Source organism: Actinomadura rupiterrae (genome assembly GCF_024172125.1).
In the GTDB taxonomy this organism is placed as follows: domain Bacteria; phylum Actinomycetota; class Actinomycetes; order Streptosporangiales; family Streptosporangiaceae; genus Spirillospora; species Spirillospora rupiterrae.
Map to the genome: position 1 here is coordinate 1 of NZ_JAMZEA010000019.1, position 55,554 is coordinate 55,554.

At 72.5% G+C, this 55,554-nt stretch carries 57 protein-coding genes (1 of these 57 only partly in view); 17 read left to right on the forward strand and 40 right to left on the reverse strand.

Annotated elements, in window-relative coordinates; all coding sequences use genetic code 11:
- The 3 genes from FHU30_RS43840 to FHU30_RS43850 form a co-directional block, all read left to right on the forward strand.
- On the forward strand, positions 1–869 hold an 869-nt coding region (locus FHU30_RS43840; RefSeq protein ID WP_253883652.1), incomplete at its 5' end, for an AAA family ATPase.
- Complete coding sequence (locus tag FHU30_RS43845) at positions 869–2,113, forward strand: DUF58 domain-containing protein (RefSeq protein ID WP_253883653.1); 1,245 nt, start codon at positions 869–871, stop codon at positions 2,111–2,113. The genes FHU30_RS43840 and FHU30_RS43845, both read left to right, overlap by 1 nt.
- On the forward strand, positions 2,110–3,057 hold the full coding sequence (locus tag FHU30_RS43850; protein ID WP_253883654.1) for a VWA domain-containing protein: 948 nt from the start codon (positions 2,110–2,112) through the stop codon (positions 3,055–3,057). Before FHU30_RS43845 ends, FHU30_RS43850 begins: the two co-directional genes overlap by 4 nt.
- Before the next feature lie 107 nt (positions 3,058–3,164).
- Here the strand turns inward: FHU30_RS43850 and FHU30_RS43855 are convergent, their stop codons facing one another.
- The 3 genes from FHU30_RS43855 to FHU30_RS43865 form a co-directional block, all read right to left on the reverse strand.
- Entirely contained in the window at positions 3,165–3,458 is a 294-nt protein-coding gene (locus tag FHU30_RS43855) for a YciI family protein (RefSeq protein ID WP_253883655.1), read from the reverse strand.
- A 68-nt stretch (positions 3,459–3,526) separates the two neighbouring features.
- On the reverse strand, positions 3,527–4,483 hold the full coding sequence (locus FHU30_RS43860) for a LysR family transcriptional regulator (protein ID WP_253883656.1): 957 nt from the start codon (positions 4,481–4,483) through the stop codon (positions 3,527–3,529).
- Between the two features lie 9 nt (positions 4,484–4,492).
- Entirely contained in the window at positions 4,493–5,305 is an 813-nt protein-coding gene (locus FHU30_RS43865) for a rhomboid-like protein (RefSeq protein ID WP_253883657.1), read from the reverse strand.
- 229 nt (positions 5,306–5,534) lie between these two features.
- Between FHU30_RS43865 and FHU30_RS43870 the strand changes: the two genes are divergently transcribed.
- Positions 5,535–6,152: a class I SAM-dependent methyltransferase gene (locus FHU30_RS43870; protein ID WP_253883658.1), complete on the forward strand. Its 618-nt coding sequence runs from the start codon at positions 5,535–5,537 to the stop codon at positions 6,150–6,152.
- Positions 6,149–6,739 carry a TrmH family RNA methyltransferase gene (locus FHU30_RS43875; RefSeq protein ID WP_253883659.1) on the forward strand — a complete coding sequence of 197 codons (591 nt, stop codon included), beginning with the start codon at positions 6,149–6,151 and terminating at the stop codon, positions 6,737–6,739. Before FHU30_RS43870 ends, FHU30_RS43875 begins: the two co-directional genes overlap by 4 nt.
- 62 nt (positions 6,740–6,801) lie before the next feature.
- Here the strand turns inward: FHU30_RS43875 and FHU30_RS43880 are convergent, their stop codons facing one another.
- The 4 genes from FHU30_RS43880 to FHU30_RS43895 form a co-directional block, all read right to left on the reverse strand.
- Positions 6,802–7,020 (reverse strand): EF-hand domain-containing protein, encoded by a 219-nt coding sequence (locus FHU30_RS43880; protein WP_253883660.1) that lies wholly within the window; start codon positions 7,018–7,020, stop codon positions 6,802–6,804.
- Between the two features lie 231 nt (positions 7,021–7,251).
- Entirely contained in the window at positions 7,252–7,851 is a 600-nt protein-coding gene (locus tag FHU30_RS43885) for a dihydrofolate reductase family protein (RefSeq protein WP_253883661.1), read from the reverse strand.
- The gene (locus FHU30_RS43890) at positions 7,848–8,900 is read right to left on the reverse strand and encodes a metalloregulator ArsR/SmtB family transcription factor (RefSeq protein WP_253883662.1); all 1,053 of its coding nucleotides are present in this window, start codon (positions 8,898–8,900) and stop codon (positions 7,848–7,850) included. The genes FHU30_RS43885 and FHU30_RS43890 overlap by 4 nt, the downstream gene beginning before the upstream one ends.
- 46 nt (positions 8,901–8,946) lie before the next feature.
- On the reverse strand, positions 8,947–9,858 hold the full coding sequence (locus FHU30_RS43895; RefSeq protein WP_253883663.1) for an RNA polymerase sigma-70 factor: 912 nt from the start codon (positions 9,856–9,858) through the stop codon (positions 8,947–8,949).
- Positions 9,859–10,056: 198 nt separating this feature from the next.
- Here FHU30_RS43895 and FHU30_RS43900 point away from each other — a divergent pair, with 198 nt between their 5' ends.
- Positions 10,057–10,881 carry a TrmH family RNA methyltransferase gene (locus FHU30_RS43900; protein ID WP_253883664.1) on the forward strand — a complete coding sequence of 275 codons (825 nt, stop codon included), beginning with the start codon at positions 10,057–10,059 and terminating at the stop codon, positions 10,879–10,881.
- A gap of 1 nt (position 10,882) precedes the next feature.
- On the opposite strand, the gene FHU30_RS43905 is transcribed toward FHU30_RS43900, so the two are convergent.
- Positions 10,883–11,290, reverse strand: coding sequence for a hypothetical protein (locus FHU30_RS43905; RefSeq protein ID WP_253883665.1), 408 nt, complete (start codon positions 11,288–11,290; stop codon positions 10,883–10,885).
- Positions 11,283–11,462 carry a hypothetical protein gene (locus FHU30_RS43910; RefSeq protein ID WP_253883666.1) on the reverse strand — a complete coding sequence of 60 codons (180 nt, stop codon included), beginning with the start codon at positions 11,460–11,462 and terminating at the stop codon, positions 11,283–11,285. Before FHU30_RS43910 ends, FHU30_RS43905 begins: the two co-directional genes overlap by 8 nt.
- 128 nt (positions 11,463–11,590) lie before the next feature.
- Here FHU30_RS43910 and FHU30_RS43915 point away from each other — a divergent pair, with 128 nt between their 5' ends.
- A complete protein-coding gene (locus FHU30_RS43915; RefSeq protein WP_253883667.1) occupies positions 11,591–12,388 on the forward strand; it encodes a glycerophosphodiester phosphodiesterase family protein in 798 nt (265 codons plus the stop codon).
- Here FHU30_RS43915 and FHU30_RS43920 read toward each other — a convergent pair.
- The 6 genes from FHU30_RS43920 to FHU30_RS43945 all read right to left on the reverse strand — a co-directional run bounded on the left by FHU30_RS43920 (position 12,385) and on the right by FHU30_RS43945 (position 21,415).
- Positions 12,385–13,320 carry a hypothetical protein gene (locus FHU30_RS43920; protein ID WP_253883668.1) on the reverse strand — a complete coding sequence of 312 codons (936 nt, stop codon included), beginning with the start codon at positions 13,318–13,320 and terminating at the stop codon, positions 12,385–12,387. The genes FHU30_RS43915 and FHU30_RS43920 overlap by 4 nt on opposite strands.
- A gap of 56 nt (positions 13,321–13,376) precedes the next feature.
- Complete coding sequence (locus tag FHU30_RS43925; protein WP_253883669.1) at positions 13,377–14,555, reverse strand: uroporphyrinogen-III synthase; 1,179 nt, start codon at positions 14,553–14,555, stop codon at positions 13,377–13,379.
- Entirely contained in the window at positions 14,545–14,979 is a 435-nt protein-coding gene (nirD, locus tag FHU30_RS43930) for a nitrite reductase small subunit NirD (RefSeq protein ID WP_253883670.1), read from the reverse strand. Before nirD ends, FHU30_RS43925 begins: the two co-directional genes overlap by 11 nt.
- Positions 14,976–17,519, reverse strand: a complete 2,544-nt coding sequence (gene nirB, locus FHU30_RS43935; RefSeq protein ID WP_253883671.1) for a nitrite reductase large subunit NirB — start codon at positions 17,517–17,519, stop codon at positions 14,976–14,978. The genes nirD and nirB overlap by 4 nt, the downstream gene beginning before the upstream one ends.
- 306 nt (positions 17,520–17,825) lie before the next feature.
- Complete coding sequence (locus FHU30_RS43940; protein WP_253883672.1) at positions 17,826–19,325, reverse strand: FAD-dependent oxidoreductase; 1,500 nt, start codon at positions 19,323–19,325, stop codon at positions 17,826–17,828.
- Positions 19,322–21,415, reverse strand: a complete 2,094-nt coding sequence (locus FHU30_RS43945; protein WP_253883673.1) for a molybdopterin oxidoreductase family protein — start codon at positions 21,413–21,415, stop codon at positions 19,322–19,324. Before FHU30_RS43945 ends, FHU30_RS43940 begins: the two co-directional genes overlap by 4 nt.
- Before the next feature lie 281 nt (positions 21,416–21,696).
- Here FHU30_RS43945 and FHU30_RS43950 point away from each other — a divergent pair, with 281 nt between their 5' ends.
- On the forward strand, positions 21,697–22,194 hold the full coding sequence (locus FHU30_RS43950) for an NUDIX domain-containing protein (protein ID WP_253883674.1): 498 nt from the start codon (positions 21,697–21,699) through the stop codon (positions 22,192–22,194).
- A gap of 173 nt (positions 22,195–22,367) precedes the next feature.
- On the opposite strand, the gene FHU30_RS43955 is transcribed toward FHU30_RS43950, so the two are convergent.
- From FHU30_RS43955 to FHU30_RS43985, 7 genes are all read right to left on the reverse strand, one after another.
- Positions 22,368–22,622, reverse strand: coding sequence for a metallothionein (locus FHU30_RS43955; RefSeq protein ID WP_253883675.1), 255 nt, complete (start codon positions 22,620–22,622; stop codon positions 22,368–22,370).
- 116 nt (positions 22,623–22,738) lie between these two features.
- Complete coding sequence (locus FHU30_RS43960) at positions 22,739–23,779, reverse strand: phospholipase D-like domain-containing protein (protein WP_253883676.1); 1,041 nt, start codon at positions 23,777–23,779, stop codon at positions 22,739–22,741.
- 242 nt (positions 23,780–24,021) lie between these two features.
- Positions 24,022–24,822 carry an alpha/beta fold hydrolase gene (locus tag FHU30_RS43965; RefSeq protein ID WP_253883677.1) on the reverse strand — a complete coding sequence of 267 codons (801 nt, stop codon included), beginning with the start codon at positions 24,820–24,822 and terminating at the stop codon, positions 24,022–24,024.
- 19 nt (positions 24,823–24,841) lie between these two features.
- A complete protein-coding gene (locus tag FHU30_RS43970) occupies positions 24,842–26,044 on the reverse strand; it encodes an ABC transporter permease (protein WP_253883678.1) in 1,203 nt (400 codons plus the stop codon).
- Positions 26,041–26,991: an ABC transporter ATP-binding protein gene (locus tag FHU30_RS43975; protein WP_308211509.1), complete on the reverse strand. Its 951-nt coding sequence runs from the start codon at positions 26,989–26,991 to the stop codon at positions 26,041–26,043. Before FHU30_RS43975 ends, FHU30_RS43970 begins: the two co-directional genes overlap by 4 nt.
- Positions 26,988–28,133 (reverse strand): peptidoglycan-binding protein, encoded by a 1,146-nt coding sequence (locus FHU30_RS43980; protein ID WP_253883679.1) that lies wholly within the window; start codon positions 28,131–28,133, stop codon positions 26,988–26,990. Before FHU30_RS43980 ends, FHU30_RS43975 begins: the two co-directional genes overlap by 4 nt.
- A gap of 231 nt (positions 28,134–28,364) precedes the next feature.
- On the reverse strand, positions 28,365–28,955 hold the full coding sequence (locus FHU30_RS43985) for a hypothetical protein (RefSeq protein WP_253883680.1): 591 nt from the start codon (positions 28,953–28,955) through the stop codon (positions 28,365–28,367).
- 216 nt (positions 28,956–29,171) lie between these two features.
- On the opposite strand from FHU30_RS43985, the gene FHU30_RS43990 reads away from it, so the two are divergent.
- From FHU30_RS43990 to FHU30_RS44015, 6 genes are all read left to right on the forward strand, one after another.
- Positions 29,172–30,359: a cytochrome P450 gene (locus FHU30_RS43990; protein WP_253883726.1), complete on the forward strand. Its 1,188-nt coding sequence runs from the start codon at positions 29,172–29,174 to the stop codon at positions 30,357–30,359.
- 154 nt (positions 30,360–30,513) lie between these two features.
- Positions 30,514–31,167: a response regulator transcription factor gene (locus tag FHU30_RS43995; RefSeq protein ID WP_253883681.1), complete on the forward strand. Its 654-nt coding sequence runs from the start codon at positions 30,514–30,516 to the stop codon at positions 31,165–31,167.
- A 10-nt stretch (positions 31,168–31,177) separates the two neighbouring features.
- Entirely contained in the window at positions 31,178–32,497 is a 1,320-nt protein-coding gene (locus FHU30_RS44000; protein WP_253883682.1) for a sensor histidine kinase, read from the forward strand.
- Positions 32,498–32,558: 61 nt separating this feature from the next.
- Positions 32,559–33,614 (forward strand): ArsR family transcriptional regulator, encoded by a 1,056-nt coding sequence (locus FHU30_RS44005; RefSeq protein WP_253883683.1) that lies wholly within the window; start codon positions 32,559–32,561, stop codon positions 33,612–33,614.
- Positions 33,611–34,447 (forward strand): sulfotransferase domain-containing protein, encoded by an 837-nt coding sequence (locus tag FHU30_RS44010; protein WP_253883684.1) that lies wholly within the window; start codon positions 33,611–33,613, stop codon positions 34,445–34,447. Before FHU30_RS44005 ends, FHU30_RS44010 begins: the two co-directional genes overlap by 4 nt.
- Before the next feature lie 209 nt (positions 34,448–34,656).
- The gene (locus tag FHU30_RS44015; protein WP_253883685.1) at positions 34,657–36,141 is read left to right on the forward strand and encodes a serine/threonine-protein kinase; all 1,485 of its coding nucleotides are present in this window, start codon (positions 34,657–34,659) and stop codon (positions 36,139–36,141) included.
- Positions 36,142–36,176: 35 nt separating this feature from the next.
- Here the strand turns inward: FHU30_RS44015 and FHU30_RS44020 are convergent, their stop codons facing one another.
- The 7 genes from FHU30_RS44020 to FHU30_RS44050 all read right to left on the reverse strand — a co-directional run bounded on the left by FHU30_RS44020 (position 36,177) and on the right by FHU30_RS44050 (position 43,332).
- A complete protein-coding gene (locus tag FHU30_RS44020; protein WP_253883686.1) occupies positions 36,177–37,253 on the reverse strand; it encodes an LLM class flavin-dependent oxidoreductase in 1,077 nt (358 codons plus the stop codon).
- A gap of 30 nt (positions 37,254–37,283) precedes the next feature.
- Positions 37,284–39,017 carry an amidohydrolase gene (locus tag FHU30_RS44025; RefSeq protein WP_253883687.1) on the reverse strand — a complete coding sequence of 578 codons (1,734 nt, stop codon included), beginning with the start codon at positions 39,015–39,017 and terminating at the stop codon, positions 37,284–37,286.
- An 18-nt stretch (positions 39,018–39,035) separates the two neighbouring features.
- Positions 39,036–39,896, reverse strand: a complete 861-nt coding sequence (locus FHU30_RS44030) for an ABC transporter ATP-binding protein (protein WP_253883688.1) — start codon at positions 39,894–39,896, stop codon at positions 39,036–39,038.
- Complete coding sequence (locus FHU30_RS44035) at positions 39,880–40,941, reverse strand: taurine ABC transporter substrate-binding protein (RefSeq protein ID WP_253883689.1); 1,062 nt, start codon at positions 40,939–40,941, stop codon at positions 39,880–39,882. Before FHU30_RS44035 ends, FHU30_RS44030 begins: the two co-directional genes overlap by 17 nt.
- A gap of 33 nt (positions 40,942–40,974) precedes the next feature.
- Positions 40,975–41,754, reverse strand: a complete 780-nt coding sequence (locus FHU30_RS44040) for an ABC transporter permease (RefSeq protein WP_253883690.1) — start codon at positions 41,752–41,754, stop codon at positions 40,975–40,977.
- A 109-nt stretch (positions 41,755–41,863) separates the two neighbouring features.
- Positions 41,864–43,093: an aminotransferase-like domain-containing protein gene (locus tag FHU30_RS44045; RefSeq protein WP_253883691.1), complete on the reverse strand. Its 1,230-nt coding sequence runs from the start codon at positions 43,091–43,093 to the stop codon at positions 41,864–41,866.
- 8 nt (positions 43,094–43,101) lie between these two features.
- A complete protein-coding gene (locus FHU30_RS44050; RefSeq protein ID WP_253883692.1) occupies positions 43,102–43,332 on the reverse strand; it encodes a GntR family transcriptional regulator in 231 nt (76 codons plus the stop codon).
- A gap of 133 nt (positions 43,333–43,465) precedes the next feature.
- Between FHU30_RS44050 and FHU30_RS44055 the strand changes: the two genes are divergently transcribed.
- Complete coding sequence (locus FHU30_RS44055; protein WP_301324519.1) at positions 43,466–44,008, forward strand: class IV adenylate cyclase; 543 nt, start codon at positions 43,466–43,468, stop codon at positions 44,006–44,008.
- Positions 44,009–44,015: 7 nt separating this feature from the next.
- Here FHU30_RS44055 and FHU30_RS44060 read toward each other — a convergent pair whose 3' ends face one another.
- The 9 genes from FHU30_RS44060 to FHU30_RS44100 all read right to left on the reverse strand — a co-directional run bounded on the left by FHU30_RS44060 (position 44,016) and on the right by FHU30_RS44100 (position 49,070).
- Positions 44,016–44,810 carry an endonuclease/exonuclease/phosphatase family protein gene (locus FHU30_RS44060; protein WP_253883694.1) on the reverse strand — a complete coding sequence of 265 codons (795 nt, stop codon included), beginning with the start codon at positions 44,808–44,810 and terminating at the stop codon, positions 44,016–44,018.
- Positions 44,795–45,427 carry a dTMP kinase gene (gene tmk, locus FHU30_RS44065; RefSeq protein ID WP_253883695.1) on the reverse strand — a complete coding sequence of 211 codons (633 nt, stop codon included), beginning with the start codon at positions 45,425–45,427 and terminating at the stop codon, positions 44,795–44,797. Before tmk ends, FHU30_RS44060 begins: the two co-directional genes overlap by 16 nt.
- The gene (locus FHU30_RS44070) at positions 45,424–46,068 is read right to left on the reverse strand and encodes a radical SAM protein (RefSeq protein ID WP_253883696.1); all 645 of its coding nucleotides are present in this window, start codon (positions 46,066–46,068) and stop codon (positions 45,424–45,426) included. The genes tmk and FHU30_RS44070 overlap by 4 nt, the downstream gene beginning before the upstream one ends.
- Before the next feature lie 141 nt (positions 46,069–46,209).
- Positions 46,210–46,521, reverse strand: a complete 312-nt coding sequence (locus FHU30_RS47865; protein ID WP_372504070.1) for a radical SAM protein — start codon at positions 46,519–46,521, stop codon at positions 46,210–46,212.
- Positions 46,522–46,616: 95 nt separating this feature from the next.
- Positions 46,617–46,865 carry a hypothetical protein gene (locus tag FHU30_RS44080; RefSeq protein ID WP_253883698.1) on the reverse strand — a complete coding sequence of 83 codons (249 nt, stop codon included), beginning with the start codon at positions 46,863–46,865 and terminating at the stop codon, positions 46,617–46,619.
- A 59-nt stretch (positions 46,866–46,924) separates the two neighbouring features.
- Complete coding sequence (locus FHU30_RS44085) at positions 46,925–47,749, reverse strand: helix-turn-helix domain-containing protein (RefSeq protein ID WP_253883699.1); 825 nt, start codon at positions 47,747–47,749, stop codon at positions 46,925–46,927.
- A 7-nt stretch (positions 47,750–47,756) separates the two neighbouring features.
- On the reverse strand, positions 47,757–48,290 hold the full coding sequence (locus FHU30_RS44090) for a DUF6879 family protein (protein ID WP_253883700.1): 534 nt from the start codon (positions 48,288–48,290) through the stop codon (positions 47,757–47,759).
- Entirely contained in the window at positions 48,271–48,546 is a 276-nt protein-coding gene (locus FHU30_RS44095) for a hypothetical protein (protein ID WP_253883701.1), read from the reverse strand. The genes FHU30_RS44090 and FHU30_RS44095 overlap by 20 nt, the downstream gene beginning before the upstream one ends.
- A 107-nt stretch (positions 48,547–48,653) precedes the next feature.
- Complete coding sequence (locus FHU30_RS44100; RefSeq protein WP_253883702.1) at positions 48,654–49,070, reverse strand: ATP-binding protein; 417 nt, start codon at positions 49,068–49,070, stop codon at positions 48,654–48,656.
- A 163-nt stretch (positions 49,071–49,233) separates the two neighbouring features.
- On the opposite strand from FHU30_RS44100, the gene FHU30_RS44105 reads away from it, so the two are divergent.
- The gene (locus FHU30_RS44105) at positions 49,234–50,082 is read left to right on the forward strand and encodes a helix-turn-helix domain-containing protein (protein ID WP_253883703.1); all 849 of its coding nucleotides are present in this window, start codon (positions 49,234–49,236) and stop codon (positions 50,080–50,082) included.
- Positions 50,079–50,264, forward strand: coding sequence for a DUF397 domain-containing protein (locus tag FHU30_RS44110; RefSeq protein ID WP_253883704.1), 186 nt, complete (start codon positions 50,079–50,081; stop codon positions 50,262–50,264). The genes FHU30_RS44105 and FHU30_RS44110 overlap by 4 nt, the downstream gene beginning before the upstream one ends.
- Before the next feature lie 41 nt (positions 50,265–50,305).
- Here FHU30_RS44110 and qcrB read toward each other — a convergent pair whose 3' ends face one another.
- Together qcrB and FHU30_RS44120 are read right to left on the reverse strand one after the other, a co-directional pair.
- Positions 50,306–51,703, reverse strand: a complete 1,398-nt coding sequence (qcrB, locus tag FHU30_RS44115; RefSeq protein ID WP_253883705.1) for a cytochrome bc1 complex cytochrome b subunit — start codon at positions 51,701–51,703, stop codon at positions 50,306–50,308.
- 99 nt (positions 51,704–51,802) lie between these two features.
- A protein-coding gene (locus FHU30_RS44120; RefSeq protein ID WP_253883706.1) for a non-ribosomal peptide synthetase crosses the window boundary here: on the reverse strand, positions 51,803–55,554 show its 3' portion. The gene runs 21,802 nt beyond the window's last position; 3,752 of the gene's 25,554 nt are visible here — the last part of the coding sequence; its start codon lies beyond the right edge, outside the window; it ends in the stop codon at positions 51,803–51,805.

Below are 55,554 nucleotides of genomic sequence, written 5' to 3' on the forward strand. Positions count from 1 at the left end.
CGGGGGTGGCCAAGACGCTGGCGGTGGGGACGCTGGCGCGGGTGGTCGGGGGGACGTTCGCGCGGTTGCAGTTCACGCCGGACCTGGTGCCGTCCGACATCGTCGGGACGCGGATCTACCATCCCTCGACCGAGCAGTTCGATGTGGAGCTCGGCCCGGTGTTCGTGAACTTCGTCCTCGCCGACGAGATCAACCGGGCGCCGGCGAAGGTGCAGTCGGCGCTGCTGGAGGTGATGGCCGAGCGGCAGGTGTCGCTCGGCGGGACGACGTTCGCGCTGCCGGCGCCGTTCATCGTGCTGGCGACGCAGAACCCGATCGAGTCCGAGGGCGTGTACCCGCTGCCGGAGGCGCAGCGGGACCGGTTCCTGATGAAGATCGACGTGCGGTATCCGGGGGCGCACGAGGAGCTGCAGATCCTGCGGCGGATGAGCGTGGACCCGCCGGAGGCCGATCCGCTGCTGACGCCGGAGCGGCTGATCGGGCTGCAGCGGGCGGCCGAGGAGGTGTCGGTGCACGAGCTGGTCGCCGACTACATCGTGCGGCTGGTGATGGCGACGCGCGAGCCCGAGCAGTACCGGCTGCCGGAGCTGCGGCCGGTGATCGAGATCGGTGCGTCGCCGCGCGCGACGCTGGGGCTGGTCGGCGCGGCGCGGGGGCTGGCGCTGCTGAACGGCCGCGACTACGTGCTTCCCGATGATGTGCGGGCGGTGGCGCGGGATGTGATGGCGCACCGGATCGTGCTGTCGTTCGACGCGCTGGCCGACGGGGTCGACACCGGGGATGTGGTGGAGCAGATCCTGGCGGCGGTGCCGCCGCCGCGGGTGGTGTGGAACCAGGGGACGGCGGCGGCCGGGCAGGTGACGGCCTGATGCCGCCCGAGGCCGGTTCCCCGCCCGCCGGGGGCGGCTCGCAGCAGCCGGGAGGCGGTCCGCCGCCGGGGGCCGGGCTGCCGCCGGGCGGCGCGTGGGGTGGGCGGCCGGAGTTCGCGCCGCCGCCCGCGCCGGGCCCGGCCGGGCGGGGGCCGCGGGACTCGCGGCTGGCCGAGCTGGTGCCGGAGCGGACGCTGCGGCGGCTGGAGCTGTCGGTGACGCGGCGCCTGGACGGGCTGCTGAACGGCGAGCACCTGGGGCTGCTGCCGGGTCCGGGGACCGAGGTCGCCGAGGCGCGGCTGTACCAGCCGGGTGAGGACGATGTGCGGCACATGGACTGGGCGGTGACGGCGCGGACGACGACGCCGCACGTCCGGGACCTGATCGCCGACCATGAGCTTGAGGTGTGGGCGCTGGCCGACCTGACCCCGTCGATGGGGTTCGGGACGGGCCGGATGGTCAAGCGTGACCTGGCGGTCGCGGCGCTCGCCGCGGTCGGGTTCCTGACGGTGCGGCTGGGTGACCGCGTCGGCGCGTACCTGCTGGACGCGCAGCGGCTGCGGCGGCGTCCGGCGCGGACGGGGAAGGCGGCGCTGTACGAGCTGCTGCAGGACGTGCTGGACACCGACCCGCACCGTCCAGGCGAGGCGCGTCCGGGCGGGACGCTCCGCACGCCCCGCATGGCGGGAGGGCGGCCGGACCTTGCGGCGGGGATCGAGTCGCTGCACCGGGGGCAGACCCGCCGCGGCCTGCGCGTGGTGATCTCCGACTTCCTCCCCGACGCCTCGTCCCCCGCGTCCGCCCACGCCGCGCAGAACCCGGGCGGGGCGCCGGCGTGGGAGCGGCCGCTGCGCAGGCTCGCCGCGCGGCACCAGGTGCTGGCGGTGGAGGTGATCGACCCGCGGGAGCTGGACCTGCCCGACATCGGCCCGGTGGAGATGACCGACCCGGAGACCGGCGCGACGGCCGAGGTGGTCCTGACGCGGAAGGTCCGCGAGCGGTACGCGGCGGCGGCGCGGGAGCAGCGGGAGGCGACCCGGGCGGCGCTGCGCCGGGCGGGCGCGCACCACCTGGTGCTGCGCACCGACCAGGACTGGGTGACCGACATCGCCCGGTTCGCCCTGCGGCGGCGGCGCGCGGCGGGACGCGCCGCGGGCCCGGCGGCCCGGACTGGGGGCTCGATGGCCCCGAGCAACTCTGTCGGCCCTTCGACCAGCGGCGCAGCCGCGGGAGCGCGCGCATGACCCTGTTGTCCCCCGGCCGGCTCTGGCTGCTGGTGCTGCTGCCGCTGCTCGCGGCGGTGTACGTGCTGCTGCAGCGCCGCCGCCGCAACTACGCGGTGCGGTTCACCAACCTGGCGCTGCTGCGGCAGGTCGCGCCGAAGCACCCGGGCTGGCGGCGGCACGTCGCCGCGGGCCTCTTCCTCGCCATGATCCTCATCATGGTGGTGGGGTTCGCGCGCCCGGCCGGGACGGTGAAGGTCCCCCGCGACCGCGCGACGATCATGGTGGCGGTGGACGTGTCGCTGTCGATGATGGCCAAGGACGTCCCGCCGAGCCGGGTCGAGGCGGCCAAGGCCGCGGCGAAGAGGTTCATCGGCGAGCTGCCCGCGCGGTTCAACGTCGGGGTGGTGTCGTTCGCGGGGAACGCGAACCTGATCGCGGCGCCGTCGGCCGACCGGCAGACCGCGCTGGCGTCGATCGACCAGCTGGTGCTGGCCAAGCGCACCGCGATCGGGGAGGCGGTGTTCACCTGCCTGCAGGCCGTCCGCACCTTCGACTCCCAGGCCAGCCAGGACCCGCCGCCCTCGCACATCGTGCTGCTGTCGGACGGCGACAACACCACCGGCCGGTCGGTGCAGGAGGCCGTGGACGCCAGCCGCGCCGCGCACGTCCCCGTCTCGACGATCGCGTTCGGCACCCCCTACGGCACCGTCGACATCGAGGGCGAGACGACCGGGGTGTCGGTGAACAAGGAGACCCTGCGGTCCCTCGCCGAGTCCACCGACGGCAAGGCCTACGAGGCCGAGTCCCTCGGGCAGCTCACCGACGTGTACAAGCACATCGGCAGCTCGCTGGGGTTCAAGACCGAGCACCGCGACATCTCCGCCCGGTTCATGGGGATCGCGCTGCTGTTCGCGCTGGCCGCCGCCGGAACGTCCCTGGCCTGGTTCTCCCGCCTCCCCTGACCCGCCACGGCCGCGTCTCCCGCTGAGCCGTCCGCGCCCCGGTCCCCTGTGCTTTCCAGGGGCCGGGGCGCGCGCACGCCGAACCCCAACGGCCCGGTCGGGGCCTGTCAGGCGGTTCCGGGGCCGGGGAGGTCCAGGACCGAGCGGGTCGGGTCGATCTGGATGATCTCGTAGCGGGCGGCGCCGGAGCGGTGGAAGGGGTCCTCGGTGACGATCCGCTCGATCCGCTCGCGGTCCGACCCGGCGGCGAGGATCGCGCCGCCGGTGCGCGGGACCTGCCGGGCGGTGAGCAGGAAGGTCCCGTCGTCGATGTACCGGTCGATGTAGGTGTAGTGCTCGTCGAGCATCTGGTCGATCTTCTCCAGCGCGCCGGGCTGGTAGTGCAGCAGCAGGATGAACATGCCGACAGTCAACGTCCGGCGGGACCGCGCGGTCCACGAGGCGGCGCCTTGGGGCCGGTAGGCGGCGCCTAACGCCGCAGTTCGCGCAGGATGCCCGGCAGCAGCGGGTGGGCGGCGCGTCCGGGCCAGGCGAGGGCGAACTCGGCGGCAGGGGCGGCGGACGCCAGCGGACGCCATGCCAGCCCCGGTTCGGCCTCGGCGGCGGGCCGCAGCGCCACGACGGGTTCGCCGCCGGTCAGTTCCGCGCGGGTGACGGCACGGCGGGCGGTGCTGATCCGCAGGCGGGGACGCCATCCGGCGCCGCGGCAGGCCGCCAGGAGCGCGTCGTGGTAGCCGGGGGCGAGGTCGCGGGGGAAGAACAGCAGGTCCTGGTCGTGCAGCTGCGTCCAGGCGACCCGGTCGGCGGCGGCGAGCGGGTGGTCGGCGGCCATGAGCACGCCGAGGGGCTCGCGGTGGACGACCCGCACCGCCAGCCCGCCCGCGCGCTCCCCACCCTGCCCGCCGGGCTGCGCTGAGACCTGCTCGAAGCCTTGCTCGGCGTCTGGCTCGGCGTCCTGCTCAGTGCGTGGCTCGGTTTCGTGGTGGAGGGGCATGGTGACGATGCCGAGGTCCAGGTCGCGGTGGCGCAGGCGCGGCAGTTGCCGGCCGGTGGGGACGTCCTCGAAGGCGACCTCGGCGCCCAGGGCGCGTGCCGCCGCGCGGATCAGGCCCGGCAGGTGGGCCGGGACGCCGGCGGGGAGCCCGACGGTGTAGGTCCGGACGGGTGCGGACGCCTGCTGGACGGCGCGGCGGGCGCGTCCGGCCGCGGCCAGCGCCGCGCGCGCCTCGGGCAGCAGCGCCTCCCCCGCCGCGGTGAGGGCCATGCCGGTGGCGGAGCGGTCGAACAGCCGCGCCCGCAGGTCCTGCTCCAGGGCGCGGATCTGCTGGCTCAGCGACGGGGACCGCAGCCCCAGCGCCTCGGCGGCGCGGGTGAGGTTCCCCTCGTCGGCCACCGCGCAGAAATACCTCAACTGCCGCAACTCCACGCCCCAAGGCTAGGGACTCCGCGGCGTCCCCTGCGCGGCGGATGGCGTTTCGGGGGCGCGGGGCGACGGCTGCGCCGGGCGCGGGAGGCAGCGCCGCAGGTCGGGCGGGGTGCGGGGCGGCGCGATCTGCAGCAGCGCCCACGCCGCCGCCAGCCCGCACACCGTCGCGAATAGGTGCCCCAGGTCCCACAGGGAGTGGTTCCACACCACCGGCCCGGCCACCCCGAACGCCAGCCCGCCGACCCCGGCCGCCAGCCACCATCCGCGCATCAGCAGCACCGCCGCGGCGCACCCCGACACCATCATGTACGACACGCCGACGTCGGTGGTGACGGCGAGCCGCGCGGGGGCGCGCTGGGTCTCCAGCGCGCGGGTCTCCACCACCGCCGTCAGCAGCGACCCCAGCACGTGCCCGCACAGCCCGACCAGCACGATCCGCGGCGTGCCGTAGTGGCGTTCGGCCCAGGCGACGACGGTGACGAACAGCGCGACGTACAGGGTGAGGCCCTCGCCCTTGTCGGCGACCCACAGCGCGCTGTCCAGCAGCGCCTTCAGCGGCGCGTGGTGCAGGTTGCGCAGGTTGGTGCTCTGCAGGGTGGTGAGCAGGTCGATGAGCTTGGGCGGGGCGGAGTACTGCACCAGCGTCGACGCGGTGAAGATCGCGACGTAGGCGAACGTCGCGGGCGCCGACAGCACCCAGGAGTGCGCCCGGCGCGTCCACGGCTCGCACCAGGACACCAGCCGCCCGGCGCGCTCCGACACCAGCCCGAGCGCCCGCAGCAGATACCAGCCGACCACGACCACGACGAACGCGACGACCATTCCCCGCCCCCGACCTCACCCCGCCGGCCCCTGCCCGGCGGGTCCCTGACCTGTCCCACTCTCCCCCACCGGCCCCTGCCCGGCCCGTCCGACCCGCCGACAACCCGCCCGCGGCCGACCCCGGCGGCCGGGCGGCACCCCGCGCACCAGCCGGGCAGGGGGCGGGACGGGCGGGCGGGTCGTGGCGGGTGGCGCGAGTGCGTGCGCGGCACTGATAACTTCGGCGGGCGTGGGGGAACACTACTTCGCGGCCAATCCCGGGACGCCGAGCCGTCCGCGGTCGGTCGATCTCGTCCTGCCCGATCTGCACCTGCGGCTGCGGACCGACTCGGGCATGTTCTCCCCCGACCGGCTCGACCCCGGGACGCGGATCCTGCTGGAGACCGTCCCACCGCCGCCCGCCCACGGGACGCTCCTGGACGTCGGCTGCGGCTACGGCCCGATCGCGCTGACGCTCGCCAAGCGCGCGCCCGCCGCGTCGGTGATCGGGGTGGACGTCAACGAACGCGCGCTGGAGCTGGCACGCGAGAACGCCGCGTCCGCCGGTGCGGCCAACGCGCGGTTCCTGCTGCCGGACGACGTCGACCCCGACCTGCGGTTCGACGCGCTGTGGTCCAACCCGCCGATCCGGATCGGGAAGGCCGCGCTGCACGAGCTGCTGCTGAGGTGGCTGCCGCGGCTGGCGCCCGGCGGGTCGGCGCACCTGGTCGTCCAGAAGCACCTGGGGTCGGACTCGCTGCAGCGCTGGCTCGACCAGCAGGGGTTCGCGACCCGCCGTATCGCCTCACGCTCCGCCTACCGGGTCCTGCACGTGGCGGCCCGTCCGCAGGAAGGTCACCTCCGATGAGCACCGCACGCGACACCAGCACCCGCGACAACGGCCGCGACGGCGCCCGGCCGGGGCGCCGGCAGCTGCGCCCCACCGACGTCAAGCGGCTGAACCGGGACTGGCGGCGCCGCACCGAGGGCCGCGTGGGGCTGCTGGTGGAGTCGGTGACCCAGCCGTTCAACATGGGGTCGATCATCCGCTCGGCCGCGGTGTTCGGGGTGGAGCGGATGTGGCTGGCCGGCAACGCGATCATGCCGGACCACCGCAACGTCGCCAAGACCGCCCTCGGCACCGAGCGGCTGGTCCCGTGGGAGCACGCCGGGCCGGTCGCCGACGCGGTCGCGGCGGTGCGGGAGCAGGAGCTGCGGCTGGTGGCGGTGGAGCTGACCGGCGACGCGGTCCCGCTGCACGACGCGCCGCTGGACGGGGACGTGTGCCTGGCGGTCGGCGGCGAGGACCACGGCTGCTCGCCCGCGCTGCTCGCCGCCGCCGACGCGGTCGCCTACATCCCCCAGATCGGACGGGTCGGGTCGCTGAACGTCGCGGTCGCGACGGCCGTGGCGCTCGCCGAGGCCCGCCGCCGCGAATGGTCCGCCACCGACTGACCCGGCGCCGACTGACCCGCCCGCCACTCCCCCTGCGCTGCCCTTGTTCCGGGGTGGCGGGGTCAGGAGGGGAAGCGCTCCATCAGCGCGGCGAACTCGGGCAGGGAGATGCGTCCGTCGCGGTCGCCGTCGGCCTCCACGACCACCTCGATCGCGCGCGTGTCGGAGATGTCCTGGCCGAGCGCGCGCATGAGGTTCTTCAGCTCGGCGGGCGAGATCTGCCCGTCCCCGTCGACGTCGACCATCTCGAACGTCGCGCGGTACTGCTCCGGATCGGCCATCGGCCCTCCCTGGTGCTCGGCACACCGGCGTCCTGCCGGCGGCGCGGTGCTGCCTGGATCCGGCCCGGTCGCCGGATCGGCAAGCGACCGTAGCACCCGTCCGGCAGCCGCCGCCTCACCGGTGACGGCACCGGCCCGGTAAGCACCGCCCCGGCCTGTACTCGGGGGCTCCGGCCCCGGCGCCGGTTCAGGCGGGGCCCGCGGGATGTGCGGGGCGCGGGGTGTGCGGGGTCAGCGGGCGCGGTCGTAGGTGAGGGACAGCTCGCCGAGCCTGCCGGCCTCCTGGCGGGTGAGGGTCCACTTGGTCGCGGGCAGGCCGTCGTCGAACAGCCGCGCCCCGACCCCGGCGATCTCCGGGACGACCAGCAGGTACAGGCGGTCGACCAGGTCGGCGGCCAGCAGCGGCCGGATGATGCTGGGGCTGCTGTTGACCAGGATGTCGCCGTCCCCGAGGGCCTTCAGCTCCTCGACCACCTCGGCGGCGGGCGCGTCGACGATCCGGGTCCGCTCCCACGGCGCCTCGACCAGCGTCGTCGACAGGACGACCTTCTCCACCCCGACGAGCCAGGAGGCGTAGCCGCGGTCGCGGGGGTCGGCGTCGGGGTCGTCGGCGACCGGCGGCCAGTAGCTCATGAACCCCTGCGCGCTTCCGCGGCCGAGGACGGCGGTGGTGGCGTGCTCGTGCAGGCGCGCGAGGTGGTCGCGGCCGAGGTCGGTCACCGCGTAGGGGACGATCGCGGACAGGTCGGCGGGGCCGCCGGGCCCGTGGTAGCGGCCGTCCATGGTGAGGCTGAGGTTCGCGGTGACCCTGCGTCCGGTCGTCTCGGTCATCGAATGCTCCCTGGCTCGTTGTCGGTGTCGGTGCGGCGGTCGGTTGCGGATGCGGACGCCGCGTCGGGGGCGGACGCGGCGTCCGGGCCGGAGGGGGCGGTTTCGGTAGGCGCGGTGAGGACGGCGGCGAGTTTGTCGAGGGTCTGGGAGAAGCCGAGTTCGATGCCGGCGATGAAGTCGGCGGAGTCGACCGTGCTGTCGGTGATCCGGACCTCCACCTCCAGGTCCGTCCCCGGATCCCCGCTGTCCCCGGCCCGCCTGGCGTGCCCAGGCCCCTGGCCGCGCCCGGGGCGCCGGTCGTGATCAGGCGCACCGGGCCCCGCACCCTCCCCGGAGCCCTGCCCGGCTCCGGGGACGGTGACGGGGTCGGCGGGGTGGAGGGAAAGGTCGACGTGGGCGGTGAAGGCGGTGCCGCCGCCGGGCAGCAGCGGCGAGTTGCGGTAGATGAGGCGCCGCCCGGGCCGGACGGTGTCGACGACACCTTCGGAGCGCCCCGCGGACGGGTCGGTGCCGGTGGTGTCCTCGGCGTCGCGGTAGGCCAGCACGATCCGCCCGCCCGGCTCGGCCTCGAAGACCAGCTCCGACAGGCGCAGATCGTCCGGCGCCCACCAGGCGGCGAGCAGGGCCGGTTCGGTGAGGTGCCGCCAGACCGCGGCGGGCGGGGCGGGCAGGCGGCGGTGGAAGCGGAACGCGCGGCCGTCGGCCCAGCCGGGCGCGTCCGCGGCGAGGCGTTCGGCGTGGACGCTGCGCCCGTAGCGGTCGAAGGCGGTGCCGGGACCGGTGGCGCGCGCGGCGGCGTCGGCGAGGGCGGTGAGCGCGGCGGCCAGGTCCCGCAGCGGCTCGGGCCGCAGCGCGTAGATGCGGCGCTGCCCCGCGCGGTGGGAGGTGACGATCCCGGCGCGCTCCAGCGTCTGCAGGTGCTTGGTGGTCTGCGGCTGGCGCGCTCCGGCGAGCCGGGCGAGGACCCCGACAGGGCGGGGCCGCTCGGCCAGCAGGGTCACCAGCCGCCGGCGCGCCGGATCGGCGAGGGCGGTGAGGAGCGCGTCCATGCCACACGAGTATTCTCCAGCACGAATATTCGTGTCAAGGAATACTTCAGGGGCGGCCGAGCGGCGCGTCCCCGGACAGGCGCGTGAGCTTGGCCGGGTTCCGGACGTAGTACAGCCCCGTGATCCGCCCCTCATCCACCCGGACCGCGACGATCCCGTCCAGCTCGCCCTCCACCCGCACCACCAACGCCGGATTCCCGTTCACCACCGTGTGCCCCGCCGTCACGTCCATCCCGTGCCGCGCGATCCCGCTGGCGATGAACCGACCCGCCCGCAGCGCACCCACCACCGGCTGCAGCGCCGCGCGCTTCACCCCGCCGCCGTCACTGAGCAGCACCACCTCCGGCGCCAGCACATCCAGCAGCCCCTGCAGATCCCCCGACTCCAGCGCCCGCCGGAACGACTCCAGCACCGCACGGGTCTCCCCCGCCGACACCGACCGCCGCGGACGCCGCGCATCCACATGCTGCCGCGCCCGGTAGGCGATCTGCCGCACCGCCGCCGGCGACCGCCCCACCGCACCCGCGATGTCGTCGTAATCCACCCCGAACGCCTCCCGCAGCACGAACACCGCCCGCTCGGTCGGCGACAGCGTCTCCAGCACCAGCATCAACGCCATCGACATGCTCTCCGCCAACTCGGCGTCCTCGGCGACATCCGGCGCCGTCGCGACCGGCTCGGGCAGCCACGGCCCCACATACGACTCCTTGCGCCGCGCCAGCGTCCGCAACCGGTTCAGCGCCTGCCGCGTCGTGATGCGGATCAGGTACGCGCGCGCGTCCCGGACCGTCCCCAGATCCACACCCGTCCACCGCAGCCACGTCTCCTGCAGCACGTCCTCAGCGTCGGCGGCCGACCCGAGCATCTCGTAGGCGACGGTGAACAGCAGGTTGCGGTGCGCGACGAACACCTCGGTCGCCTCGTCTCCCCCACCACCGGAGCTCTGCTGGTCGCTCATCCGCCCGTCCTTCGCACTCGCCGTTCACGGTCCGGGCATCAAGACACCGCCCGGCCCTCCCCCGTCACACCATGTGAGACGGATCACCCCACGTCACGCGCACGCGCGCGGCGTCCACGCGAGGGCGCGCGCCAGAGCATAGAACCGCGATCACCTGTGGGAGACTGGCGCCCGACGAAACGGGGGGCCGGCACAACCATGGGCGTAGTACGGATCACGCGTCCCAACGCGCGCTTCCAGCAGTGGGAAGCACTGCTGCGCAACCAGAACAAGCGGCAGCGCGCCGGGGAGTTCCTCGTCCAGGGCGTCCGCCCGATCACCCTCGCCGTCGAGCACGGCTGGACGATCCGCACCCTCATCCACGACGCCGACCGGCCCCTGTCACGCTGGGCCACCGGCATCCTGCAACGCGCCGGCGGCGACCGCGTCGCGATGTCCCCCGACCTGCTCCTGCAGCTCAGCGGCAAGGACCAGCAGACCCCCGAACTCGTCGCCGTCGCCGAACTGCCCCCCGACGACCTGGACCGCATCCCCGTCCCGCCCGACTTCCTCGGCATGGTCTTCGACCGCCCCACCACCCCCGGCAACATCGGCACCATCATCCGCTCCCTGGACGCCTTCGGCGGCGCCGGCCTGGTCGTCACCGGCCACTCCGCCGACCCCTACGACCCCAAGGCCGTCCGCGCCTCCACCGGCTCCCTCCTCGCCGTCCCCGTCGTCCGCGCCCGCTCCCACCGCGAGGTCCTCGACTGGACCGGCGACCTGCACGCCACCGGACGCCCCGTCCGGATCGTCGGCACCGACGAGCACGGCACCGCCGACCTCGCCGACGTGGACCTGACCGGCCCCACCCTCCTGGTCATCGGCAACGAGACCAACGGCCTCAGCGCCGGCTGGCGCGACGCCTGCGACGTGATCGCCCGCATCCCCATCGGCGGCTCCGCCACCTCCCTCAACGCAGCCAACGCCGCCACCGTCACCCTCTACGAAGCCACCCGCCAGCACCCCCGCCACACGACCTGACTCACCCCGCCCCGCTCGCGGCCCGGACGATCCCCGCGACCTCCCGGGCATGGGTGAACACCAGACCGTGGTCGCCGTCGATCCACGACACCGCCACCTGCGGGCACTCGCGCGCCAACGGCTCACCCCCGGCCCGCCAGTTCCGGTTCAGCCACGGCGCAGGCCCCTCCTCGTCACGGCCCGCCATCGACGTCGACATGACCGCGGTGACCGGCCCGTCCAGCCTCCGGTACCGGTCCAGAATCGCGGCCCGGACCTCGTCCACCTCCACGTTCACAGCGAAGATCTCCCCCGCCGACAGCAGCACCTGACGCGCCGTCCCCCGCAACGCCCGCTGCTCCCCCGCCATCTCCTCCCACATGGCACGGAACACCGGCGCGAGCTCCTCGGTGAGGAACGGCTCAGGCACCGGATTCGCCCCGTCGATGCAGCTCCCCGGCCAGCACCTCCAGATCGGCCTGCATCGCGTTCAGCCCCGGACACAGCACCAACACCGGCCCCCGCCCACCCCGCGACACCGGAATCGCCACATCCCTATGCCGAACCGTGAACCGCTCCGTCCCGCTGCCCTCAGAAGTCATGCGGTCCATTTTCGCTGACTGGACTGCCCTACTGATGTACGGATGTATTGCTCACAGCCAGGGCCTTTACACAGTAAGATAGGTAGTGGGATACAGAGGTGGTCGGCGGGAGCGGCCATAATCTGAGGGTGCGGTCAAGCAGCTCCTACGCCTTCCTCGACTATCCCGGTCCGATCCCCTTCGCCCACCGCGGCGGCGCGGGCGGACGCCCCGAGAACTCCATGGCGGCCTTCCAGCGCGCCGTCGACCTCGGCTACCGCTACCTGGAGACCGACGCGCACGCCACCGCCGACGGTGTCGTGGTCGCCTTCCACGACCGGACGCTCGACCGCGTCACCGACCGCTCCGGCGCCCTGGCGGCCCTCCCCTACGCCGAGGTCGCGCGGGCGCGGATCCACGGGACCGAACCCATCCCCCGCCTGGAGGACCTGATCGGCTCGTTCCCCGACGCCCGCTTCAACATCGACCTGAAGGAAGCGACGGTGATCGGGCCGCTCGCCCGCGTCCTGCACCGCACCAAGGCCTGGGACCGGGTCTGCCTCACGTCCTTCTCCACCCGCCGCCTCATGCAGATGCGCGCCCGGCTCCCGCTGTTCACCGACGAGGACGTCTGCACCTCCCTCGGCCCGCGCGGCATGATGGCGCTGCGCGCCAAGTCCTACGGCGGCCCGACCGCCAAGCTCGTCCGGCTCGCCGCGACCGGCGTCGCCTGCGCGCAGGTCCCCTACGGCCTCGGCCCCGTCCCCTTCGTCACCGAGGCGTTCATCGCCAAGGCCCACGAGCTCGGCCTGAAGGTCCACGCCTGGACGGTCAACGACCCCGCGATGATGGCCCGCCTCCTGGACATCGGCATCGACGGCATCATGACCGACGACCTCGTCGCCCTCCGCCACACCCTCTCCTCCCGCGGCCTCTGGCCCCACTAACCCCGCCCACCACGCTCAGAAGGTCCAGCTCCCGCCGCCGAGGAGCCGGTCCAGGTCGTCCGCGACCTGCGCGAGCAGCTCTTCGCCGAAGACGACGAGGGTCTGTTCGATGTAGTGGCCGAAGGTGCCCAGGCGGGCGTCGACGGTTGGGTCTCCGCAGGACGCCCCGGCGGGGCCCAGTGGTAGGAACGGACGGTCGTGACCTCACGAAATCCACTGCCAAGCAGAACATCACGCACCTGCCCGTCGGCGTCGGCGACCAGGAACCGCTTGAGCGGCGCATGGAACCGCCACAGCGGTAGCTGAGCCAGGAGTTCGGGGCGCGCCGCGGTCAGCCCACCGACGACGGCGTGAGCGGTGCCGGAAAGGTTCTCCAGCCAGCAGGCCGCCGTGCCCCTTCCCTGATGGGACAGGACACGGACCTCGACGTCCCAGTACGGGGTGGCGCGGAGGGCGTGCCAGGCCGCCAGGGGCACGCGGTGCGGACCGGTCCTCGCCGCGAGGTCGAGTGCCTGCCGCGCCCGCGGCTCATCCCACCGGACCGATGCGGTCTCCCACCCCGGCCCCGGCTCAGGCAAGTCGAGCTCGACGACCTCACCGACCAGGACGCTGCGCTCCCGACCTGCGGTGAAGCCGGACGCGTCGAGCGCGTCACGCAGGCGCGAAGCGGCCGCGTCGTGGTGGTACACACGCCACTCCACGGGTTCGGCACGCGCGGCTGCGGATGTCCGCACCTGCTCGACAAGCCGTCCGGCCGAAGCCGAGCGCGCTGCGTCCAGCGGACGGTGGTCGACGACGCAGTGGGTGCCGAAGTGCGTGAGGATCAGCGGGCCGATCCGCTCGACGAGCGTGCCAAGCCGCGGATGCGTTCGAACGTGTCCGCGCAGCGTGCCGTCGTGCTCCGCCAGGAGCTGCCCCACGTCCAACGCCACTGCGGAATTCAAGCAGGGGCAGCGCCTGGGGGCCAGCGGGTTTGGTGCGGGGGGGGTCAGGTGAGGCTGGGGCCTGGGGAGCGGGGGTCGCAGGCTAGGCGGTAGCCGCGTTTTACGACGGTTTCGACGATGCCGGCTCGGCCCAGGCCTCGGCGGAGGCGGGCCACGGCCATTTCCACGGCGTGCTCGTCGGCCTGCGGGCGTGCTTCGCGGCCCCACGCGGAACCGCCCAGCAGGGGACGGCCCGGCAGGACTCCGCACAGCTCCGCGCGCGACACCACGTGGCCCGGACGACGCGCCAGCGCCCGCAGGATCGCCATCGGCGCCGGCGCGATCGGGCGCAGCTGGCCGTCCAGCACCACCGCGTGCCCGCGCAGCTCCAGCAGCCCGCCGCGCACCCGCAACCGCCGCGCCCGCCGCCGCGGCAGGTCCGCCGCCAGCGCCCGCACCAGCGCACCGATCCGCGCCCGCTCCGGCTGCACCGTCGGCACCCCCCGCCCGGTCAGCGCGCGCGCCGTCACCGGACCCACGCACGCCGCGACCACACCGTCCCGCAACGCCTCCAGCAGCAGCTCCTCCAGCCCGTCGTCCGCCGCCACCGCCAGCGTCGCCGCCACCGCCGGCGCGCTGGTGAAGGTGATCGCGTCCACCGTGCCCGCCACCGCCTGACCCACCAGCCGCCGCAGCGGCGTCACATCCTCCACCCGCGCCCACCGGTACACCGGCACCTCGATCACCTCGGCGCCCGCCGCCCGCAGCGGCCCGGTCATGTCCTCCAGCTGCTCCCCGTACAGCTGCACCGCGATCCGCGCACCCGACAGGTCCTTCTCCAGCAGGTGCTCCAGCACCTCCGCGCACGACTCCGACTCCGGCGACCACCGCTCGGTCAGACCCTCCGACCGCAGCGCACCCCGCGCCTTCGGCCCGCGCGCCACCACATCGGCCGCGCCCAGCCGCGCCATCAGCGCCTCGCGCAGCCCCCAGCCGTCCGCCGCCTCCACCCACGCCCGGAACCCGATCCCGGTCGTCACCACCGCATGGTCCAGCGGACGCTCCAGACACGCCCGCGTCGCCGCCAGCAGCTCCACATCATCGGCCAGCGGCACCAGCCGGATCGCCGGCGCATGCACCACCCGCGCCCCCCGCCGCTCCAGCAGCACCGCCAGCTCCTCACGCCGCCGCGCCGCCGTCACCCCCACCGCGAACCCCGCCAGCGGCTCGCCCTCACCGTTCACCGGACGCCACCGTCCCCGCGCGATCCGCGGTATCAGCAGACGACGAAGCAGGCTGGGATGCCGGTTCCAGTGATACCTCGACCATGTCGTCTTGCACTCGGACGGCGAACACCGGCAGGCCCGGGCCCGGCTCGGAGAGGGACTCGCCCGTCCGCAGGTCGAACACGTGCTTGAACATCGGCGACGCCACCACCGGCACCCCGCCACGGCACCCCAGCAGCCCCCGCGACATCACCTGCGCCCCGCTGAACGGATCCAGGTTCCCCACCGCGTGCAGACCGCCCTCGAACGTCCGGAACAGCGCCACCTGCACCCCCGCCACCAGCGCCGCCGCCCCGCGCTCCGGCAGCAGATCGGTCAGCCGGCACACCCGGTGCCACCCCGACACCCCGGGCAGGGTCTCCACATCGCGCAACACGGTCATCGGCCCGCCACCTCCAGCTCCGCACCGGCCACCAGGACCGGCCTGATCTGATCCCGCTCGGTCTCGAACGCGATACTCGGATCCGGCACGTCCGGCGCGTTCACGAACGACACGAACCGCCGCATCCGCTCCGGATCGGCCAGCGTGTCCGCCCACTCGTCGGAATAGGACCCGACATGCCGCGCCATCGCCGCGTCCAGCTCACCCGCGATCCCCAGCCGGTCCTCCACGACCACCTCGCGCAGGTAGTCCAGGCCGCCGTCCAGCGACTCCAGCCAGCTCGCCGTCCGCTGCAACCGGTCCGCCGTCCGGATGTAGAACATCAGGAACCGGTCCACGTACCGGATCAGCTCCTCATCCGACAGGTCCGTCGCGAACAGGTCCGCATGCCGCGGCCGCATCCCGCCGTTCCCGCCGACGTACAGGTTCCAGCCGCCCTCGGTCGCGATCACCCCGAAGTCCTTGGCCTGCGCCTCCGCGCACTCCCGCGCGCACCCCGACACCGCCGCCTTGATCTTGTGCGGCGCGCGCAGCCCCCGGTACCGCAGCTCCAGCGCGATCGCCATCCCCACCGAGTCCTGCACCCCGTACCGGCACCACGTCGACCCCACGCACGACTTCACCGTCCGCAGCGCCTTGCCGTAGGCGTGCCCCGACTCGAACCCCGCGTCCACCAGCCGCCGCCAGATCAGCGGCAGCTGCTCCACCCGCGCCCCGAACAGGTCGATCCGCTGCCCGCCGGTGATCTTGGTGTAGAGGCCGAAGTCCCGCGCCACCTCACCGATCACGATCAGCCGCTCCGGCGTGATCTCCCCGCCCGGGATCCGCGGCACCACCGAGTACGTCCCGTTCTTCTGCAGGTTCGCCAGGTGGTGGTCGTTGGTGTCCTGCAGCGCCGCCTGCTCGCCGTCCAGGATGTGCCCGTTCCCCAGCGACGCCAGGATCGACGCCACCACCGGCTTGCAGATGTCGCAGCCCCGCCCCCGCCCGTGCTCGGCGATCAGCCGCGTGAACGTGGTGATCCCCGTGACCCGGACGATGTCGAACAGCTCCGCCCGGCTGTGCTCGAAGTGCTCGCACAGCGCCCGGCTGACCTCCACCCCGGCCGCCGTCAGCTCCGCGTCCAGGATCCGCTTCACCAGCGGCACGCAGCTCCCGCACGTCGTGCCCGCCCGCGTGCACGCCTTGACCTGCGCCACCTCGGTCAGGGACTCCGCGCGGATCCCGCTCCGGATCGCCTCCGCCGACACGTTGTTGCACGAGCAGATCACCGTCGCGCCCGGCAGATCACCGCCCGCCGCCTCCGTCCCGCCGAACAGCACCTGCTCCGGCGACCCCGGCAGCCGCGTCCCGACCTGCGCCCGCAGCGCCGGATACCCCGACGCGTCCCCGACCAGCACCCCGCCCAGCAGCGTCCGCGCATCGTCGCTGACGACCAGCCGCTTGTAGATCCCCGCCACCGGGTCGGTGTAGGTGACGTCCAGGCCGTCCGCGCGGAACGGGTCGCCGAAGCTCGCGACGTCGACGCCCATCAGCTTCAGCTTCGTCGACAGGTCCGCGCCCTCGAACCGCGCGGTGCAGTCCGTGTCGGACGCCGCCGCCAGCAGCTGGTCGGCGACCACCTCGGCCATGCTGAAACACGGCGCGACCAGCCCGTACACCTGGCCGTCCACCAGCGCGCACTCACCGATCGCGAACACCGCCGGATCGGACGTGCGGCACGCCTCATCCACCACGATCCCGCCGCGCTCACCCACCTGCAGGCCGCAGCCGCGCGCCAGCTCGTCCCGCGGGCGGACACCCGCGGAGAACACCACCACGCCCGCGTCCAGCGACGCGCCGCCGGCGAGCGCGACCGACGCGACCGCGCCGTCCTCGCCCGCCTCCAGCCGCTCCATCGGCGTGCCCGCGTGCACGTTCATGCCCAGCGCCTCGACGTGCCGGCGCAGCATCGCGCCGCCGCCTTCGTCCAGCTGGCGCGGCATCAGCCACGGCGCGACCTCGACCACGTGCGTCTCGACGCCCAGGCCCTGGACGGCGCGGGCGGCTTCGAGGCCGAGGAGCCCTCCCCCGACGACGACGCCTCCAGCCCCGGGCCTTGACAAAGTAAGGTTGGTGCAGTGCTCGCGGAGCGCGTCCAGGTCGTCGATCGTCCGGTAGACGAACACGCCCGGCAGATCCTTGCCCGGCACCGGCGGGACGAACGGCGCGGAACCGGTCGCCAGCACCAGCGCGTCGTACTCCACCACCAGCCCGGACGCGGTCGTTACGGTCCTGGCCGCAAGGTCGATCCCCGTCACCGGATCCCCGGCCACCACCCGCACCGCCTCGTCGTGCTCGGGCAGCGCCAGGTCGGCGTCCTCGGTCAGGTAGGAGGTCAGCGCCACCCGGTCGTAGGCGGCCCGGGTCTCCTCCCCGAGGACGGTCACCCGGCAGGTCCCGGCCGCGTCCCGCGCCCGCAGCGCCTCCACCAGCCGGTGCCCCGCCGGACCGTGCCCGACGACGACCACCCGAAGCGAACCCTCTCGGTCACCGTTCATGACCCGATCTTCAAACCGGGCCGTTTCGCGGCTGCGTCTCCTTTGTCACCGCCGTGTTAAAAGGGCCTCACCCCGAAATACCCCCGTCGTCATACCTCCGGCGGGCGTCCGGAACCCCTCCGGGAAAGGCGGAACCCGCCGGGAGCATCCACTCCCGGCGGGTTCCGCCGATCACGTTTTCGCCGGTCGGCCGGTCACGTCCTCGCAAACCCGCCGGCCATGTCCTGACCGTCTCGCCGATCGCTCTTCGGCGCGCTCCTCGGCGCGCTCGTCGAGCACGCACGAACGCGGCCGGCCGGCCCTTCGTCAGCCGGTCGGGACCGCGTCCTGGTCGGCCAGCCAGCCGACGATGCCCTCGACCGTGTCCCGGCAGCCGCCGCAACCCGTGCTCGCGCGGGTCCGCGCGCAGACCTCCTCCACCGTCCGGGCGCCGTCCTCCCAGCACGCGCGGATCCGGCCCTTGGACACGTTGTTGCACTGGCACACCGTCGCCGCGTCCGGCATCCGCACCGGAGAGTCGGCCTCGGTCGCGGCGCCCACGCCGGGGAACAGCAGCCCGAGCCGGTCGCTCGGCAGCGGCGCCGCCCGGTCGTACAGCATCGTGAGCGTCCCGGCGGTGCCGGTCTCGCCGAGCAGGATCGCGCCGACGACCCGGTCATCGCGGATCGCCACCTTCTTGTAGGTGCCGCGCCCCGCGTCGGTGAACCGGACGACCTCCACCTCCGGGTCGTCGTCGCCGTGGTGGGTCTCCCCCATCGACACCAGGTCCACCCCGGTCGCCTTCAGCCGGGTGATCTGCCGCGCGCCGGTGAACCGCGCGTCCGGGTCGGCGCCGGTCAGCAGGTCCGCGAGGATCTCGGCCTGCTCCCAGGCGGGCGCGACCAGCCCGTACACCGTGCCGTCGTGCTGGGAGCACTCGCCCAGCGCGCGGACGTCCGGGTCGTTCACCGAGGTCAGCGTCGCGTCCACGACCACGCCCCGCTCCACGGTGAGCCCGGCGTCGCGGGCGAGCGCCACGTCCGGACGGACGCCGCAGGCCATCACCACCACGTCGGCCTCCCGCGTCCCCTCGGCCAGCCGGACGCCCCGGACCCGGCCGTCCGCCACCTCCAGCGCGGTGACGGTCGCGTCCAGGTCGGCATCGATGCCGAGGCGGCGCAGCGTCCGCGCCAGCACCCGGCCCGCGCCCGGGTCGAGCTGCCGCTCCATCAGGTGCCCGGCCATGTGCACGACCGTGACGTCCAGGCCGCGCCCGACCAGGCCGCGCGCCGCCTCGATGCCCAGCAGGCCGCCGCCGACCACGACCGCCGTCCGCGCGCCCTCGGCGGCGGCGACGATCGCGCGGCAGTCGTCCATCGTGCGGAACGCGATCGCGCCGTCCGGCAGGCCGCCGTCCTTGCCGTCGCGGGTGCCGGGGACGGGCGGGACGAACGCGGTGCTGCCCGTCGCCAGGACGAGCGTCCCGTACGGTGTCTCGCTGCCATCCGCCGCCCGGACGATTTTGCGTTCGCGGTCGATCGCCACGACCTCGACACCGAGCCTGGCGTCCACACCGTTCGCCTCGTACCAGGCCGGATCGACCAGGCCGATGCTGCCCGGCTCGGCGACCCCGGCCAGCACGTTCGACAGCAGCACCCGGTTGTAGGGCTGCTCGGCCTCCGCGCCGAACACCGTGAGCGGCACGTCCCGGTCCCGGTCGCGGATGGCGGTCACCAGCCGCGAGCCGGCCATGCCGTTCCCGACGACGACGATCCGGCCCGCCACGGCCCCGGCCTTCATGGGCTCGCGCTCCAGCCCGTCCTTCACGACGCGTCCTCTCCCGCCGGTCCGGCCGGTTCCAGCCGGACGGCGCACACCTTGAACTCCGGCATCCGCGAGACCGGATCGAGCGCGGGGTTGGTCAGCAGGTTCGCGCTGCCCTCCCCCGCCCAGTGGAACGGGACGAACACCGTGTCGTCCCGGATGTCGCCGGTCAGCCGGGCCCGGACGGTCGCGCTCCCGCGGCGGCTGCTGAGCCGCACGTCGGCGCCGTCCGCGATGCCGAGCCGCTCGGCCAGGTCGGGGTGCAGCTCCACGAACGGGGCCGGCGCCGCCTCGGCCAGCGCCGCGACCCGGCGGGTCTGCGCGCCGCTCTGGTACTGCGCCAGGACGCGCCCGGTCGTCAGGTACACCGGGTAGGCGGCGTCGACGTCCTCGGCCGGGCCGCGGTGCTCCACCGGGACGAACCGGGCCCGCCCGTCCGGCGTCGGGAACCGGTCCAGGTAGGGGCGGGGCGTCCCGGGGTGGTCCTCGCTCGGGCACGGCCAGAACACGCCGCCCTCGCGCTCGATCCGCCCGTAGGTGATGCCGGCGTAGTCGGCCGGGCCGCCGGCGCTGGCCGCACGCAGCTCCTCGAACACCTCGGCCGGGTCCGTCGACCACTTGCCGGGCGCGGCCAGCCGCCCGGCGAGCGCGGAGATGATCTCCAGGTCGGTGCGGACGCCGTCCGGCGCTGCGACCGCCCGGCGGCGGCGCAGCACGCGGCCCTCCAGGTTCGTCATCGTCCCGGACTCCTCGGCCCACTGCGTGGTCGGCAGCACGACGTCGGCGCGGCGCGCGGTCTCCGACGGGACGAAGTCCGCGACGACCAGCAGGTCCAGCGCGTCCAGGCGGTCGGCGACGGCGGCCGCGCGCGGCGCCGACACCACCGGGTTCGAGCCGAACAGCAGCAGCGCCTTCGGGCCGTCCGGAGTGCCGAGCGCGTCCAGCAGCTCGTAGGCGGACCGTCCCGGGCCCGGCAGGACGGCCGGGTCGACGCCCCACACGGCGGCGACGTGCGCGCGGGCCCCCGGGTCGTCGATGCGCCGGTAGCCGGGGAGCTGGTCGGCCTTCTGCCCGTGCTCGCGCCCGCCCTGCCCGTTGCCCTGCCCGGTGATGCACCCGTACCCCGAGCCCTCGCGGCCGGGCAGGCCCAGCGCGAGCGCCAGGTTCACGAACGCCGACACCGTGTCGACGCCATTGGCGTGCTGCTCTCCGCCGCGTCCGGTGAGGATGTGCGCGCGCTCCCCGCCCGCCAGCAGCCGGACCGCCTCCCGCAGGTGCGGCTCGGGCACGCCGGTGATGCGCTCCACCCGTCCGGGCCAGTAGCCGTTCACCGCCATCCGGACGGCCTCGAACCCGGACGTGCGGGACGCGATGTACGCCTCGTCCACCAGGCCCTCGGCGATCGCCAGGTGCAGCAGGCCGTTGGCCAGCGCCAGGTCGGTGCCCGGCAGCGGACGCAGGTGCAGGTCCGCCACCCGCGCGGTCGCCGTGCGGCGCGGATCGACGACGATCAGCGCGCCGCCGCGGTCGCGCATGTCGGACAGGTGCCGCATGAACGGCGGCATCGTCTCGGCGGGGTTGCCGCCGACCAGCAGCACCGCGTCCGACCGGCCGAGGTCGGTGATCGGGCCGGGCAGGCCGCGGTCCATCCCGAACGCCCGCAGCGACGCCGCGGCCGCCGACGACATGCAGAACCGGCCGTTGTAGTCGATCTGCGAGGTGCCGAGCCCGATCCGCGCGAACTTCCCCAGCTGGTAGGCCTTCTCGTTGGTCAGCCCGCCGCCGCCGAACACCGCGACCGCGTCCGGGCCGTGCGCCGCGCGCAGCGCCGCCGCCTCGGCGGCGATCCGGTCCAGCGCCTCGTCCCAGGTGCAGGGCTCCAGCGGCGCGTCCCGGCGCGGACGCATCAGGGGCGCCGTCAGCCGGTCCGGGACGGTGAGCAGGTCGGCGGCCGTCCAGCCCTTCTGGCACAGCCCGCCCCGGTTGGCGGGCACGTCCTCGCGCGGCGCCACCGCCGGCGGGCCGTCCCCGGGAGTCAGGGTCATGCCGCACTGCAGCGCGCAGTACGGGCAGTGCGTCGGGGTCGCGGTCATGCCCGGAAGCCTGCGCAGGCGCCGTTTCGCGCGCGCTTCCCGTCGGTGACCCGGGCGTTAAAAGCGCCTCACCACGCCGCCCCTGCCAAGGTCAGACGGGCCAGCGGAAAGTCTTGACGGACCTGACCCATCCCGTGTCAAGCGTTGTCGATCGCGGCCCGCGCGCATTCGGCAGCGGCCCGGCGGCGCCGCGGACGGATCGACGGCGGCGGCGGGCGTCCGGCGCGTCCCGGCCCGGCCCGCCCCCGGACCGGCGGCGCGCACCCGTCTACTCTCGGACCATGCCCGATCTCGCCTACATCGCCTCGCTCCCCCGCACCCGCGGCGCCGCCGCCGCCCTGCTGCTCGACGACCTCGGCCGGGTCGTGCTGGTCAAACCCACCTACAAGGAGGGCTGGTACCTGCCCGGCGGCGTCATCGAGGAGGGCGAGTCGCCGCTGACCGCCTGCGAGCGCGAGTGCCGCGAGGAGCTGGGGCTGACGCCCCGGCTGTCCGGCCTGGTCTGCGTCGACTGGGGCCCGCCGCGGGACGGCGTGGACGCGGTCAACGTGTTCGTGTTCGCCGGGCGGATCTCCGACGCCGAGGTCGAGGCGATCCGGCTGCCCCCCGACGAGCTGTCGGACCACCTGCTGGTCGCGCCGGAGAAGGTCGCCGAGTTCGCGCCCGGCCACATCGCGCGCCGGATGGAACCGGCGCTGCGCGGCATGGCCGAGCGCCGCGCCGTCTACCTGGAGGACGGCCGCGACCCCGGCCTCCCCGACCAGTCCCCCACCCCCTGACCGTCCACCCGACCCCGCATGGGCGCCCCGGCCTGCGCGGACGCCCGGTCCCGCGCGGACGCAGGGGCAGTCCTAGACGGGCGACCAGTCCCCTCACGCTCTGATCGTCCGCCCCCGGACGGGCCCGGCTCTGCGCGGGCGCGAGGCTACGCGCGACCAGTCCTGGACGCCGGTCAGGCGGTGGAGAGGACGCTGTCGCGGGCCTGCGCGCCGCGCTGCGGGTCGGCCGCGCGGGCGCAGTGCGCCGAGCAGAACCAGCGCTGGTCCAGGGCCACCCCGTGGCCGACGATCCGGCAGCCGCACTGCTCGCAGATCGGCGCCATCTGGGTGATCGCGCATTCGAACGAGTCGAAGGTGTGCACCGCGCCCTGCGCGTGCACCTCGAAGCTCATGGCGTAGTCGTTCCCGCAGACCTCGCACGTGGCCATGCCTGTATCCCCCCGTGTCCACCCGTCGCCGACCAGGGTCCTACCCAGCCCGGCGGCACCTGACGCACGGCACGGGATCGATGACCGTCCGTGTCGATGCGGCACGGCGTCCGGTGTCAGTGCCGGTAGGTGTGCAGCATCGTCCCGATGTAGGACTCGTAGGCCGCCGCCAGCTCCGGGTCGGTGAGCACCAGGGCGTTCTCGGCGTTGGTCTCGGCGTGCTCGGAGAAGTTGTACGAGCCGGTCACCACCGTCCGCCCGTCGATCACGAGCAGCTTGTTGTGCATGAAGTCCTGCTCGGCGCCGGGCGTGAAGGGGTGGCTGGGCGCGGCGGCGAAGTTCGGGTCCTTCAGGAACCACCACAGCGCCGGGTCCTGGTGGCTGCCGCGCCGCGCGTCGGCCATGCCGCCCGGGTCGTACACGCCGCCGAGGTCGGCGCCCGCGTCGTGCAGCGCCTTGAGCGCCTGCAGGATGCCCGCGTCGGAGATCAGGAACGCGGCGATCCGGACCCGCTGCGCGCCGCTGAGGGCGCCGACGATCGCGTCCTCGATGCCCTCGCCGGCCTCGGGCGCGAACAGCGGCTCGACGCCGATCGTCCCGACGGTCGCCGCCACGTCGGCCTTCAGGCCCGCGGGCGGGCCCGCGGCGGTCAGCAGCGCCTCGAACTCGGCGCTGTAGGACGCGGCGAGACCGGGGTCGTCGAAGACCAGGCAGTTGTTGTCCTGGAGCCGGAGGCCGCCTCCGGTGAAGTTCGCCGAACCCGTCCACAGCGCGGTGTGGTCGCGCACGATGAACTTGTTGTGCATGAGCTGCCCGTGCCGCTCGGGGTAGGGCGTGGCGAACGGGGCGAGCCCGGCGTCGGCGATCACCCGCCCGGTGGTGCCGGGCTTCGGGTCGGCGACCGGGCCGCCGTGCTGCGCGGGCCCCGCGTCGTACAGCAGGCGCAGCGCCACGCCCCGGTCGGCGGCGCTCTTCAGCGCCCGCAGGACGCCGTCGTCGCGCAGGTCGTAGATCGCGACGTCCAGGCTGGTGCGGGCGGCGGCGACGAACTCCGCGAGCCGCGCGCCCAGATCGCTCTCCAGCCCCGCGCGGGCGGACTGGAAGTACACCGTGAGGTTGGTGGCGCTGAAGCTGGTCCGCGCCATCGTGTCGGCCATCCCGGCCCCCTTTCGTCCGGGGCCGCCACGGACCGGCGGCCCTCCGAAGCGGGGGGCTCCTCCAGCATCGCGCGCCATGATGAACATCGGGCAAAACTGCCCTAATCAGGCCAAATTGCCGGGACGCGGACCGGCGCCTCGCCGAGAGGCCGGACCAGCACCCGGCCGAGAAGCCGGAAGGCGGCCGGCTGAGAAGCCGGACCGGCGCCGCAGCGCGCCGGTCCGGCATCCCCCTGGGGGGCTCAGAGGCCCAGGAAGCCGATGAGGGCCGCGTTCACCGCCTCCGGGTTCTCCAGGTGGCCGTAGTGCCCGCAGTCGGCGATCTCCAGGTAGGTCGCGGCCGGGATGTGGTCGGCGACCTCCCGGGCGAAGCGCGGCGGCGCGACCAGGTCGTCGGAGAACCCGATGACCAGGCACTGCGCGCGCACCCGGCGCAGCGCCGGCAGCCGGTCGGGGATGACGTCCAGGGTGAGCTGGGCGCGGCTGGCGGTCAGGCTGACCGGCGACAGCTCGAAGACGTCCAGCCAGTCCCGGACGGCCCGCGGGTCGTCCAGGGTGCGGCGGGAGAAGCCGCGCATCACGTGGGTCACCGCCTCGTAGGCCGGCGGCAGCTTCACCCCCGAGTCGAACAGCTCCAGCTCGGCGCGGGAGGCGGCGGCGCCGAGCGGGTCGGTGCGTCCCCGGGTGGCGATCAGCACCGCCTCGCGCACCAGGTCCGGACGGCCGAGCAGCAGCTCCTGCGTCACGATCGCGCCGAGGGAGAACCCGACGACCGCGCACGGCCCGATGCCGAGGTACTCGATAAGGCCCGCGCAGTCGGCGGCCATGTCGTCCAGGGTGAACCCGCCCTCGCAGGCGTCGGTCGGCGCGATGCCCCGGTTGTCCATGGTGACCACCTGGAACCCGGCGCGCAGCAGCGCGGGCACCTGGTGGGTGCGCCACACCCGGCCGGGCGCGCCGGTCCCGGCCACCAGCAGGACCGGCGTGCCGGTCCCGTGCACCTCGTAGCTCAGCCGGATCCCGTTGATCTCGCTGATCGGCATGTCCGTCCCCTTCCGACGGTCAGACGGTCCGCAGGGCCTCGGTCGGTTGCATCCGGGCGGCGCGCAGCGCGGGGACCAGCCCGGCGACCACGCCGATCGCCACCGCCGCCCCGACGCCGCCCGCCCACGCCTCGGGCGGGATGACCACCGCCCAGTGCTTGGTGGCGGCGTAGGCGACGGTGGCCAGCACCCCCGCGGCGACCCCGACCGCGCCGCCGAGCCCCGCCAGCAGGATCGCCTCGGCCAGGAACTGGACGCGGATGTGCCCGCGGGTGGCGCCGAGCGCCCGGCGCAACCCGATCTCCGAACGGCGTTCCAGCACCGAGATGATCATCGTGTTGGCGACCCCGACCCCGCCGACCAGCAGCGCGACCGCGCCGAGCCCGAGGAACAGCCCGTTCAGCGCCGACTGCGCGGCGGCGCGCACCACCAGCGCGTCCGACGGGTTGGACACCGTCGCCTGGCTGGGGTTCTCGGGGTTGGCGGTCTGCGCCAGCACCGCGTGGACGTTCTTGACCTGGTCGGTGTCGGACCGCACGTAGATCGTGGACGGGTGCCCGTCGAAGCCGAGGAACCGCATCGCCGCCGGGTAGCCGACCAGCACCGAGCTGTCGATCTCCGGCGCGAGCGTCGCGGGCCCGAGGATCCCGACGATGTAGAACCACTGCTTGCCGAGCCAGATCCGCTGACCGAGCCACACCCGGTCCATGCCGAGCCGCTGCGCCGCGACGTACCCGAGCACCGCCGTCGGCTCGTTGGCGGTGGCGGCGTTGAGGTAGCGGCCCTTCAGCACGCTGGTGCGGACGATCTGCGGCAGCTGCAGGCTGGACGCCTGGACGGTCAGCGCGTTGGTGTTGACGTCGGGGATGAGCGGGCTGCGGTACACCTTGGTGTCGACCGCGCCGGTGCTCTGCACCTGCTGCACCGGCCCGATCCGGGAGATCATCCCCGGCGCGGTCAGCGGCAGCTCGGCGTTGTTGCCCGACAGGTCCTTGCCGGTGGTGACGGTCAGCATGTTGGTGCCGAGCTTGTCGATCTGCGCGAGCAGCCCGGCCTGGGACGACGCGGACAGCCCGAGCACCGCCACGATCGACGCGACGCCGATCGCGATGCCGAGCGCCGACAGCGCGGCGCGCAGCCGCCGGGTGCGCAGCCCGACGCTGGAGATCCGCATCAGGTCGGTCAACTGCAGCCGGCCGGTGGGGAAGGCGGCGGTGGTCACAGGAGGCGCCCTTCCACCGAGGCCCGCGCCGACGGATCGTCCGGGCCGGACGGATCATCCGGGCCGGTCGAGTCGGGCGGAGATGGCGGGAATCTACGGGTCAGCCCGTCCGGGCCGTCCGGGCCGTCCTGCCGGGTGGGTCCGGCGGCCCGGACCTCGGTCCCGTCCTGGCGGACGTCGGCGACGATGCGGCCGTCCAGCACCTCGATCCGGCGCGGCAGCCGGGCGGCCAGGTCCCGGTCGTGGGTGATGACGACGATGGTGGCCCCCTCGGCGTTGAGGTCCTGGATCAGCGCGAAGATCGCGTCGCTGTTGCGGCTGTCGAGGTTGCCGGTCGGCTCGTCCGCCAGCACGATCGCCGGGCGGCCGACCAGGGCGCGGGCGATCGCGACGCGCTGCCGCTCGCCGCCCGACAGCTTGGACGGGATGTGCCCGGCGCGGTGCGCCAGCCCGACCCGGGCGAGGGCCTCGGCGGCGGCGGTGCGCCGCAGCGAGCGCGGCACGCCCGCGTAGATCAGGCCGTCCGCCACGTTCTCCAGCGCGGTGGTGTTGTCGGCGAGGAAGAACTGCTGGAAGACGAAGCCGATCGTGCCCGCGCGCAGCCGGGACAGCTCCCGGTCGCTCATCCCCTCGACCTCACTCCCGGCCACCCGGACGATCCCGGTGGTGGGCCGGTCGAGCGTGCCGATCACGTTGAGCAGGGTCGACTTCCCCGAGCCGGACGGCCCGACGATCGCGACCAGCTCGCCGCGGCGGATGGTGAAGCTCACCCCGCGCAGCGCCGGGACGGGCGGCTCGCCGGGGTAGAGCTTGCTGACCGACTCCAGCTCCAGCACCGGCTCCGGCAGAGACGGGTCCGAAGGCTCTTCAACGGGCGCGTCGGTGGTCTCGGTGTGCATGTCGGCGTCGTTCCCGCTGCTCGTCTCGGTGGGGTCGTCGGGGGTCATGAGGTCGGCACCACGACCTTCTGGCCGGGCACGATGCCCTTGCCGGTGATCTGGACCGTCCCGGCGGTGTCGTCGAACAGCCCGAGCTCCACCGGCATCAGGTGGTGGGTGCCGTCGGCGCTGACGACCTCGATGCCGTAGCCGCCGCCGAGCAGCGCCAGCAGCGCGTTCACCGGGACCATCAGCGCGCCGTCCACGCTCTCGGTGGTGATCGACACGCCGACCGGGGCCTGGTCGAGGTTGCCGGTGGCCTTGGAGTCGCCGGGCGCGATGGTGACCGAGATCGTCGACCGTCCGCTCTGCGACTTCTTCACGACCGTCCCGACCGAGGAGACCGAGCCGTTCACGCTCGACCCGTTCGGCAGGGTGATCGTGACCTTCTGGCCCTCCTTCAGCTTCTCCTGCAGGGACGCGTCGACGTCGACGTTCACCTGCCGCTCGGTGGAGCTGCCGGTGAGGACCACGGCGCCGGGCTGCGCCGGGCCGCCGAGGTGGAACTGGAGGGCGGTGATCCGGATCTTGGACGCGCCGATGAACACGATGTCGCCCTTGGCGAGCTTGCCGGTCTGCTTGACGTCCAGGTCGTCCTGGAGGTTCTTCACGGCGGCGGCCGTCGCGGAGGTGTAGGTGCTGGAGTCGGACGAGATGTCGCCGCCGGAGTCGTATCCGGCCGCGACCAGCGCGGTGTTGAGCTCCGCGACGTCCGGTCCGGTCATGTCCTTCTTCAGGTCGCGGTACATCGGGGTGCTCTTGCCCTTGAAGAACACCACCGGCTTGCCGTTGACCTTGTAGAGCACCTGCCCCTGCCGGACGATCTGCCCGAGCTTCGGCAGCGCGGTGACGATCCCGCTGGCCTGGTTGACAGCCTGGTAGCTGCCCCCGTAGGTGAGGGTGCCGCTGACCGAGGTGCGGGCGGTGAGGGTCCCGCGGGTCACCGTCGCGGTGCCGGTGCTGATGGCCGCGGGGGCCTTGGCCTTGCCGCCGCCCCCGGAGGTGGCGGTGACGTACCCGGCGCCGCCCACGATGACCACCACCACCGTGACGGTCACCACGGCCCGCCGGCGGCGCCGCCGGGTCGCCATGGCGGTGCGCAGCGACCGGCTCTCCGGTTCGCTCTCCAGAGCGGTTGGTGCGGCATTCATAGCGCGGAGCCCTCCACTGTTCCCCTCGCATTCCTCGGGCGCTTCCGGTTCAGTTCTACCGGGGCCCCGGTTTCGGCCCGGTATCGTCGCCGAACCCTTTCAGGGCGGCGTCCCGAAAAGCGCGCGGCCGATTCCGCGCCGGCGTCCCCGAAAAGGCGCGGTGCCTTTTTCGGGGACGCCCGGCGGTGCCACGCCGACCTGGCCGCGGGCGCGGCCGGGGGACGCCGGCCGTCAGTTGCCCGACTGACCGCCCTGGCCGCCCAGGAACTGCTGGCACGCCTTCTGCGCGGCCTGGAACACGGGGTTGTCCGGCGCCATTCCGATCTTGTCTCCGTCGAGGTTCATCCCGCCGTTGGGGTTCGGGTCCGGGAACTTCGTCACGCCGTGCGCGCGCATGCACTTGGAGTACTGGAGCGCCGCGGCGCGGTCCTTCGGCCCGTTGTCGCCCGCGCCGCCGCCGGGCATCAGCGTCTTGCAGGCGCCGTCGGCGGCCTTGTAGGTCGCGGTGTCGGACTGCACGTCGTTCCCGTTGACCTGCAGGCCCTTGCCGAGCACGGGGTCGGGGAACTTGCTGATGCCGTGCGAGCGCATGCACTTGGAGTACTTGAGCAGGCCGTCGTAGATCTGCTGGTCGCTCGGGGGCTTGCCGTTGCCGCCCCCGCCGCCGCCCTGCGGGGCGCCGGTGGTGGTGGACACCGCGGCGACGCCCTTCTTGCCCCCGTCATCGGACGACCCGCAACCGCTCGCCACCAGGGCGAACACCGCGAGGCCAGTGGCCAGCAGGGCGGTCGCGGGCGCGCCGCGGCCGGTGCGTGCTTGCATGGTTGCTCCTTCTGTCGACGCACACCTGACACGGAGTTCTACCGAGCAGGGGGTTTCGGAGAGGTATCAACCAGCGGCCGCCCATTGCGCAAGTGTCCAAATGCGCAAGCCTGGACACCCGGCGCGGTCCCCGAATCGTCCAACTGAATGACTCCTTGATGCGTTGTGGAACGCCCGGTACGTTGACAGCGCCTTAGCGAGGAGTGGGTGAGTCAAATGGTTCCGGATCTGGTCGACCCGACGACCTACGCCGAGCACGACATGGCCGAGATCTGGCGTCGGCTGCGCACCGAGGAACCGGTTCACCGGCATCCCGGCCCGAACGGCGCGCCGGACTTCTGGGTGGTCACGCGCTACGCCGACGTCGCGCGGGTGCTCCGCGACGACGGCGCGTTCACCTCCGAGCGCGGGAACGTCCTGGCGACCATGCTGGCCGGCGGCGACACCGGCGCGGGGCGGATGCTCGCGGTCACCGACGGCCCGCGCCACACCGAGCTGCGCAGCCTGCTGCTGCGGGCGTTCTCGCCGCGCGCGCTGGCCGGGGTCGCCGAGCGGGTCCGGCTGCTGATCGACCGGCTGCTGGACGAGGCGGTCGAGCGCGGCGAGTGCGACTTCGCCCGGGACGTCGCCTCGGCCGTCCCGCTGGAGACGATCTGCGACCTGCTGGACGTCCCGGCGTCCGACCGGCAGCGGGTGCTGGCGCTGACCAAGTCCGCGCTGGCCTCGGACTACGCCGACCCCGACGCCGCCGAGGACCGGATGGCCCGCGGCGAGATCCTGCTGTACTTCACCGACCTGCTCCAGACCCGCCGCAGGCGCCCCGGCGAGGACCCGATCAGCCTGATGGCGACGGCCGAGGTCGGCGGGCGGCGGATGGACGACGAGGACATCATCCTCAACTGCTACAGCCTGATCATGGGCGGGGACGAGACCAGCCGCCTGGCGATGATCGGCGCGGTGCGGGAGCTGGCCGCCGAGCCGGAGCAGTGGCGGGCGCTGAAGGACGGCGAGGTGAGCGTCGAGTCGGCCGGCGAGGAGGTGCTGCGCTGGACCACGCCGACCATGCACTTCGGCCGCTCCGCGCTCGCCGACACCGAGATCGCCGGGCAGGCCGTCCGGGCCGGGGAGCTGGTGACGCTGTGGTTCAGCTCGGCCGACCGCGACGAGACCGCGTTCCCCGAGCCGGACCGGTTCCTGCTGGGCCGCTCCCCCAACAAGCACCTCGCGCTCGGCTACGGGCGGCACTTCTGCCTCGGCGCGCACCTCGGCCGGGTGGAGATCAACGCGATGCTCGCGGGCCTGCGCGACCGGGTCTCGGGCATCGAGCAGACCGGCCCCGGACGGCCCATCTACTCCAACTTCCTGTCCGGGATGAGCAGCCTCCCGGTCATCCTCAAGGGCTGACGGCCGGGTGGGAGACCCGAGGTCGGGCCGGGGGGTTGAGACCTCGCTGAAACCGGGATCGAAGGCATGATGGGACCGTGCCCGCCCGTGCGCCCGGCGCCCGGGACGGCGCCGCGGCACGGTCGGGGGACGGTTCGGTCGGGAGGAGCGGTACGTGCGGGTCCTGGTGATCGAGGACGACGAGGAGCTGGCGCAGGCGGTCGCCGTCGGCCTGCGCCGCGCGACCATGGCCGTGGACGTGGCGTTCGACGGCCCGTCCGGCCTGGAGCGCGCGCTGGTCAACGACTACGACGTGGTGGTGCTGGACCGGGACCTGCCCGGCCTGCACGGCGACGAGGTGTGCGCCCGGCTGATCCTGGCCGAGAGCCGCAGCCGGGTGCTGATGCTGACGGCCGCCGCCACCTCCGAGGACCTGGTGGACGGCCTGGGCATCGGCGCCGACGACTACCTGCCCAAGCCGTTCGACTTCCCGGTGCTGGTCGCGCGGATCGGCGCCCTCGCCCGCCGCGCGCACCCGGTGGCGCCGCCGGTGCTGCGGCACCGCGACATCGTCGTGGACACCGCGCGGCGCAGCGCCGCCCGCGGCGGCCGCGACCTTGACCTGGCGCCCAAGGAGTTCGGCGTGCTGGAGGTGCTGCTGGCCGCCGAGGGCCGCGCGGTGTCGGCCGAGGAGCTGCTGGAGCGGGTCTGGGACGAGAGCGCCGACCCGTTCACCAAGACGGTGAAGGTCACCATCAGCCGGCTGCGCGCCAAGCTCGGCGACCCGCCGGTGATCGACACGGTGGCCAAGTCCGGATACCGGATCTGAAGGGGGCCCGATGCGTTCTCTCCGGCTTCCGCGCTTCTTGCGGGCCCCCGGGTTCGTCCGGTCCGCGCTGGGCCGGCGGACCGTCCGGCTGCGGCTCACGCTGCTGTACGGGGCGCTGTTCCTGGTCTGCGGGACGGCGCTGGTCGGCATCACCTACCTGCTGGCCAGCCAGTCCACGCCCGGCGTCTACACCTCCCACGGGCCGAACGGCGACACCAACGCGCTCGCGCGCGGCTCGTCCTCCCCGGGCCCGGACGGCTCGCTGCACTCCACCTCCGGCGAGAACGGCGGCAGCAGCGTCAGCAACGCGCCCGCGCCGGCCCGGGCCGCCGACGTCGCCAAGCAGAGCGAGAGGCAGGCCCGCGAGCAGCGCGCCGGCGAGCTGCGGTCGCTGCTGGTGCAGTCGGGCACCGCGCTCGGCATCACCACGGTGATCTCGCTCGGTGTCGGCTGGGTCGTGGCGGGGAACGTGCTGCGCCGGCTCCAGCGCGTCACCGACGCGGCCCGCACGATCTCGGCCAGCAACCTGCACGAGCGGCTCGCGCTGGACGGCCCGCAGGACGAGTTGAAGGAGCTCGGCGACACCTTCGACGAGCTGCTCGCCCGCCTGGAGGGGACCTTCCTGGCGCAGCGGCAGTTCATCGCGCACGTCTCGCACGAGCTGCGCACCCCCATGGCCCGGCAGCGGACCCTCGCCCAGGTCGCGCTCGCCGACCCCGACGCCACGGTGGAGTCGCTGCGTTCGGCGCACGAGCGTGTCCTGGCCGCCGGCGCGCAGCAGGAGCAGCTGGTCCTGGCGCTGCTCACCCTCGCCCGCGGCCAGGCCGGGATCAGCCGCCGCGAACCGTTCGACCTGGCGCCACTCGCCCGCGACGTGGTGCTGAACCGGTCGGAGGAGGCGCAGCGGCTCGGCGTGACCGTCCGCACCGACCTCGCCGCGGCGCCGGTCGCCGGGGACGCGCGGCTCACCGAGCGGATGATCACCAACCTGGTGGACAACGCGCTGCGGCACAACGTCCCCGGCGGGCGGGTGGAGGTCACCGCGTCCGCCCGGGACGGGTCGGCGGTGCTGACCGTCGCCAACACCGGCCGGGTGATCCCCGAACCGGCCGTGGAGCAGCTGTTCGAGCCGTTCGAGCGGCTCGGCGCCGTGCGCGCCGAGGGGCTCGGGCTCGGCCTGTCCATCGTCCGGGCCATCGCCGACGCGCACGGCGCCGCCGTCGTGGCGCGGCCGCGGTCCGGCGGCGGGCTGGTGATGACCGTGACGTTCCCGCCGCCCGCCGCGCCCGCCCGGCGCGGCGCCGAGACCCGCGCGCCCGTGCGGGTCTGACCCCGCCCCGAACCGTCCGCCGGCCTACCCCCGGCGCGACCGCCACTCCAGGAGGAGAAGCATGTCCGAAACCACGGCCGCGGAGGCCAAGGACGTCGTCGGCAGCGAGGACCCGCGGGCCTACCTGTGGGAGATGCTGCGCGCCGGATGGCGGTTCTCCGCGCTGTACGCGTTCGTCGAACTGGACCTCGCGGGCTGGTTACGCGACGGCCCGCTGACCGTCGCGGAGCTCGCCGAACGGGCCGGGCTGGACCGCTCCGCGCTCGCCCGGCTGCTGCGCACCTCGGCGGGCAGCGGGCTGGTCCGGACCCTGCGGGACGGGGACGCGCCCGTCCGGTACGTCCTGACCGACGTCGGCCACACGCTGCGCGGCGACGTCGAACGCTCCATGCGCTCGGTCGTCATCCCGCAGGGCGCGCCGGACTTCCTGGAGGCGATGGGCTCGCTGGACGAGGCCGTCCGCAACGGCAAGTCCCCCTTCGCCGCCCGGTTCGGCTCGATGTACGGCTACCTGGCGTCCCACCCGGACGCCCGGCACCACTTCGACGCGCACATGGCGACCCGCTCGCGGACGATCGCCGAGGCCACCGTCGCCGCCTACGACTTCTCCGGCATCGGCACCATCGCCGACATCGGCGGCGGTGTCGGGACCGTCCTGGCGACCGTCCTGGAGGCCACCCCCGACGCGCGCGGCCTGCTGTTCGAGCTGGAGCCGGTGATCGCCGCGGCCGCCGGCTTCCTCGCCCCGCGCGGCCTCACCGACCGCTGCGAGCTGGTCGTCGGCGACTTCTTCAAGGCCGTGCCGACCGCGGACGCCTACGTGCTGTCCAACATCGTGCACAACTGGAACGACGAGGACGCCCTGACCGTCCTGCACAACGTCCGAGCCGCGATGCCCGACCACGGCCGCGTCCTGCTGCTGGACATCCTGCTGCCCGAGGACGACCGCCCGCACCTCGGCAAGGAACTCGACATGCGGATGCTCGCCCTCTACGACGGCGCCCGCGAACGCACCGAGTCCGAGTACCTCGGCCTGCTCACCCAGGCGGACCTGCGCCCCAACCGGGTGATCGAGCTCCCCTACGCCCTCAGCCTCATCGAGGCCCTCCCCCGATGACCGGCTTGTCGCCCACCACCACCTACCGCACCCTGGAGGACGACAGCACCCGCTGGCACGGCTTCCCGTTCCGTCCCGGCGACATCGTCGTCAGCACCGGCCACAAGAGCGGCACGACCTGGATGCAGATGATCTGCACCCTGCTGGTCTTCCAGGACGAGCCGCCCGCCCCGCTGGCCGACCTCTCCCCCTGGCTGGACCAGCTCGTCCGCCCCGCCGAAGAGGTCTACGCCCTCCTCGAAGCCCAGGCGCACCGCCGCGTCATCAAGACCCACACCCCCCTGGACGGCCTCCCGCTGGACCCGCGCGCTACCTACATCGTCGTGGCCCGCGACCCCCTGGACGTCGCCGTCTCCCGCTACCACGTCTACGACGACGACCCGTCCCTGCGGCCCACCCGGTCCGAACGCGACTGGCTGCTGGCCTGGCTCGCCCGCGACGACTGGGAACCCGACTCCCTGAACCGCCTCATGTGGCACGTCACCGACGCCTGGGCCCGCCGCACCGAGCCGAACGTCCTCCTCGTCCACTACACCGACCTGAAATCCAACCTCGAAGCCGAGATGCGCCGCGTGGCGGACCACCTCTCCATCACCATCCCCGAAGCGCTGTGGCCGTCCCTCACCAAGGCCGCCACCTTCGAAACCATGCGCACCAAGGCCACCCACCTGGTCCCGGCCGCCACCCAACCCCTGAAGGACCCGACCACCTTCTTCCGCGCCGGCCGCACCGGCACCGGCCGCTCCCTCCTCACCGCCCCCGAATACAGCACCTTCGAATCCGCCTTGTCCGCCACAACCGACCCAGCCCTCCTCGCCTGGCTGCTGAGATGACCAAGGGGCGGTGGCCCCCGTCCACCGCCCCTACCTTCGACGCCGCGCCGGCCGTCTCCACCGTCCGCCACTGGAGCGACCCGGTGGCCGGGCTGCGCAAGAGCCACCCGTGGCGAGGACGTCCGCTGTCGGTGCTGCACGAAGAGGACAGGCGCAGGCACCTCTATGCTTCTGCGAAACAGGGCTGTCTGTTTGGTTTGGAGGGGCCGATGCGGAGTGGTCTGGAGCTGGCCGGCCGGTACCGGCTGGAATCGCCACTCGGACGGGGCGGCATGGGCGAGGTGTGGCGGGGCGTCGACCAGCGCCTGCGCCGGCCGGTCGCGGTGAAGCTGCTGCCGGGACCGGTCACGGCCGACACGACCGGGGTGGCCAGGTTCCGCCGGGAGGCCGAGGTCGCCGCCGGCCTGAACCATCCGGGCATCACCACGGTGCTCGACATCGACGAGCACCGGGACGGGGACGAGCGCCTGCTGTTCCTGGTGATGGAGCTGATGGAGGGGCGGAACCTGGCCTCGGTGCTGGCCGGGCATCCCGGCGGGGTGCCCGTCGACCAGGCGGTGGACTGGGCGGCGCAGATCCTCGACGCGCTCGCGGCGGCGCACCGGAGCGGGGCCGTCCACCGCGACATCAAGCCCGCCAACCTGTTCCTGGTGGACGGCGGGCGGGTGAAGATCTGCGACTTCGGGATCGCCCGCCTGGCCGACGCCACCAGGCTCACCGCCACGGGCGGGTCAGCGGGGACCCCGCTGTACATGGCGCCCGAGCAGATCGAGGGCCACGACGTCGACCAGCGCACCGACCTGTACTCCTTCGGCTGCGTGCTGCACGAGCTGCTGACCGGGACCAGCTGGCTCGACACCGGCTCGGGCGTCGGCTCGGTGCTCTACCAGCACCTGAACCAGGCCCCGGCGCCGCCGCGGACCCTGCGGCCCGACATCCCCGAGCCGCTCAACGACCTGGTGCTCGCGCTGCTGGCCAAGCGGCCCGAGGACCGGCCCGCGGACGCCGCCGCCGCCGCGGGGCGCCTGCGCGCCACTCCCGCTCACGTGCCCGCCGCCCCCGCCCTCGCTTCCGCCCCTCCCCCCGCCTCGCCACAACCGCTTCAGGTACCCGCCCAACCGGTCGCGCCGCCACCGCAGTTCCCCCCGGCGGTCCCAGCGGGCCCCGGACACTGGCAGCCGCCATCTGCCGCACGCCTGCCGTTCGGTCCGCACACCCAGCCTCCAGCCGTCCGCGGTGGAACGGGAGCCGCCGGGTTCACCGCGCTCGCCTCCGCCGTGCTGGTCGCGCCCTGCCTCCTGTGGGTCCTGTTCGCCATCTTCAAGGACCTGGAGTTCATCTCCGAGTTCCCCGGGGACGGGGCCGTCGCCTGGTGGTGGCTGCACCTGGCGGTCAGTGCGCTGGAGGGGGTCCCGCTGGGTTTGGGGGCGCTGCTGCTGCTCGCCCGCAGGGCGGCCGGGCGCTGGCTGATCACCGGTGGCGGCGTCCTGGTGGTCCTGCAGACGGTGGTCACGATCGCGATGTTCGCCCAGCTGACCGGGGAGCTGACGATGGAGACGCCCGTCTCGGTGACCTACCTGGTGATCGCACCCGTGCTCACTCTCCCGGCGGCGGCCGCCGCGCTGCTGGCCGCGCTCCCACCGACCGGCCACTGGTGCCGACGCCAAGCCGTACGCCCCCGCTGGACGACCTGAGAGACCGAACGGCCTTGCCGTCTCCCCCGCCGGGGTCAGGCCGTGGCCGGGGTGAGGGCGGGGAGGAGGTACTCGCCCAGTCGGTAGGCCTCCTCCAGGTGCGGCCAGCCGGACAGGATGAACTCCTCGATGCCCAGGTCGGCGTACTCGCGGATCAGGGCGGCGACCTCGGCGTAGGAGCCGACCAGGGCCGTCCCCGCGCCCTCGCGGACCAGGCCCACGCCCGCCCACAGGCCGGGCGAGACCTCCAGGCTTCGCGTGTCGCCGCCGTGCAGGGCGGTCATGCGGCTCTGGCCCGTCGAGTCGAAGCGGGCGAAGCGCCGCTGGGCCGCCTGGATCCGGGCGGGGTCCATGCCCGCCAGCAGGCGGTCGGCTTCGGCCCAGGCCTCTTGGGACGAGTCCCGGGCAATGACGTGGAGGCGGATGCCCAGGCGCAGCGCGCGGCCGTTGGCGGCGGCCGCGGCTCGCAGCTTGGCGGCGCGCTCGGCGATCGCGGCCGGGGGCTCGCCCCACATCAGGGCGACGTCGGCGTGCTCGGCCGCCACGCGTTCAGCGGCCGGGGAGGCGCCGCCGAAATAGATCTGCGGCGGGTCGGTGAGAGGCGTGGTCAGGCCGCCCCTCTCGATGGTGTAGTGGTCGCCGCGGAAGTCGAACGGATCCCCCGTCCAGGTGCGGCGGAGGGCGTGCAGGAACTCGGCGGTGCGGTCGTAGCGGGCGTCGTGGTCGAGGAAGTCGCCGTAGCCGCGCTGCTCCACGGGGTCGCCGCCGGTCACGACGTTCAGCAGGAGCCGTCCGCCGGAGATCTCCTGGAAGGTCTGGGCCTGCTGGGCGAGCAGGGTGGGCAGGGTGAAGCCGGGCCGGAACGCCACCAGCAGCTTCAGCCGGTCGGTGTGCTGGGCCACCGCGGCGCAGACGATCCACGGGTCGGGGCAGCCGGCGCCGACCGGCGTGAGCGCGGCCTCGAAACCGGCGTCCTCGGCGGCGCGGGCCACCTGGGAGAGGTAGCGGACACTGCCCGGGCGCGACGCGGAACGGGACGCGTCGGTGCTCATGATCGCCGTGCGGACGTCGTGCCCGTCGCCGGTGGTGGGGAGGAACCAGTGGAAACGCACGGGGCATCCCTTCTAGTCAGGCGGTTCTGGTCAGGCGGAGTGGACGGCCCGGCCGCCGACGATGGTCCGCAGCACCTCGATGTCCTTGATCCTGTGCGGGCGGACGGTCAGCGGGTTCTCCGCCAGGACGACCAGGTCGGCGAGCTTGCCCGGCTCGATGGAGCCCCGGCTGTGCTCCTCGAAGTGCTGCCAGGCGGAGTCGATCGTCACGGCGCGCAGCGCGCGGAGCGGGGTGACCCGCTGTTCGGGGCCGAGCACCTTGCCGCTGCGGGTGGTGCGGTTGACGGCCGACCACGCGGCTTGCAGCGGGCTCTGCGGGACGACCGGTGAGTCCAGGTGCAGGCTGTAGCGGTGGTCTCGGGCCGAGTTCAGCGGGCTGATGCGGCGGGCGCGTTCGGGGCCGAGGAAGATGTCGCGGTGCTGGTCGCCCCAGTAGTAGGTGTGCGAGACGAAGAACGACGCCTGGACGCCGAGCCGTCGCATGCGGTCCAGCTGGTCCTCGCGGGCGGTCTGGGCGTGCTCGATCCGCAGCCTGTGGTCGCGGCGTCCGTGCTTGGCGATGGCGGACTCGTAGGCGTCGAGCAGGTCGTCGATGGCCGCGTCGCCGTTGCCGTGGATGCGGACGGCGTAACCGTCGGCGTACAGCTTGTCGACGCGGGCCTTCAGGACGTCGGGGCTGTAGTTGGTGTAGCCGCGGTAGCCGGCCGGGAGCCCCTCGGCGAGCTTGTGGTACGGCTCGGTGAGGTAGCCGGTGTAGCCCTGGATCGATCCGTCGTACACCGACTCGCCGAAGCCGGAGACCCGCACCCACTCGTCCCCCGTGCCCTCGGGCAGGGGCAGGCCGGCGAGCGGGTCGCCGCTCAGCATGAGCAGGCTGCGGAAGGCGGTCACACCGGTCCTCTGCCAGGCGCCCAGCGCCGCGTACAGGTCGGCGCCGCCTCCGGCGATGACGCTGGTGGTCACCCCGGCCGCGGTGTAGAGGTCCGAGGTCGCCTTGGCGCCCGCCGTGAGCTGGGCGGGGGTGAAGCTCGGCTGGAGCCTGGCGACCAGGTTCTGCGCCGCTTCCTGGAGGAGGCCGGTCGGCTCGCCGGTCGCCGGGTCCTTGCCGATCACGCCGCCGGGAGGGTTCGGGGTGTCCCTGGTGATCCCGGCCAGCCGGTGCGCCACCGAGTTCGCCACGCCCATGTGCCCGTTGGTGTGCGCCGCCCAGATCGGCAGCGTGCCGCTCGCCCGGTCGAGGTCGGCGGCGGTGGGATGGCGGCCCTCGGCCAGCAGCGTCTGGTCGTATCCCCAGCCGCGGACCCAGTCGCCCGCCCGCGCGGTGTCCGCCTTGGCCTTCAGCGCGGAGACCAGGGAGGCGATGTCGGTGACGGCGCCGACCGGCGGACTGGACAGGTCGGCGTAGTACAGCTTGACGAGCCCCGGGTACGGCGCGTGGCTGTGCGCGTCGACGAAACCCGGCAGCACCGTCCGGCCCTTGAGGTCGACCAGCGTGGTGTCGGCCGTGGCCAGGCGGCGGATCCGGCGTTCGGAGCCGACCGCGATGATCCGGCCGCCCCTGACGGCGATCGCTTCGGCCGTCCGGTCATGGTGCGCCATGGTCAGCACGTGGCCGCCGTGGTAGATGGTGTCGGGCGGAGCGGCCCGTTCGGCCACGGGCTGCTCGGCGGATGCGGGTGCCGCCGGGAGGATCGCGCCGGCGACGGCGGCCAGCGAACCGCCGAGGACGGCGCGCCTGCCGACGTCGGAGCACAGGATGCACATGGTGGTGTTCTCCAGTGGTCAGGCGGCGGCCGCGCGGACGGTGGCCGCGAGCTTCTCGCGAAGGGCGAGGAAGCCGGGATGGGCGTGCGGGGACTCCTCGCGCGGCAGCGTGGAGGTCTCGTCCAGGACGACCCGTCCGGGGCGCCTGCTGAGGGCGATGATCCGGGTGCCGAGCAGGACGGCCTCGTCGACGCTGTGCGTGACGAACAGGACGGTCGTGCCGGTCCGCCGCCAGATCTGGCGCAGCTCCTCTTGCAGGCGCTCGCGGGTGAGGGCGTCGAGAGCTGCGAACGGCTCGTCCATGAGGAGGATGCCGGGGCCGGGGGCCAGCGCGCGGGCGATCGCGGCGCGTTGCTGCATCCCGCCGGACAGCTCGTGCGGCAGGCGCGCGGCGGCCTCCGACAGCCCGACCAGGTCGAGGAGTTCGGCGGTCCGCGTCCGGCGGTCGGCCGCGGGGACACCGGTCATCCGCAGGCCGAACTCCACGTTCCGGCGCACGTTGAGCCAGGGGAAGAGCCGGGGCTGCTGGAACACGACGCCGCGGTCGGGGCCGGGACCCGTGACCGGCTCGCCCGCGACCCTGACCTCGCCCCGGCTCGGCCGGACGAAGCCCGCGACCAGGCGAAGCAGCGTGCTCTTCCCGCAGCCCGACGGCCCGACGATCGTGACGAACTCGCCTCCCGGGATGTCGGTGCCGACCTCGCATAGGGCGTCCACCGTGTCCGTTCGGCCGAGCAGACCGCCCAGCCGCCGGTCACCGCCGTACGTCACCGAGACCGCGTCGAGCGAGACCGCCGCGGCCTGTCCGCCCGTGACCTGTTGGCCGCCGGTCACCGCCTGGGCGTCCGAGGTGGATGTCGGGCTATCCGAGGGACGCATCGCCGAGCTCCTTGCTGGCCAGGCCATGCTGGAAGACGCTCAGGTCGGGCACAGCGGGGATCTTGTTCTGCGCCTTGAGGAACTGCGCCGCGCTGTAGAGGTTCTGCGCGAAGGCGCCCGGCCGGGCAGCCGTCCCGAGGTACTGGGCCCCCGCCTGCTGCCTGCCGTCCAGCAGGACGAGCTGGTCGATCTGCTTGGACGCCTCGTCCGGCGGGACGTTGAGCTGGCGGCCCACCGCCGCCGCGGCCGTCGCCTTGTCGCTGCGGATCAGCTTGATCGCGCGGTCCTCCTGCTGGAGCCAGACCGACAGCGCCTTGGGGTACTTGTCGGCGAACGCCGTGCGGACGACCGCGAGGTCAGCCGTCACCTTGCCCTTGGCGGCGAGGTCCTTGCTGGTGACCAGGACCTTGCCGGTCTTCTCCAGTGCCGACAGCACGGGCGTCCAGACGTAGGCGGCGTCGATGTCACCGCGGGTCCAGGCGGCCTGGATGTCCGGCGGCTCAAGGTCGACGATCTTCACGTCGGTCTCCTTGAGCCCGGCGTCCTGGAGCGCGGCCAGCAGGCTGTAGTGCGAGGTCGAGGAGAACGGGGTCGCGATCTTCTTCCCCTTCAGCCCGGCGATCCCGGTGGCCTTCCGGGCGACCAGGGCCTCGTTCTCACCGATCACATCGAAGATCCACGGCACCTTGTACCGGATGTTCAGCGGCGCCGACAGGCCCTTGGTGACCGGGCTGGACCCGGCCAGGCCGATGTCGATCGAACCGGCGATCATCGCGGTGTTCACGTCGCCGCCCGAGTCGAACCTCGACCACGTGATCCTGGTGTTGGGCAGGGCCTTCTCCAGCCACCGCTGGTCCTTGACGACCAGATCGCCGTTCGGGATGAGCTGGTATCCGATGCGGAGCGTCTTGGGACTGCCGTCGGAGTTCGCGGCGCCACCTCCTGCGGCCTTCGCCGCTCCCGTACCGGAGGAGCAGGCGGCGAGTGCGAGGGAGAGCGCGGTGGCGGACGCGGCGAGCAGCGCCGGGCCGTGGGTCTTCTTCATGAGTGCTTCCTGTCCGTCAAGGTCGTACGGGGGTCAGGACTTGCCGCGCCAGGGCACCAGGCGGCGTTCGGCGAGCTGGAGCAGGCCGTCTATGAGCAGGCCGGACGCGCCGATCGTGAGCAGCCCGAGCACCACCACGTCGGTCTGGTTGTAGCGCTGGGCGTCGCGGATCATGCCGCCGATGCCGGGCACGCCGTTCACGGTCTCCGCCGCGACGACCGTGGTGTAGGCGACGCCGACGGCGACCCGGACGCCCGTGATGATCTCGGGAAGGATCGAGGGCAGGACGATCCGCAGCGGGATCTGCCAGCGGCCGGCCCCGAGCGACCGGGCGGCGAAGACGTAGTCCACGTGCACGCCGCGCACGGCGTCGGCGGTGGCCACCGCGACCGGCGGCAGGGCCGCCACGAACAGCAGCACGATCTTCGGTGACTCGTCGATGCCGAACCAGATGATCAGGAGGCTGAAGTACGCCAGCGGGGGCAGCGTCCGCACGAAGGTCACCAGCGGGCCGAGCAGCGCACGCGCCGTCGGGACCAGCCCGATGACCAGCCCGAGGACGATGCCGCCGACCACCCCGTAGAGGCTGCCGAGCAGGATGCGGCGCAGGCTGGCCAGCAGGTGCTCGTAGAGGAGGTGGCCGCCGTAGCCGCGCTGCCCGCCGTGCGTGGTGGACGTTTGGACGAGCTGGTGCCAGACGGCTCCGGGAGACGGGACGAAGACCTCCGACCAGAGGTGGGTGGCCGCGACACCCCACCAGATCGCCAGCAGGGCGAGCACTCCCCCGGCCCGCAGCGCGACGGCTCGCAGCACACCGCACCCCTTTCGATATAACCGACCGAAATAGTTGGAAATGGATCGTAGGCGGCGGAGTGGCTCCCTGCAAAGAGCCAGTTCGCTCGGATTCGCAGGTACCAGATGGCTAGCCGAGCAGCTGCCTCGCCTCGTCGGCGATGATGGCCACGCCCTCGTCGATCCGCTCGGGGTCCAGCGCGCCGAAGCCGAGCTTGATCCAATGGCGCGGGATCGGGCCGCGCGCGCTCCCCGGCGAGTCGAAGAAGAACGTGTCGCCCGGCTCGATCAGGACGCCGCGCGGGTCCAGGCGCGCGGCCAGCTCGCGGGTGTCCAGGCCGGGAGGGCCGCCGATCCAGACGCTGACACCGCCCGCGCGCGGGCGCATCACCCAGTCGGGCAGGTGCAGGCGCACCGCTGCGACCGTCCGCTCCCACCGCACCCGCATCGCCTCGCGCAGGTGCCGGACGCCGCGCCGGTACTCGCCGGACGCGATGAGCAGGGCCAGCGCCCGCTGCTGGTGCCCCGAGGGATGCCGGATCGTGTACCGGCGCAGGTCCCGCAGGTGCTCGATCAGGGCGGGATGCGCGGACACGAAGCCCAGCCGCAGCCCCGGCGCCAGGAACTTGGAGAAGCTGCCCAGGTAGATCACGGCGTCGGGATCCAGCGAGGCCAGCGCCGGCGACGCCCGGCCCACGAACCGCAGCTCGCTGTCGTAGTCGTCCTCGACCAGCACGATGTCGCGCTCCCGGGCCAGCGCGACCAGGCGCTGCCGCCGCCGGCCGGTCATCGTGACGTTCGACGGGTAGTGGTGGGCCGGGGTCGTGACGGCCAGCGCGACGTCCAGCAGCCGCTCGTCCACGATGAGCCCGCCGTCGTCCACCTCGCCCGGCACCAGTTCCGCGCCGGCGCGCGCGAGGATGTGCCGCGCGTCCGGATACCCGGGGTTCTCGACCAGGACGCGGCTGCCCTCACCCACCAGCGCGCCGGCCACCAGGTGCAGGCCCTGCTGCGACCCCACGGTGATCAGCACGCGCTCGGGGCTCGCGGCGATCCCCCGCCCGGCCAGGATCTCCCGGCAGACGAGCTCGGTCAGCAGCGGATCGTCGACGTCGATGGCGTCCTGCAGGCTGAACCGCCGGTGCTCGCCCCGCAGCGCCTCCCGCAAGGAGCGCAGCCAGGCCCGGTCGGGGAACGCCTCGGAGGGCAGATGCCCCGTGACGAACGCGTACCGGTAGCGGTCCCAGTGCTCGGGCTTGCGAATGTGCGGCAGGTCGCCCGCGCCCGGCGGCGCCTCCAGCCGCGCGAGCCACCCCGGCGATGCCTGCTCGGCCGGGCCCGCCCTCCTGCGCGCCGCCATCTCCTCGTTCACCACATGCCCGGACCGCGGCCGGCGATCACCACCCCATCGGTGATCAGCTCCTGGTACGCGAGGTTCACGGTGTTGCGCGACACCCCGAGCTCGGCCGCCACCTCCCGCGACGACGGCAGCCGCCCCTCCTCGAACCGCCCAGCGAGAATGGCCCCCTCCAGCCCCCGCCGCACCCGCCGATAAAGCGGCTCCCCCTCGTCCTCCCCCACCGGAAACAGCAACCCCACACACACCACCCTAAGCGCCCCCACACCACGCGTACCGTCCACCGCCGGCATCGACACCGCCCCGACAACCGGCACACCTTCAGCTGCGGACGCTACGCTGCGTTGCTGGACGCCAACGACATCGGGAGCACGGTTGGGGACGCGGGAGATAGAGGTCAAGTACCGCGTGATCGATCCGGACGCACTGGAGCGAGCGCTGGTCGCACGTGACGTTGCGCTATCGACTCCTGTCCGTCAGGACGACCAGGCGTATGCGCCATCCTGGTGGGACTACGGGCAGTCCAAGGTCGGGGTCCCCTTCGCCCGGCTTCGGACCGTGGCCGATGTTCACCTGTTCACCGTCAAGACGCCGCGGGACAATGAGATGGATTGCGCGGAGGCCGAGTCCTTGGTGGACGACCGCGACCAGATGCATCAGGCCTTGCTGCAGATGGGGTTCCGGCCCACGGTCCGTATCGTCAAGCAACGTCGGTCCGGAACGGTCGGGGAGCTGTCGCTGTGCTTGGACGAAGTGCAGGACCTGGGGCCGTTTCTGGAGATCGAGGCCGTCGTACCGGACGGTGAACCAGGAGTCGACACGCAGACCGAACTCGACGCCTGGGCGCGTGGCCTGGGCGTGAAACTCGACCGGGTCACCGAGACCTACGACTCGCTCGTCCGCGCCGCAGCTCGTTGAGTCCCGGCTAGAACAGCGCGCCGCTGGTTGCCGGGTCGCTGGTGCTCAACAGCGTGGGCGTGACGTCAAGGGACAGCGTCAGCGCGGCGTGGTCGGTCAGCTGGTCCAGGCGGATCTGGTGGAGGTACTCGCATCCGCGGATGCGTTCGGCGAGGGCCGCCCCGGCGTGGAGGTAGTCGTACCGGTAGCCGTCTCCGGTCCGTCCGATCCACGAATGCGGCTGCGCGCCCGGATGCAGGTGCGTGTGGGTGTCGGTGTAACCGGCGGCCTCCAGGGTTTCGAGCAAGTTGTACTCGAACTGCAGGAATCCGCGGTGCCGGGGCTGGTGGTCGCGGCCGATGACGTTGTAGTCCCCTCCGACCAGCGTGTGCGCGGCGACCTCGGCCGGGAGCGCCCCCAGGGTGGCCAGGAATGAGGTGATGAACTGCTGTTTGCGTGCGGTCCTGTTCTCCGTGCGGTCGCGGCTGGGGACATACACCGCGACGACGAAGACCGGCGGGTCGGTGTCGAGCAGGCAGACGGCGACGCGGCCGGGAATCGAGATGCCCGGAACCCTCGGCGTCCCGTTCTCCGCGATCTTGACTCGGCTCACCACCGCAGCACCCCTGTCGCGTTCGTCGGGGGACTTCACGACGGCGTATCCGGCGGCTCGGAATTGGTCCAGGAGGTAGGTCGTGCCCGGCCCGGCGCTGGTCTCAGTGAGAACGAAGACCTCTTCGGGTCGTCCGGCGAGCCATTGGAGAAGGGCCTCGGCGCGGGGTCTGGCTGCCGCGCCGAGGTTGACGGTCAGAACTTGGAGCACGTCCAGATGTTCCTCTCGTGTGGGTGGAGAAGCTCGATGCGGCTGAGCATCGCTGTGACGACCTGTTCGGGGCCCAGTCCGCGGCAGTCGACGCGGGCCTGCCGCCAGCCGCGCCGTCCCAGGAACTCATACGCCCTGCCGTAGAGCTCCAGCTCCCGGGCGGGTGAGCCGAGGCGCTCCAGCCTGCTGCGCGTGCTGCGTTCCTTCAACCTCGACACCAGGACGTCGGGGTCGTCCTCCAGGTAGAACGTGACGGACGGCCGCAGAGCAGCAGTGTTGTAGCGCCAGATCTCGTTGAGCGTCAGGCCGTCCAGGCGTTGCAGCACAAGCGAGGAGGGCAGGTAGCGGTCGCTGACGACCACCGCCCCTGCCGACAGCGCCGGTTGGATCTCGCGCACGACGTGCGCTGCGCGGTCGGCCGCGACCGCAAGTGCCAGCGCTCGGGCGGGCAGCTCGCCCTCGCAGGAGCGGATGAGCCGGCCCCACGCGGTCGGGGTCGGTTCGGAAGTCGGGCGGACGTCGCAGCCGCAGATGGTGAGGCGGTCGGCCAGCAGCCTGGCCGTTGTGGTCTTGCCGACGCCGTTGGGCCCTTCGACGACCACGAACAATCCGTTCATGCCGGTCGCCATCCGATCTGCAGCAGCGGCGTGGTCTTGGGACACTGCTCGGTGTCGACCTCGCCGATGCGTTCACCGCGCGCCACCAACGCGGCGGGGCAGCCTTTCCCGCAGGTGCTGTCGAGTCCGCACGAGCCGCAGGTGGGGTTGTGGCCCATCGTCAGGTGCCCGGCCAGGTCGTACCCGGCCAGGGCGTCGGCGATCGGTTCCTTGAGGATGTTGCCGACCAGGAAGTCGGTGTCGGCGTAGCGGGACTGCGGGGTCCGCGCGGCGAACACCAGGTAGGGGCAGACCGCCGTCGCGCCGTCGGCGAAGACGTAGATCAGCTTTCCGGCGTCGCAGCCCGCCAGCGGCTTGTCCTGGTTCGGGAACCGGATATGCACCAGCTCCACACCATGGCCCGCGAACCGCTCGGTGACCGCCCGGATCGTCCGCATCGCCTCGGCCGGTGCCGCCAGCTTTCCCTTGGACCTCACGCCGCGACCGAACGACGACAGCGGATTCATCAGGACATACTCGGCTCCGACCTCCACCGCAAAGGCGCACAGGTCGGCGAACTCCTCAGCGTCGGTGAGCGCGTTCGGGGTCGACAGCAGCCCCTGCAGCAGGCCGGCAGCAGCCAGCCTCCGGGTGGTCTCCACCGTGACGTCGAACGAAGCGACGCTCCCGCGGAACCTTCCATGCGAGGCCGATCTGAAGCCGTCCAGACTGACATTGACGTGAACACCGCCGAGCGCGACCAGTTCGGCGATCTGCTCGTCGGTGGTCTGGGTGGCGTTGGTTCAGATCCCGACCGAGATTCCGACGTCATTGACGGCGCGGCAGATCGCTACCAGGTCAGGGTGGACGAACGGCTCACCCCCGGTGACAGTGATCCTCTCCACCCCGGCTTCCCGCAGGCGCGGCAGGACGACCTCGGCGAAAGCGTCCAGCGAGATGTCCACACCCGTCCTAGTCGAGGACACAAAGCAGTGGGCGCAGTGGAGATTGCAGCGTTCGGTGATCTGAACAAGCGCCTTGCGCTCGCCATCACCGACCGAAGTACGGAAGAAGCACGAACTGGCATGCGTATCAACGATCAAAGAACGTCTCATCTGGGGCCTCCAGCCTGTTCGGCCAGCGCAGCAGCGGCTTCGGCCGCGATAGCGACCTCTCGTCCCCGCGCTCGCCGGCACGGCGACCTGCTCTTCTAGCGGAAGCCGGCGCGGGTAGCCGCCACGCGGGCCATCGTCGCGCGGATTCTCTCGACCATGCAGGAAACGGCGAGCTGCTCAGACGTGGCTGTGGCGACCTGAACCCGGCATCCCGGAGCCCTCATGCCATCGGTGACCTCATAGTGTGGTGCGGCCGTCCACGAGTCGTCGGTGCATTGCAGGGCGAACTGCCGAATGCTGAGCTCGTCCTGATCGACAGCGTTGGGGGGCGATGCGTTGAGCATGGACCGAAGGTAGGCGGGTCAAGTCGACGATCCCCACGAGCTTGCCGATGTTTGCCAGATCAGGCGTGGTTTGCCGCGTCGGTGAGAATGCGGCGGGCAAAGCCGCCGTACCGTGCCTGTTGGCTGAGCAGGTCGAACTTGCGCCGGTAGGCGTTGATCTCGTGGGGCTCGGTGAACGGCAGGTCTGCCGTCACGGTCTCGACCATGACGGCTCGGTCGAAGACCGCGAATGAGTGTTCAGGGAGCACGCCGCGTTCGGCGCGCGCAGGGATGATGCCCAGGCTGACGTTGGGCAGTGACTTCAATGCCAGGAGGCGGTCGATCTGCCCTGCGAGCACGCCTGGACCCACGACCGTCATCAATGCCTGCTCTTCGATGAGGAACGCCCAGGTCTTGCCGACCGCGTACAGCACGTGCTGGCGGTTCAGGCGCGTCCGGATCGTCGACTCGATGTCGGAGATCTGGAGCTCGTTGGCCGCAAGCGTCAGGACGGCCCGTGCGTAGGCAGCGGTCTGGAGCAGCCCAGGAATGACCCACTGCTCGTACCACAGCGTCTGGGTGGCCGCTTCCTCAAGCTCGCCCCAGGCCACCTGACCACGGTTGATCCGGGCTCGGACGAGAGCGCGGTGCTCGTCCCACTGGTCTTGGATCGCGCGGAGGCCAGCCAGGAGATCCGGGAGCTGGGGCAGGGAACCGGTCAGGCGGCACCATTGCCGCAGGTCCGCTTCGGACGGGGCGCGTCGGGCGCGTTCGAAGCGGGAGACCTTCGACTCTGCCCATCCGGCCGCACGTGCAAGGTCCCGCCCGGTGAGCCCCGCATCCTTGCGGAACTCACGCAGGCGGGCTCCGAACACCACGCGGGCTTGCTGAACCGGGGAGGTCACCTGCTCATCACCGGAGTGGGCTGTAGTCCTTGTGGGGAACGGCTCGCTCCCAGACCGCGTCGAACGCCCTCACACACAAGGCGACCGCCGAGGCATCGCGGGACACTTCGTTCGCCGACCACTGGCCCTTGCCGGAAAAGTGGTTCCACACCACTGTGGTGTCGTCGATCAGCCAGAAGTCGTTGCCCGGCAGGCACAGGTCCGATGCCCGGCGGCGAGGCAGCCAGCGAACGTCCTCACCGGCGAGGATGTTCCCGCTGGTGATCTCCCACTCGTAGGCGATGTAGTCGGTGACAGGTTCAGACACGATTCGCGCTCGGCGCACCCCACGGCCGGTGGAGCTGAGCGGAGCGAGCAGATCTATCCAGTCCTGCCACCATTCCCGCAGTTCAGCGGAGTTCGGTGGCGTGTCGCGCTTCCAGCGGGCAAACATGTCGTCCTCGTCGTCGACGGCGTAGACGTCGCGCATCTCCAGATGAGCGACCGACCGTTCGCATCCGGTCAGTAGCGCTGTCCACTCGTCAGGGCTGAGCAGTGCCACCGGAATCCTCCCCGTCGAGTTTCCGCGCGGTGCTCTCACGCTCGGCGAGCGCCTGGCGAAGGAACTCGACGGGCAGTGCCTTCATCAGTTCGGCGGGGACTTCGACGACGGTCTCGTGCGCGGGGATGTCGAGGGCGCTCAGAGCTTCGGGGTCGCTGAGACGCCAGCCCTGGACGACGAATGTCCCACGGTCGCTGGCAAGGAGCATTGGGCAGCCGGTCTTGCCGCTCTCGGTACCAAGGTGGGTGAGCTTCACTGGGGCTCCTTGGTCGCCGGAGTTTGCCAGCCCGAGGATTGTCCGCCGGACCGTCTGGTCGGGTCAAGGGTGAAGCGAGGGCACAGCGCGTGCAGTGGCGCGTCACATCAAGGCATGCCCAGCGCCCGCTCGAACCAGACCGTCGAACCGGCCTGCTCGGCGTTGGCGATGACGCCCCAGCGCGTGGAAATCTGGTCGACCATCATCAGGCCCCGTCCAGAGACATCGTCGAGCGACGCTTCGCCCAGTCGGGGCCTGTTGGTGTCGTGCCCTTCGTCGCGCACCGAGACGCGCAGCACGCGACCTTCGAGCAGGCAGACCGACACGCGCACCAGGCCCTGTTCACCGGATCGGGTGTGGCGGATCGCGTTGGCGATCAGCTCATCAGCAAGGAGGACCGTCTCCGCCGCGATCTCCGAATCCTCTCCGAGCAGTTCGGCAAGCTTGTCGGCGAGGTGCCTGCGAACGCGGCCGACGATCGACTCGGCTCCCGGAACGTCGATCTCTGCGATCTTGTGAAGCACGGCGGGCTCATCGCTGCGAGCGTGAGTATTCATTCGATCACTCTCCGAGACGAGGCTTCACAGCATGCGCCATTTCCATGCATGATCACAATGACTCATGCAAGATCTATTAAGTTGAAGCAGACAGGTCGAGCATGGGTCATCAGCCTGAGAGAATGACTTCATGGCCACTCTCCGCCACCGAAAACGCCTCGGCGACGACCTCGCCGGGCTCCGCCGAGAGTCAGGGATGTCCCAACGCGAAGTCGCCGAGCGGCTCGGCCGCGGCTGGCACCAGTCCCGCGTCGCCCGTCTCGAAGCGGGGAAGCAGCAGCGCGACCTGGGCGAACCTGTCACGCAGCTCCTCGACCTTTATGACGTGCAGGGCGAGGAACGCGTCAGGCTGCTTCGCCTGGCCCAACCGTCTACCCACGCCGGATGGTGGACCGCCTACAACGACGTGTTCCATTCGTCCTCATACGTGCCGCTGGAGGACGAAGCCCGCCTGATCCGGTCATGGCAGGACGCCGTCATTCCGGGCCTGTTGCAGACCGAGGCGTACGCCCGCGCACTCATCGGCGTCGTCGCCGACCTCCGCGGCGAAACCAGCCTCGTACAGCGTCGCGTCGAGGCGCGAATGCTGCGGCGCACGCTCCTGCAGCGCGAACACCCGCCGCACCTGCACGCCGTCATCGACGAGGCCGTCCTACACCGCCAGGTGGGAGGCCCGGCGGCCATGCAGGATCAGCTCATCCACCTTGAGGCCATGGCGCGCCGCCCCAACGTCACCATTCAGCTCATGCCGTACGACGTCGGCGCCCACCCTGGCACCGAAGGCCGCTTCGTCATCCTGTCGTTCGACGCCGACAGCCCGGACATCCCCTTCATCGAGTCCCAGGCCGGAAGCGTCTACCTCGAAGCAGCCGACGAGATCCAGCGACTCAACCTGACCTGGGAACGCGTGACCGCCGCAGCCCTCTCCGTCGACGACAGCTTGGAAGTGCTGGTCAGACTCGCAAAGGACGACAGATGAACAACATTCCCCTTTGGCGCAAGAGCAGCTACTCCGCTGGAGGCGGTGACGACTGCGTCGAGGTAGCAGACCTTGGAAGAGCGATCGGCCTGCGCGACTCCAAGGACCCACACGGACCTGATCTGCGCATGTCCCGGAACGCCTGGGCCGAACTACTGCGCACTGTGTCGGCCATTGGCTGACACCGCCCCTTTTCGCATGTGGCCGCAGAGGTGGTTGGGGCTTAGCTTGATCTGGCTTGCGGCGGGGCAGCGGCGGGGGTTAGTTCGCGGTGGACGGGTTTGTGGATCTCGGTGAAGCCGCCGTCCGGGGTCATGACTATCCGGCCGGTCTCGAAGCCGTGCGCGGCCTCTTCGCGTTCGCGGGTGGTCAGGTAGTGGCAGAGCCGGCGGGTCAGGGTGTGGGCTAGCAGCGGGCCGATGAATACGGCGATCCTGAAGAACCAGGTCACTGCGTAGAGGGACAGGTGGAAGTCGACGGCGATCTGGTCGTTGGACGCCGCGGCCCAGAGGATGGCGTAGCAGGCGACCAGGGCTGCGCCGATTCCGGTGCGGGTGGCGGCGTCACGGGGCCGGTCCAGGACGTGGTGGACGGAGTGGTCGCCGGTGATCCTGCGTTCCAGCCAGGGGTAGGCCGCCAGGAGTGTGAAGAACGTCCCCGGGACGATCAGCGCCGGGACGAGGACGGCGAGTGTCAGCGGGTGCCCGGCGATGTCGATCTCCCAGCCCGGCATGATGCGGACGGCGCCGTCGAGGAAACCCATGTACCAGTCGGGTACGGCGCCGGCGGAGATGGCGCCCGGCTCGTACGGGCCGTAGAGCCATACCGGGTTGATCTGCGCGAACGTGCCGAGCAGGACCAGGATGGCGACCGTGTAGAAGAAGATGGCCACCGAGACCGGCCGCTGGGGGATGCGTCGCGCACGACCGTCCGGAACGTCGCCGGGCCCGTGGCGGCCGACCAGGCGGTGGCGCAGGACGAAGAGCCCCGCGATCGCCAGCGGCAGCACCGTGATGTGCAGCCAGTACGCGCGGGAGACGATGACGTCACCAGGGAAGTCGCCGCCGAAGATCGCGTAAGTGAGCCCGGTCCCGACGACCGGCACCGACTGGGTGACGCCCTGGATGAGACCGAGGCTGCCGCCGGACAGCATGTCGTCGGGCAGCAGGCCGCCGGTCACCCCGGCCGCCATCCCGAGGACGGACATCGCCACCCAGGCCAGCCAGAGCGGCACCCGGGGCCGCCGGAACGCGCCGGTCACGAACATGCGCACGAGCTGGCAGAAGACGGCGCCGGTGAAGATCAGCGTGGCCCAGTGGTGGACCTGCCGCATGAGCAGCCCGCCGCGGACGTCGAAGCTGATGTGGAGTGTGGACGCGTACGCCCTGCTGACCTCCGCTCCGTCCAGCCGCGTGTACGAGCCGCCGTACCGCACATGCTCCATCGACGGGTCGAAAAAGAACAGCAGGAACACTCCCGTGACCAGCAGCACCCCGAACGAGTAGACGGCGATCTGGGCGAAGAGGGACGACCACTCGTCCTCCCGGACACTCTGCCGAAGCCGCGTCCCCACCGGCAGCCCGCGTCCGGTCTTTCCGGACGCCCTGGAAAAGAGGTTCATGACGTGCCCCTCGTTAGGCATTGTTCACTCACCTAGACGGGACCAGCACCCTCATTTGTGACAGTGACGTCGCTTACAGCACCGCTGTTCGGTGGGCGATCAGTCGGCGAGGCGGGCCTGTAGGAGGGCGGTGATTTCGGCTAGGGGCGCCTCGTCCAGGAGGGTGTGGTGGGTGGCCTGGATGTGGTGGACGGTCAGGGCGCCGTTCACGTGGGGGCGCCAGGCTTCGGGGGCGGCTTCGGTGGGGAGGTGGTCGGGGCGGTCTTCGGTGGCGACCACCAGGAGCATGTCGCCGTTGTAGGTGGGCGGGACGTGGTGTTCGTGGAGGCGCATGTTGTTGTCGGAGACCCGGGCTACGGCGGCTAGGGCTTCGGGCATCTCGCGCGGCTCGTCGTCGGTGGGCGGGGGGCCGACGGGGATCATGTCGGCTTCGGTTCGCTGCTGGAAGGGGTAGCCGTCCAGGACAGCGAGGAGGGCCACGTCTTCGCCGGCTTCCTGGATTCGGGACGCCAGGGCGTGCGCGACCACGCCGCCGAAGGACCAGCCGACCAGGTGGACGGGGCCTTCGGGCTGCACGCTGCGGATCTGGGCGTGGTAGTCGGCGGCCATCGCTTCGACGGTTTCCGGGAGGTCTTCGCCGGGTGCGCCGTCCATGCCTCGGGCTTGGATCGCGTAGACGGGGTGCCCCTCCGGGAGGTCGCTTGCCAGGGCCGCGTACTTCCAGCCGAGGCCGCTGCCGGGGTGGACGAGGAACAGGGGCGGCTTGTCGCCTTCCGGGCGGAGAGGCAGAAGGCCGTCTGTGTCGTTCTGTCGGGCGCCGCCCGTGACCACTTCGGCCAGCTCGGCGACCGTGGGCGCCGAGAAGAGTTCGCGGATGCCCAGGTCCACGTCCAGGACGGACCTGACCTTGGCGATCAGGCGGATGGCGAGGAGGGAGTCGCCGCCGATGGCGAAGAAGGAGTCTTCGGCGCCGACCGATTCCCGTCCGAGGATCTCGGCGAACAGGCCGCAGAGGATCTCCTCGGTGGCGTTCGCCGGGGCGCGGGTGGTGGAAACCCCGGCGAAGTCGGGGGCGGGGAGGGCCGCGCGGTCCAGCTTGCCGTTCGCCGTCACCGGGAACTCGTCCAGCGTGACGAAGGCCGCGGGGACCATGTAGTCGGGGAGGCGTTCGGCCGCGTATTCGCGGAGGTCTTCGGTACCGCCGGTGATGTAGGCGACCAGGCGTTTGACGCCGGGCTGGTCTTCGCGGACGATCACGGCTACCTGCGCGACGTCGGTGTGGGTCGCCAGGACGGTCTCGATCTCGCCGAGTTCGACGCGGAAGCCGCGGATCTTCACCTGGTCGTCGGCGCGGCCAGCGAACACCAGGTCGCCGTCGTTCGTCCTGCGGACGACGTCGCCGGTCCGGTACATCCGGGTTCCGGGGTGGAACGGGCAGGCGACGAAGCGTTCGGCGGTCAGGGCGACGCGCCCGATGTAGCCGCGGGCGAGGCTCGGGCCGGCGATGTACAGCTCGCCGGGCACGCCGGGCGGAACCGGACGCAACGCCTCGTCCAGGACGTAGACGGACGTGTTCCAGATCGGGCCGCCGATCGAGACCCGGTCGCCGGGGACGAGCTGGTCACTCATCGTGGCGCAGACCGTTGATTCAGTCGGGCCGTAGGCGTTGAACATCCGGCGGCCGGACGACCAGCGGTCCACGAGGCCGGGCGGGCAGGCCTCCCCCGCGACCACCAGGTTCTCCAACGCCTCGGGCAAATCGTCCACTGTGGCGAGGAGGGACGGCGGGAGGGTCATGTGCGTGACGGACGCGTCCGTCAGCAGGTCGTCGGCGTTGGCCAGCACGAGCGTTGCGCCAGAGAGCAGGGCCATGCTCAGTTCCCAGAAGGCGGCATCGAAACCGAGGGCGGCCATTTGGGCGACGCGGGAGCCGGGGCGCACGTTGAAGCGGGCGGCCTGCCAGGCGGCAAGGCTCGCCACGCCTCGGTGAGTGACGCCGACGCCCTTCGGGACGCCTGTCGAGCCGGACGTGTAGATGACGTAGGCCAGCTGGTCCAGCGGGATTCCGGTTTCGACGGAGGTGTCGTTTTCGCTGAGGGAGGCGATGAAGTCCTTGTCCACGACCAGGGCCGGGGACGAGTCGGACAGCATGAACGCGATCCGGTCCTCCGGATAGGACGGGTCGATCGGGAGGTAGGCCGCGCCGACCTTCAGTGCGCCGAGGATGACGGCGATCAGGTCGGCCGAGCGCTCCAGATGGACGGCGACCAGCGCCTCGTGGCCCACGCCGCGGGCGCGCAAGGCGTGGGCCACGCGGTTGGCGCGGGCGTCCAGTTCGGCGTACGTCCAGCGAACGTCGCCGCACTCGACTGCCACGGCGGACGGCGTGCGGGCCACCTGGGCGGCGAACAGGTCCGGCAGCGAAGCGGCCGCCAGGTCGCGCGCCGTGTCGTTCCAGTCGGTCAGGATGCGCGAGCGTTCCGAGCCGGTCAGGATTTCGAGGTCGCTGATGCGCGTGTCCGGGTCGGTCGCGACCTGTTCCAGGACGCGGGCGAAGCGTGTCGCCAGGGCACGGGCGGTCGGTTCGTCGAAGAGGTCGGTGGCGTAAAGGAGTTCGCCGCCGAGCCCGTCCGGCTGGCCGGATTCGTCGCGCAGCTCGCCCAGCGTAACCGACAGGTCGAAGCGGGCCGCGACCAGCTCGTCCGCCCGGACGGGCTGCACCTGGAGCCCCGGCAGTTCCCAGCCCGACCCGCCCGAGCCCGAGCCGGAGCCGGCGCCGCCGAGGTTCTGCAGCGTCAGCGACACCTGGAACAGCGGGTGCCGCGAGAGGGAGCGGACGGGGTTCAGGTCCTCGACCAGCCGCTCGAACGGCAGGTCCTGGTGGGCGAAGGCGCCCAGGTCGGCCTCGCGGACGCGGGCCAGCAGTTCGGCGAAGGTCGGGTCGCCCGAAACGTCCGTCCGCAGGACGAGGGTGTTCAGGAAGAAGCCGGCCAGGCCCTCCAAGGCCGCGTCGCCGCGTCCCGCGACGGCGGTGCCCAGCGGGACGTCCGTTCCCCCGCCCAGCCGCGACAGCACCGACGCCAGAGCCGCCTGGACGATCATGAACATCGTCACGCCCTGCCGCTGCGCGACCTCCAGGAGTCCGGCGTGCGCCAGGGAGTTCACCGCGATCGGGACGGATCGGCCCTCGAAGGTCCGCTCGGTCGAGCGCGGACGGTCGGTCGGGAGCGCCACCTCCTCGGGCAGCCCGTCCAGCGTCCGGCGCCAGTACTCCAGCTGCTCGGAGATCAGGCTGTCCGGGTCGTCCAGGTCGCCGAGGACGTCGCGCTGCCACAGCGCGTAGTCCGCGTACTGCACCGGCAGCGGCTCCCATTCGGGGATCGTGCCGGAGCGGCGCGCCGCGTAGGCCGCGCTGAGGTCGGCGGTGAGGACGCCCATCGACCAGCCGTCCGCGGCGATGTGGTGGACGACGACGACCAGCACGTGCTCGGTCGGCGAGAGCCGCAGCAGCCGAGCCCGCCAGGGCAGCTCGTGCTCGACGTCGAAGCCGCGGCCCATCTCGGTGGCGAGCACGGCGGGCAGGCCGGATTCGGAGATGTCGTCGACGGGCAGCGCGGGTTCGGCGTCCGGGCCGTGCAGGACGCGCTGGTACGGCGTCCCGTCCGCCTCGGGGAAGATCGTCCGGAGGCTTTCGTGCCGTTCGGCCACGTCGGCCAATGCGGTGCGCAATAGCGGCACGTCCAGGTCACCGGTCAAGCGGAGCGCCATCGGCATCGTGTAGGCCGCGCCCGCGCCCGCCTCCTCCAGGCGGTTGAGGAACCACATGCGCTGCTGCGAGTAGGACAGCGGGA

Bases quoted from the DNA above. Each gene is read 5' to 3' on its own strand.
- nirB (WP_253883671.1), bottom strand. From the start codon at position 17,519: ATGAACGGTGACCGAGAGGGTTCGCTTCGGGTGGTCGTCGTCGGGCAC.
- FHU30_RS43990 (WP_253883726.1), top strand. From the start codon at position 29,172: ATGGTTCCGGATCTGGTCGACCCGACGACCTACGCCGAGCACGACATG.
- FHU30_RS43960 (WP_253883676.1), bottom strand. From the start codon at position 23,779: ATGGCCGACACGATGGCGCGGACCAGCTTCAGCGCCACCAACCTCACG.
- FHU30_RS43875 (WP_253883659.1), top strand. From the start codon at position 6,149: ATGAGCACCGCACGCGACACCAGCACCCGCGACAACGGCCGCGACGGC.
- tmk (WP_253883695.1), bottom strand. From the start codon at position 45,427: ATGAACGGATTGTTCGTGGTCGTCGAAGGGCCCAACGGCGTCGGCAAG.
- FHU30_RS44105 (WP_253883703.1), top strand. From the start codon at position 49,234: ATGGCCACTCTCCGCCACCGAAAACGCCTCGGCGACGACCTCGCCGGG.
- FHU30_RS43880 (WP_253883660.1), bottom strand. From the start codon at position 7,020: ATGGCCGATCCGGAGCAGTACCGCGCGACGTTCGAGATGGTCGACGTC.
- FHU30_RS43965 (WP_253883677.1), bottom strand. From the start codon at position 24,822: ATGCCGATCAGCGAGATCAACGGGATCCGGCTGAGCTACGAGGTGCAC.
- FHU30_RS44015 (WP_253883685.1), top strand. From the start codon at position 34,657: ATGCGGAGTGGTCTGGAGCTGGCCGGCCGGTACCGGCTGGAATCGCCA.
- FHU30_RS44045 (WP_253883691.1), bottom strand. From the start codon at position 43,093: ATGGCGGCGCGCAGGAGGGCGGGCCCGGCCGAGCAGGCATCGCCGGGG.
- FHU30_RS43950 (WP_253883674.1), top strand. From the start codon at position 21,697: ATGCCCGATCTCGCCTACATCGCCTCGCTCCCCCGCACCCGCGGCGCC.
- FHU30_RS44000 (WP_253883682.1), top strand. From the start codon at position 31,178: ATGCGTTCTCTCCGGCTTCCGCGCTTCTTGCGGGCCCCCGGGTTCGTC.
- FHU30_RS43985 (WP_253883680.1), bottom strand. From the start codon at position 28,955: ATGCAAGCACGCACCGGCCGCGGCGCGCCCGCGACCGCCCTGCTGGCC.
- FHU30_RS44010 (WP_253883684.1), top strand. From the start codon at position 33,611: ATGACCGGCTTGTCGCCCACCACCACCTACCGCACCCTGGAGGACGAC.
- FHU30_RS47865 (WP_372504070.1), bottom strand. From the start codon at position 46,521: ATGAGACGTTCTTTGATCGTTGATACGCATGCCAGTTCGTGCTTCTTC.
- FHU30_RS43895 (WP_253883663.1), bottom strand. From the start codon at position 9,858: ATGAGCGACCAGCAGAGCTCCGGTGGTGGGGGAGACGAGGCGACCGAG.
- FHU30_RS44025 (WP_253883687.1), bottom strand. From the start codon at position 39,017: ATGTGCATCCTGTGCTCCGACGTCGGCAGGCGCGCCGTCCTCGGCGGT.
- qcrB (WP_253883705.1), bottom strand. From the start codon at position 51,703: ATGAACCTCTTTTCCAGGGCGTCCGGAAAGACCGGACGCGGGCTGCCG.
- FHU30_RS43850 (WP_253883654.1), top strand. From the start codon at position 2,110: ATGACCCTGTTGTCCCCCGGCCGGCTCTGGCTGCTGGTGCTGCTGCCG.
- FHU30_RS44110 (WP_253883704.1), top strand. From the start codon at position 50,079: ATGAACAACATTCCCCTTTGGCGCAAGAGCAGCTACTCCGCTGGAGGC.
- FHU30_RS43975 (WP_308211509.1), bottom strand. From the start codon at position 26,991: ATGACCCCCGACGACCCCACCGAGACGAGCAGCGGGAACGACGCCGAC.
- FHU30_RS43845 (WP_253883653.1), top strand. From the start codon at position 869: ATGCCGCCCGAGGCCGGTTCCCCGCCCGCCGGGGGCGGCTCGCAGCAG.
- FHU30_RS43910 (WP_253883666.1), bottom strand. From the start codon at position 11,462: ATGACTTCTGAGGGCAGCGGGACGGAGCGGTTCACGGTTCGGCATAGG.
- FHU30_RS43900 (WP_253883664.1), top strand. From the start codon at position 10,057: ATGGGCGTAGTACGGATCACGCGTCCCAACGCGCGCTTCCAGCAGTGG.
- FHU30_RS43855 (WP_253883655.1), bottom strand. From the start codon at position 3,458: ATGTTCATCCTGCTGCTGCACTACCAGCCCGGCGCGCTGGAGAAGATC.
- FHU30_RS43865 (WP_253883657.1), bottom strand. From the start codon at position 5,305: ATGGTCGTCGCGTTCGTCGTGGTCGTGGTCGGCTGGTATCTGCTGCGG.
- FHU30_RS43945 (WP_253883673.1), bottom strand. From the start codon at position 21,415: ATGACCGCGACCCCGACGCACTGCCCGTACTGCGCGCTGCAGTGCGGC.
- FHU30_RS44030 (WP_253883688.1), bottom strand. From the start codon at position 39,896: ATGCGTCCCTCGGATAGCCCGACATCCACCTCGGACGCCCAGGCGGTG.
- FHU30_RS44035 (WP_253883689.1), bottom strand. From the start codon at position 40,941: ATGAAGAAGACCCACGGCCCGGCGCTGCTCGCCGCGTCCGCCACCGCG.
- FHU30_RS43885 (WP_253883661.1), bottom strand. From the start codon at position 7,851: ATGACCGAGACGACCGGACGCAGGGTCACCGCGAACCTCAGCCTCACC.
- FHU30_RS44005 (WP_253883683.1), top strand. From the start codon at position 32,559: ATGTCCGAAACCACGGCCGCGGAGGCCAAGGACGTCGTCGGCAGCGAG.
- FHU30_RS43890 (WP_253883662.1), bottom strand. From the start codon at position 8,900: ATGGACGCGCTCCTCACCGCCCTCGCCGATCCGGCGCGCCGGCGGCTG.
- nirD (WP_253883670.1), bottom strand. From the start codon at position 14,979: ATGACCGTGTTGCGCGATGTGGAGACCCTGCCCGGGGTGTCGGGGTGG.
- FHU30_RS44080 (WP_253883698.1), bottom strand. From the start codon at position 46,865: ATGCTCAACGCATCGCCCCCCAACGCTGTCGATCAGGACGAGCTCAGC.
- FHU30_RS43980 (WP_253883679.1), bottom strand. From the start codon at position 28,133: ATGAATGCCGCACCAACCGCTCTGGAGAGCGAACCGGAGAGCCGGTCG.
- FHU30_RS43955 (WP_253883675.1), bottom strand. From the start codon at position 22,622: ATGGCCACGTGCGAGGTCTGCGGGAACGACTACGCCATGAGCTTCGAG.